Genomic DNA, 57,671 nt, shown 5'->3' on the forward strand with positions numbered 1-57,671 from the left:
TGTGCGCGGCGGTGGCTTGTTGCGGTGGCTCGTTATCATCACTGTTGCTACTGCAGGCAGAGAGTAATAATGCGGCACCGGCCAGCAAAAAGGTGGCTGCTTTCATCAATCGGACTCCGGGAATGGGGATAATAGGCTGGCTCAGCATATGTCAGGCAGCACAAGGGGTCGAGAGGTGAAACAGCTTTTTACAAAATTCTCCACCGTGATTTGCAAGCAGAATTATCTTGTTTAACTGCTATCGCTGAACTGTCACCCTTTTTCGGTTCCTATTATTTCGGAGTAAAGCCATGTTAATGGATATGTTAATTCGCATCGCCCTGGCCGGTATTCTTGGCGGCCTGATTGGTCTGGAGCGTCAGATGCGGGCCAAAGAAGCGGGACTGCGTACCCATATTCTGGTCGGTATCGGCAGTGCGATGTTCATGCTGGTGTCGAAGTATGGTTTCGCCGATATGCTCACCAGCGACCATGTGGCACTGGACCCCAGTCGTATTGCAGCCCAGGTCGTCAGCGGTATGGGCTTCCTGGGCGCAGGCACCATCATGATTCAGAAGCAGGTGGTGAAAGGCCTGACCACGGCAGCGGGATTATGGGTAACGGCAGCGATTGGTCTGGTGATCGGCAGCGGCATGTATGAGATCGGCATTTATGGCACAGTGCTGGCGCTGGTGGTGCTGGAAGTGTTCCGCCGCCTGAGCCATGTTTTAATCGGCAAGCACCATACGTTACTGGTTTTCCTTAAGCCTAAAAGCGTGCCGCTGGTGCTACTGGTTATGCAGCGGGAAGGTATTCGTTATGGCAATGTGACGGTGATTAATCGAGATGAGGAGAGCGGCCTGTGCGAACTCAGCATACAGGTAACGTTGTCCCGCAAGTCAAATGATGCGCACCTCTACGATAAGGTCATTGAGATAAAAGGCGTTCAGTCACTGGAGATGATGTAAACGTTTGCTGAACAACCCCGTCACTACACATGGCGACAAAGACATAAGAACCTTGCAGAAGGCGGTGAGCGGCAGTCACCGCCCTCCTTCTCCTGCCATTTCTGAAAAATCAAAAATGCGCAGAGTCTGACCTTAAAAGTAGTGCCTGCCGGGAAGTAATGGCATAATCCGTTATTGTTAATTTACGTAATCATTTTACCCGGAAACTAATGCCTCAGAACTCTGACCATCCAGAAGACGCCCTTTCCAGTACTTCGCCTAAATATCGGTTCGCAGTCAGCATGCTGATTTTTACGCTGATAGCGGGCGCCGCAGCCATCATGATGCTCCTGGAACATCGGGATTCAGTGAATAATGCGCTGGAGACCGGACAATGTCTGGCAGAAGAAGGGGCTGAGGATTTAATGGAAGTGCTCAGGCATTTTCTGCATCATGCCTACCGCTGGATTTTTAAAGCCTGTGGCTGACGGTAATGCGTTTAGTGCAGCAGAAAATGCAGCAAACCGTGTCGGTTAACCAGCAACAAAACCCCGCAATACATGACGGCAACATAGCAAAGTAAAAAGAGTAGCAGCGTCATAATAAATCTGATTCCGTATTTCTTTATTTTGTCTGTTTTATCCGAATATTTCATAGACGTTAAATGCTGATTCATTTTTTTATTTTATACCCGGTCATTAAACGGCTTCATCGGAATGCTGTATTGCCGAAATGTGCGAAACGAACGGCATCCACGCAGGACGTTGCAATAAAAAAATCAAACGCAAAATACCTTTCCCGCATCCTGACAATTTACTGATCATTGTAACCTGATGGATACATATTCACCTTGAGCAGCAATGGCTTAAGCAACGGCGCGGTGTGTAAGCAAAACAATCTGAATTTAACGTTTCACAGGCTTCAGCGGCAATATAAGGATCAGTCTCTATCTGATTGGTCAAACGTATATTCAACAAAGTATGATTTTCAGATTTTGACATTATAAAAGTCATTCCGGGTCACAAAATAAACCCTGTGAGGTTTCGTATCCGACTTAATTTGATGCGTATCAAATCTGGCAAGTACAGACAACACGCCGTTTAATCAGTATTGATTAATAACTGCGTAAGCTGCTTTTTTTACTCATTAAATCGACCCGATGAAAACGCTATTCATTCTCTCTGTCATTTTTATGATCGCCGGTTGTACAGCAAAAAAAGATCATGTGCGTGCTGATGCTTACCAGGCCTCCCCCCCTTCCTGCTCAACACACAGTGATGAAATTGATTGTCAGTGGAAAAATGTTCCTGCCAGCTGACCTCGCACTATTCTCCCGCGTGGCATCGTCTCATCCAGCAGGCTTTCTTCCTGGGGATGTAAAAGCGCGCTCTCACCAGCATCTTCCTCGCGGCATTCCTTTTCGGCAATATCTGCTTTGAAAGAGAGACGCTGCCGGATGCCTCCGGCAGCGATTTTCCGCTGATTACTTCACTCCAGTGCTGGCATTCGCGACAACAATCCGTACCATACGCTGCATATTCGTGACACCGCAGTGAAGTGTCTGGCTGGACGCGCACAGCAATTTGCCCTTCGGCTACGCTCTCTGGTTTTTGAGATAGGTAAAAATGCAAGATAATCAAACGGTTGACAAGAAAGAACAGTACAACCTCAATAAGCTGCAGAAACGTCTGCGTCGTAACGTCGGCGAAGCCATTGCAGATTTTAATATGATTGAAGAAGGCGACCGCATCATGGTCTGTCTGTCGGGCGGTAAAGACAGCTACACCATGCTGGAAATTTTGCGCAGCCTGCAAAAAAGTGCGCCGGTCAACTTCAGCCTGATTGCCGTTAACCTCGACCAGAAACAGCCTGGCTTCCCGGAGCACATCCTGCCGCAATATCTTGAGGCACAGGGCGTTGAGTACCGGATTATCGAAGAAGACACCTACTCCATCGTCAAAGAGAAAGTGCCGGAAGGTAAAACCACCTGCTCACTCTGCTCGCGCCTGCGCCGTGGCATTCTCTATCGCGTCGCGACTGAACTGGGTTGTACTAAAATCGCGCTCGGCCACCATCGCGATGACATCCTGCAGACGCTGTTCCTGAACATGTTTTACGGCGGAAAACTGAAAGGTATGCCGCCAAAACTGATGAGTGATGATGGCAAGCAGATTGTGATTCGTCCGCTGGCCTACTGCCGCGAGAAAGATATCATTCGTTTCTCAGACGCGCGTCAGTTCCCGATTATCCCGTGCAATCTCTGCGGTTCTCAGCCAAACCTGCAGCGGCAGGTGGTAGCCGATATGCTGCGTGACTGGGATAAGCGCTATCCTGGCCGCATTGAAACTATGTTCAGCGCAATGCAAAACGTCGTGCCGTCGCACCTGGCAGATATCAATCTGTTCGATTTTAAAGGGATTAAGCATGGCGATGCGGTCGTTGATGGCGGCGATCTCGCTTTTGACCGCGAAACCCTGCCGTTGCAGCCTGTGGGCTGGCGAGCTGATGAAGACGATGCACCGGACCTCAGCGCACGTCTGGATGTGCTTCAGATTAAGTAAGTACCTGATAAGTTAAGGGCGTGCTGCTGGCAGCACGCCCTTTTTTTATATGTTGCGGTGCGGCGGTGGATCCATTATCGGCGGATATTCCGGATCGGTCGGCTGATCAGGCTGGGGTTGCGGATGAGGAATCGGTTCAGGAATCGGGACTGGATCCGTAGGGATCGGCTCGCTGTTGTAAATCGCGCTCATGCCGTACTCCTTTTCTTGCGAATGGACTTTAAGTTTAGAAAAGAATTGGCGTTCCAGCCAGGCGGGCAAAAAAAAAGCCGGCACACGGGCCGGCATGTTTTGAATTAATTGTGCTATGCAATAATTCTAAATATGGAAGTAAGACAATATGGAGCGCAACGCCCATCGCTTGACGTTGCATTCACCTGCGGGAAAGAGTTTGCGTCAGCAGCGGCATTAGGTTCTTGATGTCGATCAGCTTTTGCTTTCTTATTATGATTTTTATCCCACCCGGCGGGATTTTCGTCCTCAAATCAGACGCCCCCGCCGATGTGACCTTTCCGCGTTACAGCCAGCGCCGTTTACGCAGATAACCCGCGACGCCCACCGCCAGTGCCACGAGCAGCAGACAGAAGATAGAGAAGCCGTACTCCCATCCACCGCCCGGAATGCCACCCAGATTAACCCCAAACAGACCGGTCAGGAACGTAGCGGGCAGGAAGATCATCGCCATCAGTGACATAGTATAGGTGCGGCGGTTCATCGACTCCGCCATCGCAGAGGCCACCTCGTCAGCCAGAATCGCAGTGCGCGCTACGCCCGCATCCAGATCATCCAGTCCGCGTCCCAGCCGATCGGCGATTTCCTGCATCCGGCGTCGTTCACTGTCATCCATCCAGCCCAGTTTTTCACTGGCCAGCCGGGCATAAACATCGCGCTGCGGTGCCATGTAACGCCGCATCACAATCAGCTGTTTGCGCAGCAGGCCCAGCTCGCCGCGCGCGGGCATCCGCTGGTCAAGCAGCGCATCTTCCAGCTCAATGATTTTGTCATGTAACTCTTCGATAAATTCGCTGGTGTGATCGGTCAGGGCATCACAGACATCGACCAGCCAGCTGCCGCAGTCAATCGGGCCGTTACCGTTTTGCAAATCGGTGAGCACTTCATCGACGGCAGAGACTTTACGCCGCCGGGTCGAGACGATGAGCTTATCGTTGATGAACACGCGCATTACCACCAACTGGTCGCGACGCGCATCGGTGTTGTGGTTAACGCTGCGCAGCACGATCATAAATCCGTCGCCCAGCCGGCTGACGCGGGGACGCATGCTGTCACCCGCTAAGGCGTCACGCACGGCATCGGGAATCTGCGGCGTTGACTGCAGCCATTCTGCGCTTTTGCTGTGGGTATAGTTCAGATGCAGCCAGCAGGGCTGCTCACACTCGATAACTTCATCTTCAGCTATCGGGATCATCCCACCCTTGCCATCCAGCTGGCATGAAATGATGGCATCTGAAACCTGTAATGCTTTTCCTTCAATGACGTCCACAACATTCCCTCACCATTAATATCAATACGATACAGTCTAACGTGACGGCGTTGAGTTGCAATCTCCGGGCTGTGAAGAAAGATGTCAGCAGGTGGCCGGGAAACCGGCCACCACAGGCTTAGTGCTTTTCAATCCACAGTTCACGGCTGTAGGCGACATCTTCAGGGTTGGTGATGGGATAGCCTTTAACCCAGGGTTTAATCAGTCGGCCATTCGTGTACTGATAGATGGGCGCAATCGGGGCCTGTTCAGCGAGGATCTGCTCGGCACGGTTGTAATCGCTGTTACGTGCCTGCTCGCTGGTTTCACGGCTGGCTTTAGCGACAACTGCATCATAATCCGCGTTGTTAAAGCGCGCGATATTGCTGCTGTTGCCCGAGGTCAGCAGATTCAGGAAGGTGGAGGGCTCATTGTAGTCTCCCACCCACGAGGCGCGAATCACATCGAAGTTCCCGCTGTTACGACTGTCGATGTAGGTTTTCCACTCCTGATTCTCCAGTGTGACATCCACACCGAGGTTCTTTTTCCACATAGAGGCCACGGCAATCGCAATCTTCTGATGGCTCTCAGAGGTGTTGTAGAGCAGTTTGAGCTTCAGCGGTTTACCCGGACCGTAACCGGCGGCGGCAAGCAGCGATTTGGCCTGCGCATTCAGGGCGTTCTGATCGTGCTGTTGCATGAACGTGGGCAGTGGCTTAAAGCCTGCTGTCACATCTGGCGTAAAGTGCCACGCCGGTTTCTCACCGGTGCCCAGCACTTTGTCAGCAATGACGTTTCGGTCGATAGACCAGGACAGTGCTTTGCGAACCCGCACATCGGCAGTTGGTCCTTTCTGCGTGTTAAACGCATAGTAATAGGTGCCTAACTGGTCAGGTGTGTAGACCTCTCCCGGCAACGTTTTCTTTAATAGCGCATACATGTTCTTAGGGAAAGATTCGGTGATATCAATGTCGTTGGCACGATAACGTTTAGTCGCGCTCGACTCTTCATTGATTGGCACAAAGGTCACTTTCGTCAGCACCGAATGTGCATCATCCCAGTAATGAGGATTACGGGTCAGGACGATTTTCTCGTTCACTACCCGCTCGCTGAGCTGATAGGCACCGTTACCGACCAGTTTGCCGGGTGCCGTCCAGCTGTCACGTTGCTGGGCAATGACTTTTTGCGGCACCGGAAAGAGCGCCACGTTAGCCACCAGCGCCGGGAACCACGGCACAGGACGATCCAGCGTCACTTTCAGCTGGGTTTTGCTCTGGGCAGTCACTCCCAGTTTATCGGGGGTCATTTCGCCTTTGGTAATCGCTGCCGCATTTTCAATACCGCTTAACCCCGCAAACCCGGCAGAGCCTGAGCTGTTTTTGGGATCGACCAGCCGCTGCCAGCTGTAGACAAAATCCTGCGCCGTGACCGGTTCGCCGTTTGACCAGCGCGCGTTATTGCGCAGGGTGAAGACCCAGGTTTTGTTGTCGCTGCTGCTCCAGCTCTGTGCCACGCCCGGCACGATTTTGCCCTGAGCATCCTGATTTGTCAGACCTTCAAACAGATCGCGAATCACCTGAATTTCAGGCAGCCCTACCGCTTTAAGCGGATCAAGTGAAGCGGGTTCATCTTTAATATGGCGAACGATCTGCTGCTGTTCGGCCAGCTGCGCGCCAGCGGGTAGATTCGCCGCAATGGCGGGTGTGAGGATGCTGCTCAGACTGATTGCTGCCAGCGTGATACGAAAGGTCTTAACCATTATCACTCCTTTACCCCAAAGAAGTGCTGCATCAGTCTGTTGCCGATGTAGCTTGTGCAGGGCACTTTATCGCAAATGGCTGACAGATAAATAGCTATTTTCCGCACACGGCTTTTCCGCTACTTTGAGTAAAACCCTTTGAGGAAATCTGTATGTCGCCACTTCATCCGCGTCCCCTTCGCGGCAAACTTGACGTTTCGTATCAGCAGTATGGCCGCTCCGTGCTCGGCGCGCCGCTGCTGTGGTTTCCAGCGCCACTGGGTGACCCGGACAGCGGTCTGATTCTGGCTGGCACACACGGTGATGAAAATGCGGCCATCGCCACCCTTTCTGCTGCGTTACGGACACTGCCCGATGGCATGCGTCGGCACCACGTGGTGCTGGCAGTCAATCCTGATGGCTGTCAGCTTGGCCTGCGCGCTAACGCAAATGGCGTCGATCTCAACCGCAACTTCCCGGCAGCGAACTGGCAGCCCGGAGAGACCGTTTATCGCTGGAACAGCGCTGCCGATGCGCGGGATGTCACGCTCTCAACCGGCACGCATCCGGGTTCTGAACCGGAAACACTGGCGCTCTGTGCCCTGATACATCAACTTAAGCCAGCCTGGATCGTTTCCTGGCATGAGCCGCTGGGCTGTATTGACGACCCGCATCAGGTGGAGATTGGCGGCTGGCTGGCCAGCCAAACCGGCCTTCCTCGCGTCAGCAGCGTGGGATATGACACGCCTGGCTCATTCGGCAGCTGGTGTTACGATCTCAGTCTGCCCTGCGTGACCGCTGAGATGCCGGTGATTTCCGTGGATGAAGCCACGGAAACCTATCTTGAGATGATGGTTAGTTTGCTGCGCTTGCAGCAATAATCAGCCGACCGCTGCGCACGGTGATCGCCGGTTCTGCATCCACCGCCAGCCAGGTCGGCCCATCAAGATCGGCGAAACGGGTCTGCGGCACCAGCGGCAGCGCAGCACGTATCGCCCGCGAGGTGCAGAGCATGCAGCCCAGCATCACCGCAAAGCCCTGCTGCTGCGCGTCATCGGCAAGCGCCAGCGCCTCTGTCAGACCGCCCGCTTTATCCAGCTTGATGTTGACCATCTCATAACGGCCTCGCAGCGCGGCCAGGCTTTCACGTGTATGACAGCTCTCATCGGCGCAGATTGGCAAGGGATGGATAAAGTTCTCCAGTGCCGCATCTTCACCTGCAGGTAAAGGCTGTTCCAGCATCGCCACATCAATGTCTGCCAGCAGCTGACAGCGTGCCGCCAGGCCTTCAGCGTGCCAGGACTCATTTGCATCCACAATCAGGGTTGCCTCCGGCACGGCGGCGCGGATGGCCATCAGCCGTTCAGTAATGAAATTGTTATCCAGCTTAATTTTCAGCAGTGTTGCACCATGCTGCCACAGTGCGAGTGCACTGCTGGCCATCGCCTCAGGGGTATCAATGCTGACGGTCTGCGCGGTCACGACATCAGCAGGCGCAGTCACACCGCTAAGCGCCCAGAGGCTGCGCTGCTGCTGATGTGCGGCGAGATCCCACAGTGCACTGTCGATGGCGTTGCGCGCCGCCCCGGCAGGCAGCGCCTGTTGTAATGCCTCGCGCGTCATGCCCTCTTGCAGCGCGGGCAGCAACGTGGCGATCTGCGCCAGCACCGATGCTTCGCTTTCACCATAGCGCGCATAGGGCGTCGCTTCACCGACGCCTTTTACGCCATCTTCCTCAATTTCAACCACCACCACTTTGACTTCGGTCCGGGTTCCACGGGCAATGACAAACGGCGTATGCAACGGCCAGGCTTCGGGATAACTTTTTACCGTTCTCATTTACACTCCACAAAGTGTGACGCAGTGGCAGACCGCCACGTTAAATTCCACAATTGAACTCGTAAATCCTTAACATTTATGTCATAAACAACGGCTATCTTTAGCCGTTTTGTGTCAGATCTTTTTTATCATCAAAAGGAATCACTATGTCTCAGACTGTTCATTTTCAGGGTAATGCCGTTCCGGTTGCAGGTCAGTTTCCACAGGCTGGCGATAAAGCTAAGCCTTTCACGCTGGTAGCAAAGAACCTGGTTAACGTTGCGCTCTCTGAGTATGCAGGAAAACGCAAAATTCTGAACATTTTCCCAAGCGTTGATACCGGTGTCTGTGCCTCATCAGTGCGCAAATTCAACCAGGCGGCAAGCGAGCTGAATAACGCCGTGGTGTTATGCATCTCTGCCGATCTGCCTTTTGCCCAGTCGCGTTTCTGTGGCGCGGAAAACCTGAGCAATGTGGTGACGCTGTCGACGCTGCGCGGCTCAGAATTCAAGTATGAGTATGGTGTAGAAATTGCTGATGGTGCGCTGGAAGGCCTGACCGCACGTGCGGTGATCGTTCTGGATGAGAACGATAAAGTGATTTACAGCCAGCTGGTTGATGAAATCACCACTGAGCCTGATTACGACGCTGCCCTGGCCGCGCTGAAGTAATAAAAAAAGCGGATAACTTGGTTATCCGCTTCCTGCTCTCTGCTTACCGATCATTCGCTTTCGGTGCGCTTCTGTCCCAGACCATATTCACGCAGCTTGTTGGCAATCGCGGTATGGGAAACACCCAGACGTTTTGCCAGTTTTCGGGTGCTGGGATAGGAGAGATAAAGCCGCGTCAGTATTGACCGCTCAAAACGGCTGGTAATCTGATCCAGCGTTCCTTCCAGTGCTTCATCGCCCAGCGATACATCCAGTGTCTGTTCAGGCAACACAATATCCTGCGGTCGCAGTTCATATCCTTCCAGCTGGGTTAACGCGCGATACAACGCATTTTTTAACTGGCGCACATTGCCAGGCCAGGCGTAGCGCGTCAGAAATGCAATGAGCTGTGGCGAGAGTCGCGGCCGGGCCATCCCCTGCTCATCCGCAAAGCGGGCCACAAACATCTCGGTCAGTGGCAGGATATCCTGCGGTCGATCGCGCAGCGGGGGCAGTTGCAGCGTCAGCACATTGAGCCGGTAAAAAAGATCTTCGCGAAACTCACCGCGTTGCACCAGTTCAATCAGGTTCTTCTGCGTAGCGCAGATTACGCGCACATTAACATGGACTTCATGCTCTTCACCGACGCGGCGGAAGGTGCCATCATTGAGAAAACGCAGCAGCTTGGTCTGCATTCTCGGCGACATCTCGCCAATCTCATCCAGCAATACCGAGCCACCATTGGCCTGCTCAAAAAAGCCCTTCTTGCCTTCCAGCGCATTCGGATAGGCACCGGCGGCATGACCAAACAGCTCGCTTTCCGCAACGTCGTCGGGTAATGAGGCACAGTTCAGCGCCAGGAAAGGATTTTTCCCACGGGCGCTGCGCAGATGGCAGGCGCGTGCCAGCATATCTTTCCCGGTGCCGGTATCGCCGACAATCAGTAACGGCGCATCCAGCATCGCCAGTTTGCGCGCCTGATCGACCACCTGACGCATCTTCGGCGTGACGGCAATGATATGGTCAAACTCGGATTCGTCGGTGACCACCAGATTCTGTAACTGACGGCCCATGCGAGCGGTTGACTTCAGCATCACCATCGCCCCGACCGGCCTGTCGTTCTGGCCCTCTTCACCCGGCAGATAAATAGGACGCGCTTCCATCAGAAAATCGCGCCCTTCAATGACGACATGCTGCGCCTGCGCCTCAACCCGATCGCTTTCCAGCCAGCGCATGAAGTTAAAGCCATTAATCAGGTTGCCGGCGCTGAAATTGCGCATTTTCTCTTCATCAAGATTAAACAGGTTTTGTGCCGCCGGATTAGCCAGTTCCACCTTGCTTTTCAGATCGATGGAGAAAACCGGATCTGGCATGGCCACCAGTAAGGCACTCAGCGCGCGATGTTCACGCTCCGAAGGCATGTACGTTACCGTGCGCACATCTGTTACGCCCGGTGTACGCCGGATTTCTGCCATCAGATTACTGAAAGCGTCAAATTCCAGTGCCGAAAAATTCAGATAGATGCGGCCCAGCGCCGTAATTTCAATACCGCGTAAATCAATGTTGCGTGCCACCAGCAGATCGAGCAGTTCACGCGTCAGACCGATGCGGTCCTGACAGAACACTTCCAGACGCATTGCGTTCGCCTTAATCAGGTTCAGATAAATGAATATTACGCTAAGTGATGCGCCGGTAGAAAGGGATCTGTCAGGAAAAGTTGACAGGCACAGCGCGTGTGATGGTGTTTTGTTCTGTCGAAGGTAACTCTGGCCGACTGGAAGATATTTGCCGGGATGGCGCATTTTATCAGGGAGAAAAATGGCATGGCCTTTACGCTGCCTGCAAATCCGGTGAATACAGATGAATCCGCCTGTCCGGGTGAGTGTCTGATTATCGATTCACGGCAGGTGCTGCGCCAGCCTCACTGATCATTAAAGGCGGCTATGCCGCCTTTAATGTGTCACGCGAGATTCAGGCTGATTTGTTACCGCCCTTCTGCAGTGCCTCTTTCAGCTGGCCCAGCAGTTCGCGCCGAAAATCGCCAAGCCGTGGCTTATCCTGCTCCAGCCACGGCAGTGGACGACAAAGCTCCATCGCTTTGATGCCCAGCCTTGCAGTCAGCAGGCCTGCACCAATGCCCTGGGCAGCGCGCGTGGAAAGCCGGGCAGCGATATCCTGCGACATCCAGTCCATTCCCACTTCCCGCACCAGTTCGGACGCGCCGGCAAAAGCCATATTGAGCAGCACCAGGCGGAACAGCCGGATACGGCTGAAGTAGCCCAGTTCGATGCCGTATATCGCCGCGATGCGATTGACCAGCCGCAGATTACGCCAGGCGATAAACGCCATATCCACCAGTGCCAGCGGACTGACCGCAATCATCAGTGTTGCTTCCGCAGCATGACGACTGATTTCACGCCGCGCCTGCCTGTCCAGAACGGGCTGCACCAGCTGCGCATACAAGCGCACGATTTCGCTGTCATTGTGGGTTTCGTGCAGCGAGGCATGCCAGCGCTGCAGGGCCGGATGCGCCTGATCCAGTTCAGCCTGCTGGGCCAGCTTTTCGCAGAATGCCCGACCTTTACCGATACCATGACTGTGCAATAGCTCCCGGCCCACATCCCGCTCTTCGGCACGCTGACGCAGCTGGTAGAGCCGACGCCACTCAGTGGTCAGCGCGCCGACACCCGCCAGCACAATAAGTCCGCCTGCTACGCCGCTCCCCAGTGAAAACCAGTCGCGTGCCAGCCAGGCGTCATGCGTCCACTGCACCCCCTGCGCAATCACGCTAACGCCAAACAGCAGTGCGCCTGCGGTCACCATTTTGCGCCACAGACTGCGTTTAGGTTTCAGAGCCGCTTCCACTGCGCGCTCCCCTGCACCTTCTTCTTCTACGGCAACATCTTCATCCTGCACTGCCAGAAACGCAGCCTGCGCGTCCGCTTCAAAGGTCTGCGCCGGACGCAGCGGCGTGGTGGTGCTCTCATCCAGCGGACGAGCAAAATCGATACGCGGCTTCAGCGGATCACTCATCGCAATTTATCTCCCAATAAAAATTCCAGCGCGGCATCCATGCGGATATGCGGCAGTGGACGGTCGACGTCGAGCTGCTGCGGCCGGAACTGTTCAAACTGAAAACCCTGCTGCTGCCAGAAGGCATTGCCAGGCAGGCGCGGCGGGACTTCACCCGGATAGACGGTAAGCGGTTCACCATCATCCAGCCGGTGACCGCGCAGGGCCGGGATCTTCTCGCCACGGTGGTCGACCAGGCCGCTCTGTGTCGCCTGCACTGATGCCAGTCCGATGCAGTCCATGCTAATCCCCTCAAACGCGGCGTTCTGCCAGGCATCCTGCACCAGTTGCTGCAACAGCGAGACCATGTTGCCGTGCTGATCGCTGGTGATGTGATCCGCTTTAGTCGCCGCAAACAGTAATTTGTCGATCACCGGTGAGAAAAGCCGGCGAAACAGGGTGCGCTGGCCGTAATGAAAGCTCTGCATCAGCTGAGTCAGCGCCAGCCGCATATCATTAAACGCCTGAGGACCACTATTCAGGGGCTGGAGGCAGTCAACCAGCACGATCTGGCGGTCAAAACGCAGGAAGTGATTTTTGTAAAAGCCCTTCACCACATGCTGGCAGTAGTAGTTGAAGCGCTGCTGCAGCATGCTGAAGTTACTCCCCTTATCCGCCTGCGCCAGCTTAGTGAGTTGCGACTCATCAGCGGTTGGCCAGGGGAAAAACTGCAGCGCAGGCGCGCCTGCCATATCGCCAGGCAGCACGAACCGGCCAGGCTGAATAAAATGCAGGCCTTCAGATTTACAGCGATGCAGGTAGTCAGTCCAGGCCGCAGCAATCTCTGCCAGCTGGGTTTCATCGGCGGGAGCAAGCGGATCGAGTTTTTCGCAGAGCGTGCGCCAGGGTTTTGCCCACTCCGCACGATCGCCCTGCAGCAGACCGTTCATCTGCCGTGACCAGGCGAGATAATCCTGCGCCAGCATCGGCAGATCCAGTAGCCATTCTCCGGGATAATCGACAATTTCCAGATAGAGTGTTGCCGTCTCTTTCAGATGACGCAGCAGCGAATCATTTGGACGGTAACGCAGCGCCAGACGCATTTCGCTGACGCCACGGGTGGGCGTCGGCCAGGCGGGCGGCGTGCTGTAGAGTTGTGCCAGGCCTTCGTCGTAGGTAAAGCGCGCGGTTCCCATGTCCCGCTGCGGCACCCGTTTGACGCCCAACAGTCGCTCGTCCCGCACAACGGAAAACAGCGGCAAACGTGCGCCGCTGTGAACCGTTAAAAGCTGATTGACCAGTGAGGTAATAAAGGCGGTTTTACCGCTGCGGCTTAATCCGGTGACCGCCAGCCGAAGGTGGCGATCAACGCCACGGTTCATTAATGCCATTAATTCACTTTGCAGTCTTTTCATCGTTCTCCCTGATGAAGCGCGATGCCACCCGATTCATCACGCGTTTCAGCAATGGCTCAAGTGCCACAGCCAGCAGAAGACGTAACGGGCGTCGCGCTACCGATTTCACCGCCCAGCCAGTGACACCGGCGGGACCGTAGGTAACAGCATTGATAATGATAAATTTAGCCGCCGACTTCAATGCAGGTGCCGCGCGGTGGCGAAAAGCAGTGGATCGCGAAAAAGACATCAACACCTCCATTGAGAGAGCGGACGGGCCCGTAACGGCCCGGCAATAATATAATCAAATCTGGCGGAAGCGGCTGCGTACGCTGAAAGTTTCAGACGTCACATAACGCTCCACGTCGCGCACGCTGCGCTCATCGCGCTGCAGCGCACTCTCCAGCTGGTCCAGCAGCTCGCTGGCGCTGAGCTGACGTTCGTCCTCCGTGACATTGGCGGGTTTCACATCCAGCACAAAACCCAGCACGAAATAGGCGACCACCGTAAACATAAACAGACCAAAGAACAGTGATAAGACCACAATGACCCGAAGCAGACGCACCGGAATATCGAGATACTCCGCCAGACCCGCACAGACGCCCATCAACTTTCCTTCGTCAGGCTTGCGCCACAACTTACGGCCTTTCATCATGGCTGCCTCCAGTTAGGGTGTTCGGCATCCAGAATCGCTTCCAGCGCGTCAATGCGTTCACGCATCCGCTGTGCATCCTGCGTAACACGCTGCAGGCGCTGGATTTCGCTTTGCGACAGTTCCGAACCGCCGTTGCGTTTGTTGTTGTAATGCAACCATAACCAGATCGGTGCGACAAACAGCACGAAGATCGTTAAGGGTATGGCAAGAAAAAGTGCGCTCATTGACTCTCCTTAATCACTTATTGCAACGTCGATGATTACTCACTGCGGTTCATTTTGGCTTTCAGCGCATTAAGCTGCTGGCTGATTTCATCATCCGCTTTCAGGTCAGTAAACTGCTGGTCCAGGGTTTTTGGCTTACCGAAACCGTGGCTTTCTGCTTCCGCTTCCATGTGGTCAATGCGTCGTTCAAAAGATTCAAACCGGGCCATCGCCTCGTCGATTTTACCGCTGTCCAGCTGACGACGAACATCGCGTGATGAAGAGGCCGCCTGGTGACGCAGTGTTAACGCCTGCTGGCGGGCACGTGTTTCAGTCAGCTTTTTCTCCAGCTCACTGATTTCGCCTTTCATACGTTCCAGCGTCTCTTCAACCTGGCCCACTTCCTGTTTCAGTGAAGCGATAAGGTCAGTGAGTTTCTGTTTTTCGATCAGTGCTGACCGCGCCAGATCATCTTTATCCTTGCGAAGCGCCAGTTCCGCTTTTTCCTGCCATTCGGCCTGCTGGATCTCTGCCTGCTCAATACGGCGTGACAGCTGTTTCTTTTCAGCCAGCGCCCGCGCAGAGGTGGAACGCACTTCGACTAAGGTGTCTTCCATTTCCTGAATCATCAGACGGACCAGTTTCTGCGGATCTTCAGCACGCTCCAGCAGGGAATTAATGTTGGCATTTACGATGTCAGCGAAACGAGAAAAAATACCCATAATGATGTTCCTCTTTTAATGTTTTAAAACGTGTTGCCCTGCTTAGTTAATACAAGATGCGTGCCAATTTTTATCGCATTGATTTTTAAGGAATTTGATATTTTACAGCCTCGTCCGCATATTTTAAGATAGTCAAAATGATTAAGGGATGGCGAAATTCATCATGACAGGCACTAACGATAATCTTTTAGGTGAGTCGAACAATTTTCTGGAGGTTCTTGAGCAGGTCTCCAGACTGGCTCCGCTGGAAAAGCCGGTTCTGGTGATTGGCGAGCGCGGAACGGGTAAAGAGCTGATCGCCAGCCGTCTGCACTATCTCTCTGACCGCTGGCAGGGACCGTTTATCTCGCTGAACTGCGCCGCGCTGAATGAGAACCTGCTCGATTCTGAACTCTTTGGTCATGAGGCCGGTGCCTTTACCGGTGCGCAGAAGCGCCATCTCGGACGTTTTGAGCGGGCTGATGGTGGCACGCTGTTTCTGGATGAGCTGGCAACCGCGCCGATGCTGGTGCAGGAAAAGCTGCTCAGGGTAATTGAATATGGGCAGCTGGAGCGTGTCGGCGGCAATCACTCCCTGCAGGTGAATGTGCGGCTGGTCTGCGCCACTAACGAGGATCTCCCTGCGCTGGCGGCAGAGGGGAAATTCCGAGCCGACCTGCTGGATCGTCTGGCCTTTGATGTGGTGCAGTTACCGCCCCTGCGCGAACGCCGCAGCGATATTCTGGTGATGGCCGATCATTTTGCCATCCAGATGTGCCGCGAACTCGGCCTGTTACTTTTTCCTGGTTTTACCGCTAAGGCGCAGCAGGCTCTGCTTGATTACCACTGGCCCGGCAACGTCCGTGAGCTTAAGAACGTCGTGGAACGCTCAGTCTATCGCCATAACAGCAGCGAGCAGTTGCTGGATAACGTCATTATCAACCCGTTTGCTTCACGTCCTGAACCGGTTGCGCTCATCCGTGCCAGTCAGAACGCGGAGAGTAACGACCTGCCCGCCCTGCCGCTGGATCTGCGCCAGTGGCAGAATCAACAGGAGCGGAATCTGGTTGAAGCCAGCCTGCAACAGGCACGCTATAACCAGCGTCGCGCCGCCGGGTTGCTAGGTGTTACCTATCATCAGCTGCGCGCGATGATGAAAAAGCACGACATAAAAGCCGAAAACTAAACAGGTCGACGATGACATCTTTGTCTCTTCGTTTTGTTTTCTGGTTAATCGCTGTCAAAACTGTCTGGTAACGTCCTGGCTGCTTTAGCAGGAACAAAAACAGCAATTACGTGTTATGCGGCTTAGTGCCCATTTTGTCAGGTTGCCTGAGGGTCGGAACCAGCAGGACAGCAGCTGTCACCATGACCACGGCCAGTGCTGACATCAGCAAAACATTGTCTGTGCCATATTGTGCCGCCAGCGGCCCCGCAACCAGTTGACCAATAGGAATGGAGATAAAGGAACCCATCGCATCATACGCGTACACGCGAGCCAGTTTATCGGCTGGGATATGAGTCTGTAATGAATGCGCCCAGGTTACGCCAAACAGGCCTAATGAAACGCCAGCGATAAAGAACCCTGCAATCAGCCATGCTGCTGATGCATTCAGGCCTAGCATCATTATCGGGAGTGCACAGAGACCTGCCAGCATAGCGCCAATCAGCAGATCACGACGTGGATGCCATTTCATAGCCAGAAATGATCCAGCAATTAAACCTGCGCTCTGGGCGGCCACAATCATCCCCCACTGCGCCCGCCCGAAAGAGGCGTCAGCAATTATCGGGCCATAGACTTCTACAATGCCATTAAACGCGACGTTGATAATGGCGAACTGAAGGACTATCGACCAAATCCAGCTTCGCCCGGCAAATTCTGCCCAGCCTTCTTTAATATCGCGCAGGATATTGCCTTGCATCGTCCCGCCCTTATTCGGGCTCACACGCATAAGGAAATAAAGCGGCGCGGAGACCGCAAATCCCAGCGCATCTATCGCCAGCCCCCAGCCCGGCCCGACAGCACTGGTCATCACGCCTCCCAGCGACGCTCCCAGTACCGTGCCGCCATAAACACTGAGCTGAATGAAAGCATTGGCCTGACGCAGGTGCTGTGCAGGCACGACCTGCGGAACCAGCGCAGAGGAAGCTGGCAGAGCAATCCCCGATGCCGCGCCATTCAGCGCGCCCAGCAAGGTGAGGCTGATTACTGTGGCTGAACCCTCAAGCACAGTCCACGCAACGAAAGCCTGAGAAACAGCAGCTATCAGCGCCGATACAACTAATACCCGACTACGTGAGTAACGGTCGGCAACCACACCGCCCACCAGCAGAAACAGCACGTTGAACAGGGAGCGGGATGCCACCACGACGCCTAAATCAGAGGCAGATCCATCCATATCCAGAACTGCAAAGGCCAGCGCGATGGGCGCGATTCCATTGCCCAGCACGGTAAACAAACGTCCGAAAAACAGATAACGAAAGGAGGGATAGTGGAAAGCCTGAGCGCTTTTCTGGAATTTAGTCATTGTCCGGCGTTGGTTGGGCAGAGGTTGTGCTTATAGTAACGGCGTTTCTGTAATAGTTAAGTCCGGTTTTAAGCCGGTCTTGCTCAGGTAAATGCCAGGCCATTACAGATATCATTCTGTTTTACTCTTTTTCCATCCCCATGCTTTCATGCAAAACCGCAATCAGTGCACCTGTTCAGTCAGCGGTGATCCTGCTCTTCAGCGCTATGCACCCGACAAAAAAAAGCCCGCCATGAGGCGGGCAACAATACTGGAAGCAATGTGAGCAATGTCGTGCTCTTCTTCGGCAGAGCCACCGTCGAAGTGCATATGAATAATAATCATTCCTATTATCATTTGTAAAGCACCCGTTGAGAATTTTTCTCATTACCACACCTTCTGTGCGCTCTTTTTCCTGATGCAGGATGAAAAACAGCCTGGTAGCCGCTGCAGGTTTTGGGACAATGCCCGCTTTGAGATACACTCTGCCTAATGCCTCAAAATCGTTGAGTTCTATGTCAAAACTACTATGTTCGCTGTTGCTCAGCCTCAGCGTGTTGAGTGCCCCTGCGTGGTCAGCGCCTGCGGGTGATATCCGCCAGACCGGCTTTGTCTATTGCGTCAGCGGCACGCTGAATACCTTTAACCCGCAGATGGCCAGCAGCGGGCTGACTGTCGATACCCTGGCGGCACAACTTTATGACCGCCTGCTGGATGTTGATCCCTACACCTATCGTCTCAAACCCGATCTTGCGTCCAGCTGGGAAGTGCGCGACAACGGCGCAACGTATCGCTTTCATCTGCGGAGCGGCGTGCAGTTTCAGCAGACCAATCAGTTCCACCCTACCCGGCCGCTGAACGCAGACGACGTTGTTTTCAGCTTCGAACGGATGTTTGACCGTAATCACCCCTGGCATAACGTCAACGGCGGTAATTATCCCTATTTTGATAGCCTGCAATTTTCCGACTCAGTGCAGAGCGTGAAGAAAATCGACAGCAGGACGGTTGAGTTCAGACTCAACAGCCCTGATGCGTCGTTCCTGTGGCACATGGCGACCCACTATGCGCCGGTGCTGTCGAAGGAGTATGCCGACCAGCTGACGGCGCAGGGACACCAGGAAGAGATGGACAGGCAACCCGTTGGCACCGGCCCTTATCAGCTCAGCGAATATCGCACCGGCCAGTACATCCGTCTGGCGCGCAATCCTCATTACTGGAAGGGTGTTCCGCGTCTGCAACAGGCGGTAATCGATCTGGGGTCTGGCGGTACCGGGCGGCTCTCCAAACTGTTAACCGGCGAATGCGATGTACTGGCCTATCCAGCGGCCAGCCAGCTCAGCATTCTGCGCGATGATCCGCGCCTGCGGATGACCCTGCGTCCTGGCATGAATATCGCCTATCTGGCTTTTAATACCCGCAAGCCGCCGCTCGACCGTCCTGAAGTGCGTCACGCGCTGGCGCTGGCAATCAACAATGAGCGGCTGATGGAGTCGATTTATTACGGCACCGCCGAAACGGCTGCCTCCATATTACCGCGCGCTTCCTGGGCCTATGACAATGATGCGCGTATTACCAGCTATGATCCGGATAAATCCCGGGCCGCGCTGGCGGCATTGGGCATCAGCGATTTGCATCTGCGACTGGTGGTGCCAGTGGCATCGCAGTCCTGGAATCCCAGCCCGCTTAAAACCGCCGAATTGTTACAGGCAGATCTGGCACAGGTTGGTGTGCGGCTGACGATTGTACCGGTAGAAGGCCGTTTCCAGGAGGCGCAGCTGATGGCGATGAATCATGATCTGACGCTGTCAGGCTGGGCCACTGACAGTAACGATCCTGACAGCTTCTTCCGTCCTCTGCTCAGCTGTGCGGCGATTCGCTCACAGACCAATTACGCGCACTGGTGCTCGCCGGCCTTTGACGAAACACTGCAGAACGCCCTGTTATCACAACAACTTTCGGGCCGCATCGACAGCTATGACAAAGCGCAACAGATTCTGGCACAGGAGTTACCGGTACTGCCGCTGGCATCCTCTTTGCGGCTCCAGGCGTTTCGTCATGATATCAAGGGGCTGGTGCTGAGTCCGTTTGGCAACGCCTCGTTTGCCGGGGTTTATCGTGAAGCTGATGAGGGGAGTAAATGATTATCTATATTTTGCGGCGCCTGCTACTGCTGCTCATTACCCTGTTTCTGCTGTCGCTGGTCAGCTTCAGCCTGAGCTATTTTACCCCTAATGCGCCACTGGAAGGCGCTGCACTCTCGGACGCCTGGTGGTTCTGGTTTAAAGGGATGCTGCAGTTTGATTTCGGCGTCTCCAGCACTAACGGTCAGGAGATTGGTTTACAGCTGCGCGAGGTGTTCCCGGCCACCATGGAGCTCTGTATCCTGGCGTTTCTGTTTGCGCTGCTGGTGGGCATTCCGCTGGGAATCTGTGCCGGTGTGATGCGCAACAAATGGCAGGATAAAACCATCAGTGCGCTGGCGCTGATTGGCTTTTCTGCGCCGATCTTCTGGCTGGCGCTGATTCTGACGCTCTTTTTCTCGCTGACGCTGGGCTGGCTGCCAGTGTCAGGTCGCCACGATCTGCTTTATCCGGTTCAGAACGTCTCTGGTTTTGCGCTGATTGACGCCTGGCTGAGTCGTTCGCCGTGGCGACATGAGATGATTATCAGTGTCCTCTCGCACCTTATTTTGCCGGTGCTGGTGCTGGCGATGGCACCGACAACAGAGGTGATACGTCTGCTGCGCAACAGCACCAGCGACGTGATGGACAAAAATTATGTCAAAGCGGCCGCCACGCGCGGTCTTTCACGCTTTACCGTCATCCGCCGCCACGTGCTGCATAACGCGCTGCCGCCGGTGATACCACGTCTTGGCTTGCAATTTTCCACCATGCTGACGCTGGCGATGATTACGGAGATGGTCTTTAACTGGCCTGGTCTGGGACGCTGGCTGATTAACGCGATTCGCCAGCAGGATTATGCGGCGATCTCAGCCGGTGTCATGGTTATTGGCGGACTGGTGATCCTGGTGAATGTAATTTCTGACGTCATTGGCGCGGCCATGAATCCGCTGAAACATAAGGAATGGTATGCCGTCCGATAATATCTACGCCGAAAAACGCCTGCCCAGCGCATTTCGTCAAAGCTGGCATCATTTCTACGGCAACCCGATTTCAATGGTCGGACTGTATGGCTTTGGCGCACTATTATTGCTCTGCCTGTTTGGCGGTCTGATAGCACCCTACGGTATTGACCAGCAGTTCCTGGGCTATCAGCTGCTGCCGCCCTCCTGGTCACGCTATGGCGATGTCTCGTTCTTTCTCGGGACTGACGATCTGGGTCGCGACGTACTGAGCCGCCTGCTGAGTGGCGCAGGCCCCACAGTGGGTTCTGCGATTCTTGTGACGCTCTCCGCCACCCTCGGGGCGCTGGTGTTGGGCGTGCTGGCGGGCATGACGCACGGTATCCGCTCGGCCGTCATGAACCATGTCCTGGACACCCTGCTCTCGATTCCGTCGCTGTTGCTGGCGATTATCGTGGTGGCGTTTCTCGGGCCACGACTCGAACATGCGCTGCTGGCCGTCTGGCTGGCATTGATGCCACGTCTGGTCCGCGAAATATACAGCGCCGTGCATGATGAGCTGGAAAAGGAGTATGTGGTGGCTGCTCGCCTTGATGGCGCTCGCGGTCGCAACATTCTGCGCTATGCCATATTGCCCAATATTCTGCCGCTGCTGATTACCGAAATAACCCGCGCGCTGTCGATGGCCATTCTGGACATTGCCGCACTTGGCTTTCTCGACCTTGGCGCGCAGTTGCCTTCGCCAGAATGGGGCGCGATGCTCGGCGATTCACTGGAGCTGATCTACGTCGCACCCTGGACCGTTATGCTGCCCGGCGTGGCGCTGATGGTGAGCGTATTAATTGTTAACCTGCTCGGTGACGGCATCCGTCGCGCCGTCGAAGCGGGAGTGGAATAAATGCCGTTACTCGATATCCGTAATCTCACCATTGAATTTATGACCGCTGACGGGCCGGTCAAAGCCGTTGACCGCGTTAATCTGACGCTGGGCGAAGGCGAAGTCCGGGGACTGGTCGGAGAATCCGGCTCCGGCAAGAGTCTGGTCGCCAAAGCTATCTGCGGCGTCACCAACGATAACTGGCGTGTTACCGCTGACCGCATGGTGTTTGATGATGTGGACCTGCTGCGCTTATCGCCGCGCGAGCGTCGTCGCATTATCGGACACAACGTCTCAATGATTTTTCAGGAGCCGCAATCCTGTCTGGATCCCTCAGAGAGCATTGGTCGCCAGCTGATGCAGGTGATCCCGCGCTGGACGTACAAAGGGCCATGGCTGAAACGCTTCTGGTTCTGGCGCAAAACCCGCGCTATCGAACTGCTGCATCGCGTCGGCATTAAAGATCACAAAGATATTATGCGCAGCTTCCCTTATGAGCTGACTGAAGGTGAGTGCCAGAAAGTGATGATCGCCATTGCGCTGGCTAACCAGCCGCGCCTGCTGATTGCGGATGAACCAACAAATGCCATGGAACCGACCACCCAGGCGCAGATTTTCCGCCTGCTGAGCCGTCTCAACCAGAATAACAACACCACTATTCTGCTGATCAGCCATGACCTGCGCACAATGAGTCAGTGGGCAGATCGAATCAACGTGATGTACTGCGGTCAGACGGTGGAAACCGCCCAGAGCGAAGATTTGATGAGTACGCCGCATCACCCTTATACCCAGGCGCTGATTCGGGCCATGCCCGATTTTGGGCGCGCCCTGCCGCACAAAAGTCGTCTTAATACCCTGTCAGGCGCGATTCCGTCGCTGGAGAGTTTACCGATTGGCTGTCGTCTGGGGCCTCGCTGTCCCTATGCCCAGCGTAAATGTATCGAAACGCCACGGCTCACCGGCAGCAAAACCCATCTCTACGCCTGTCATTTCCCGCTGAATATGGAGGGCCAGTAACATGGAGACCCTGCTGGAAGTGCGCAACCTGAGTAAAACCTTTCGCTATCGTACGGGCTTGTTTCGCCGTCAGCACGTTGAAGCAGTGAAATCGGTAAGCTTTACCCTGCGTGAGAAACAGACGCTGGCGATTATCGGCGAAAACGGTTCGGGTAAATCCACCCTGGCGAAGATGCTCAGCGGCATGGTCGCCCCCACTGAAGGTGAGATTCTGATTGACGATCATCCGCTGACCTTCGGCGATTATGGCTATCGCAGTCAGCGCATACGCATGATTTTTCAGGATCCCTCAACCTCACTGAATCCGCGACAGCGCATCAGTCAGATCCTGGAGTTTCCATTGCGGCTCAATACCGAGCTGAATGCGGAGGAGCGCGAGAAACGCATTATTGCTACGCTTCGCCAGGTTGGCTTACTGCGCGATCATGCCGGGTACTATCCTCACATGCTGGCCCCCGGTCAGAAACAGCGTCTGGGCCTGGCGCGTGCGTTGATCCTCCAGCCTAAAGTCATTGTGGCCGACGAAGCGCTGGCCTCGCTGGATATGACTATGCGATCTCAGCTGGTGAATCTGATGCTGGAACTGCAGGAGAAGCACGGGATCGCCTACATTTATGTCACGCAGCATCTGGGCATGATGAAGCACATCAGCGATAAAGTGCTGGTGATGCATCAGGGCGAAGTGGTCGAGCGCGGCGGCACGGCGGACGTGCTGGCCTCCCCGCTGCATGATCTGACACGACGGCTGATCAGCAGCCACTTTGGCGAAGCACTGAGTGCCGAAGCCTGGCGGCGTGAGCGCTGATTTTTGCTGCATATCGCGGAAATTGCGGGGCGATTTACCTGATTTATGAGAGACGTGCTAGAATCCGCACGTCGATTAACGTCGGTCGCTTACTTTTTAATCATGCGGCCGCCAACTACAATGACCATAAGGATTACAGCTATGGGTTTTCTTTCCGGTAAGCGCATTCTGATTACTGGCGTTGCCAGTAAACTTTCCATCGCCTACGGTATTGCACAGGCGATGCACAAACAGGGCGCAGAACTGGCTTTCACCTACCAGAACGACAAGTTAAAAGGTCGTGTGGAAGAGTTTGCCAAAGAGTTGGGTTCAGACATCGTGCTGCCATGTGACGTAGCTGAAGATGAGAGCATCAAATCTCTGTTCACTGAACTGGCAAAAACCTGGCCAAAATTTGACGGTTTCGTTCACTCTATCGGTTTCGCGCCTGGCGACCAGCTGGTAGGCGACTACGTGAACGCCGTGACTCGTGAAGGCTTTAAAATCGCGCATGATATCAGTGCTTACAGCTTCGTCGCGATGGCCAAAGAGTGCCGCGAGATGCTGAATCCACAGTCTGCGCTGCTGACCCTCTCATACCTGGGTGCTGAGCGCGCAATCCCGAACTACAACGTGATGGGTCTGGCGAAAGCGTCGCTGGAAGCTAACGTGCGTTATATGGCGAACGCCATGGGGCCGGAAGGCGTGCGTGTTAACGCCGTTTCTGCGGGTCCAATCCGCACCCTGGCAGCTTCAGGCATCAAAGATTTCCGTAAGATGCTGGCGCATTGCGAAGCGGTCACCCCGATTCGCCGTACTGTCACCATTGAAGATGTCGGCAACTCAGCAGCATTCCTCTGCTCTGATCTGGCTGGCGGCATCACCGGTGAAGTGGTACACGTTGATGGCGGCTTTAGCATCGCTGCAATGAACGAGCTGGAACTGAAATAAGTTCTGCAAGGGCGAGCCTGGCTCGCCCTTCTCTTTATCCCCGCCTCGCTCTTCCTGCCTGATTTCACTCCCGTTATACCGTAACGCTATTAATTATCACCGATCATTCTTTTGCCCCGGCCTGCCCATCAGCGACGATAAGCCTGACCTTCGGTTTATGCACATTTTCAGATTTTGCCGCCTGCATGCCGAACCCGATTTTGCAAAAGGATTGATCATGGAACAACGCCGCTATCCGGGCCATAACCACTGGTTTTATGAAAGCCAGACCAGTCCACGTATTGCTCAGGCCGCACCGCTGGTGCCAGAGGCTGCCCACATTGATGACCGTTTTCTGCTGGGATGCTACGCCGATAACACCGTAGTGCAGTCACTGCTGAGCACGCATCAGCCGGCCCTGCTGGCCGCGCGCGATCTGGCACAACTGCTTTTTCCTGATCGCGTTAACAACTCACTCACCCATACACTAACGCTCTACGATCGCCTCAGCACTGCGCTAACCGTCGCGCAGGTCGCGGGCGTGCAGCGGTTGTGTAATCACTACTCTGCCCGATTAAATCCATTGCCCGGGCCCGACTCCTCACGCGAGAGTAATAATCGCCTGACCCAGATCACACAGTATGCCCGCCAGCTGGCGATGCAGCCTGAGCTCATCAACGCGAGCGCGATCACCGCCCTCGATGCGGTCGGCCTGACTGAACCCGATATTGTCACGCTGAATCAGGTGATCGGGTTTGTCAGTTACCAGGCACGCGTGGTTGCCGGATTGCAGGCGCTGCAGGGTCAGCCGGTACGCTGGCTGCCGGGCAGCTCCCTGCCCCCTGATGCTGATTCCACCGGTTTTGACCAGCCTGCCCGCTGGCAGCCCGTGCTGAAACCGCTGGAGTTGCGCTATGCCAGTGCTGAGCAGCTCGCTGCCGTTACCCGCTGTCAGTCTCTGCCCGGCATGCAGGAGGCGGTATGGCTGCTGGCCCATGATCCCTCGGCGCTCTATGGCTGGGCGCAGCTGTGTCAGCATCTTTCTCAGGAGGATACGCTGGCCGAGGCAACCGCTGCGCGTATTCTGGGCAGTCGCTGGGCGTTCCGGCTGCTGGACGGGAACGACATCCTGATTGAGGGTGTGGAGGAGACGGCGTCAAAAGGTGAAGAACAGCTGATTATTGCGCTGTCGGTCCAGCTGACCCGGTCACCTGAGCGATTCAGCGCCGCCCACCTGCAACCGCTGATGGAGGCAGGCTGGGAGGCTGAAGCGTTGTTCGCGCTAATACAGCGTGTTGCGCTAGGCAACTGGAACAGCCGCCTGTTTTACGCGCTGGGCGAGGCGAAGTAACTGCGTTATACCGGCAGCAGACCACGCGCTTCGTCGAAAAAGTGCTGTGCCAGCGGTGTGGCACGGCCAGGTTCGGCTATCACCAGTGCCGCCTGACGTGCCATCGGCGGCAGCGTAATGGCGCGCTGCTGCAGTCCCTGCAGTGAAGCGGGCAGCAGGTGACCAACCGGTGACACCAGCAACCCCAGCCCGACCTGCGCACACTGCATCAGTTGCATAATAGAGGCACTCTCAACGATCACTCGCGGCACCAGTGCCGCCTCGCGAAACGCCATATCAATGTAGCGGCGGAAATAGCGCGTGGGCTCCGCCAGACAAAGTGGCTGTTGAGCCAGTTCATCCAGCGTCAGCGGGGTTCCCCCCACCAGCTCGGGGAAATGGTCGGGATGGAATACAGCTTCAGCGCCCCGGTCTGCCAGCATCTCGGTCTGAAAATGGAGTTCCCGTAGCGTCGCCATCTCAAAAAAACCGATACCGACATCCACGGTGTGGCTATTGAGCGCTTCCAGCAGCTGATCAGCACTCAGCACCGCAATGCGGTAATCAAGCTGAGGATAACGCGCCTGCACCGCTTTCAGCAGCAACGGCAGCGCCATGCTGCACTGCGGCACCACGCCAACCCGCAGCGTGCCGTTTACCCCATGTTTCAGTGATTCAACTTCCAGCTTCAGCCCCTGATACACCGACACGATTTCCCGCGCCCAGGCCAGCACGCGATCGCCCTCTGGCGTAAATCCGGCAAAGTTATTGCTGCGGTTAATCAGCGGCAGGCCCAGCTCGCGCTCCAGGTTTTTCAGGCGCATTGAGAGGGTTGGCTGTGTAACAAAACTGGCTTCCGCGGCCCGCCCGAAATGGCGTTCACGCTCCAGATTACATAGGTAGATCAGTTGTTTAATGTCGATGTTATTTATCCATCTGCAGGTTAAAGCGTGTTTTCGTCACTGTCTCGCTGTCAGAGTCAACCCGAGTTAAGAGTGAGATGTTACCCTGCTTAACCATGGCGGTTTTAACCGCACGGTTCATTGGCGCAAGGGGAACGATGAATCAGCAACCGATGTGCCCTGAAAAAGCGGCAGAGCGTATGCCCCTCTACATCTTCACGACCGCTGTTTTCGCGGGTTTAGTGAATATGGCATTCAGCGCCAGACAGATTAAGCCGAACCCCACCGGTAGCAAAAAATCGTAGCCTAGCACCCGGTAAAGCCCGATTCCGGCTATTCCTCCTGCGAGGAAAGCCAGCAATGTCAGCGTGTGTAGTCGCAGCCGGTCCAGATAAAGCGGCGCATCTTTCGGCGAGGTTTTACGCCGCAGCACCTCAAACAGCATCGCCATTTCAATGCCGATGTCGGTCGCTGTGCCAGAAATATGGGTTGTACGAACACGTGCATTAGAGATCCGCGTAACAACCGCATTTTGCAACCCCATCAGGAAGCTCAGGCTCATGATTAACACCACGCCAGGTGACAGCGGCGGAAAGTGATTCTCGATCACGCCCAGCGCAATCAGCGCGGTGCCCTCCAGCAGGATGACAAACGCATAGATAGTGCGGATGTTTCTGCGGTGCCCGGCATTAATGACGAGGGTCGAAAACAGGGAACCGACAATAAATAACAGGACGATCGACAGAAAAAACAGGCCGGGCCCCAGATTCGCTTTTGCCAGATGATCGGACAACAGCGAGACATTCCCTGTCATGTTGGCTGAAAAAAAACCGACGATCTCAAAGGCTGCGGTATTCAGCGCGCCTGCAGCAGCGGCAAGCGTGCAGGCGAGTCGGGTATCGGCGCTATTGCTGCGGCCATGGGTGCTGGTTAGCATGACGACCCTGTGTTCAATGGAAAGCCTTATAATCCGCCGAATCTCTGCCCGCGACAAGGCGCTGCGTCAAACTCGCGCCTCTCTGCCATGCTTTGCTTAGCACGCTGCGCTGCATACACTCAGCGCAGAGTGGGCTGATTAATGCGTTGCCAGCCGGAAGGTGGAGACCGACTGCGTCAGGTACTGCACCTGCTCTTCCAGCGAGGCAGAGGCCGCCGCAGACTCCTGCACCAGCGCCGAGTTCTGCTGAGTAACGCTATCCATCTCGGTGACGGCCTGCTCAATCTGACCGATGCCGCGACTCTGTTCATCAGAGGCCGTGGAGATATGCTCCATCAGCAGATTGACGCGGCTGACCGAGGAGATAATCGCGCTCATGGCATCACCGGTCCGGCTGACCTGATCAGAACCGGCATGAATGATCGAAACCGATTCTGCTATCAGCCCTTCAATCTCTTTGGCAGCGGTGGCGCTGCGCTGGGCAAGATTACGCACTTCCCCTGCCACTACCGCAAAGCCACGTCCCTGCTCACCTGCACGGGCGGCTTCAACGGCTGCGTTCAGCGCCAGAATATTGGTCTGGAAAGCGATGCTGTCGATAACGGTCGTGATCTCTTCAATCTTCTTCGAGCTGGCATTAATCAACGCCATTGATGTCACCACTTCCTGCGAGACTTTTTCACCGCTCTCCGCATTCTTCACCGCTTCACTGGTCAGACGGCAGGCTTCAAAGACGTTTTCGGTATTCTGTTTCACCGTGGCGCCCAGTTGCTCCATGCTGGCCGCCGTTTCAGTCAGTGCGGCGGCCTGCTGTTCGGTACGCGAGGCAAGATCGATGTTACCCGCTGCAATCTCCTGCGAGGCGGTGGAAACGGAGCGGGTTGAATCACGCACCTGCAGAATAATGGTGGTCAGCGCACTGCGCATCTGCTCCAGTGAGCCCATCAGCAGCTGAATTTCGCTGCGTGAACCTGACCTGGCCGGTACCGTGGTATCCAGCACACCCGCCGCAATCAGTTTGCAGTGTTCCTGCGCGTCATTAAGCGGTGAAAGTACGTAGCGCTTCATGAAGATGTAAATGGCAATAATAATGGCAAAAAACAGGACGCCAAACAGCCCAAGCAGCGTAATGCCGGCGGTGAAGTGACTCTGGGCATCGCTGTTCAGCTTTTTAGCATACGTTTCATGCTGGGCCAGCACCCGATCCAGAATGATTTCGTACTGGCGATCAAGGCGAACCACGTTAGGGATCTGACTTTTAAAGCGCACCTGATCATGCGCCTCAGCGGCATCAATTAAGGGTTGTAGTCCCTGCTGACGATAGGCCAGATAAGCCTGACTATAGGCGTCAGCTTCGGCTTCTTCGCCTGGCAGACGCGGCGCATTCATGTAGGCCTGAAATGCGGCATCCGCTTTACCGGCTACGGTCCGCACACTGTCCAGCGTGGCGGGATTGTTTGCGTCGCTGCCCTCAATCTCCTTCATATATTCCATCAGACGGACACGCAGCGTTCGGCTGTGGTTGATCGGGTCAATCACTGAGAGCACCACACGGATCTCTTTGTTAACCGCATTCAGGGAGTGATTGCTCTGAATCAGGAGCCAGGTACTGATTGCCACGCTGGTCAGAAACAAGGCCAGCAGGAAGGAAAATATCATCAGGGAAGATTTTTTTAACGACATTGCGGTGTTCCAGTAATGAGGGGATTAATCGCTATATCGGCAGAAAGAGGTGCCCCATTAGGGTAAGGATTTTTTTAGTTACAATAGGCGGGTTGGCAGTGGTCAGTATCTCCACCAGGAATGGTGCAAACCGCCCGCTGCACCGGGCGGTTAACGTGATGCTCACGCCTGAAATGGGCTGGGGTTATGCAACACCCAACGCCATTTTCACCTCATTTGCGATCTTCTCAACCTGCGGGCCATAGATCACCTGAATATCGTGCTCGCTGACACGATTAACACCGTTCGCACCGGTGCTCATCAGCGTCTGATCAACCACCTGATTCATCTCTTTAACCCGAACCCGCAGACGGGTAAAGCAGCAATCGACATCCTCAATGTTGGCCTGCCCACCCAGTCCGCTAATAATCACCTGCGTGCGTTCATCCGCGGTCACCTGTTGCGGTTTTTCATCCTCCGACTCCCGGCCCGGTGTTTCCACATTCATTCGGGTAATCACCAGCCGGAAAGCGTAGTAGTAGATCGGCGCATAGATTACGCCCAGCGCCAGCGTCCACCACCAGTGGGTTTTCGCCCCGCCCAGCATGCCGAACACCACCAGGTCGATGACGCCGCCCTGCACGTTGCCGATCATCAGATGCAGCATCGACATCAGCATAAACGACAGGCCGGTCAGGAAAGCATGCAGCAGGTAGAGCACTGGCGAGACAAAGATAAAGCAGAACTCCAGCGGTTCCGTGATGCCGGTGGTGAATGAGGTCAGTGCGCCCGCCATCACCAGCGCTTTGACCCGCTGTTTATGTTCAGGCCGCGCGGTGTGATAGATCGCCAGTGCCGCCGCGGGCAGGCCAAACATCATGACCGGAATCTTGCCCTGCGCCAGAAACTGCGTGGCGGTGCGCAACGTCTCATCGGGGATCGACCCCGGATGGGTCAGCGAGGCGTTGAAGATGTTCAGCGCGCCGACAACCGTCTGGCCATCGACCACGGCCATGCCGCCAATGGGTGTAAAGCGCACGGTTTCATTGAGAATATGATGCAGGCCGGTGGGGATCAGGATGCGCTCAAAAGCCCCCAACAGAAAAGCACCATACTGGCCGCTTTTACCAATCATCTGTCCAATCCAGGCGATGCCATTGCCAATGGTCGGCCAGATCAGCGCCAGTAACACGCCAATCAGCGGCAGACAGACCACGGTAATGATCGGCACAAAACGCCGTCCGCCAAAAAAGCTGATTGCCGTGGGCAGTTGCTGCGTGTAAAAACGATTGTGCAGCGCCACCGTGATCAGTCCGGCAATGACCCCACCCAGCACGCTCATGTTGTAAGTGAAGACACCCAGCATGTTGATGTACTCCGCCGAGGTCATCATGGCGGTGGTCTGATCCATTCCCGCCTGCTGCAGGGCTGCCGGAGTGGTCGTCGCCGCCGTAATCCCTTTCGCCGCCAGCGTGGCGCTGATGCCGACGTTCATCACGATGTAGCCGATCACTGCGGCAAAGGCGGCCGTGGGTTTTTCTGCTTTAGCCAGGCCGATGGCACTCGCTACCGCAAAGAAGACGGGCAGATTAGCAAAGAGCGCGCCCGCCACTTTGCGAATAAAGCCAATGATTATCTGGGGAATCTGCATCTGCGCAAAGGCATCGCCGGTTACCGCCGGATTCTGCATCGCCGCCGCCAGTCCGAGAAAAATACCGGCGGCCGCGATGACTGAGATGGGCATCATCAATGCTTTGCCAAACGCATGGATCTGGCTGGTCAGCTGTTTCATGGCGTCACGCTCTCTCTGATTGTGAACAGCAAGTATTAGCCTGTTGTCAGCAGAACTCCCGTTATCGGCCGGTTTAAGGCGGGTAAAATCTGAGCACCATCACATTTAAGGCCTGTTCACGATAAACGCCAGCTATCGCACCATTATGTCAATCAATTAGACAAGGTATAACGATAGCTGCAGACTTCCTTTCACCATCAGGCTATAACCTGATAACAAACACCAAACAATAATGCCTACTATAAAAGCCTGCACTCACTATGAAATTTAAACGCCAAATCAAACCCTATCGCGCGGCTGCGGGCGGCTGGGGTTCTCTGGAAGCCACCACGCGTTTCGTGCTTGACAGCAAAGCGGCCCTGAAAAATATGCGCAACCTGATGCGCATGAATAAAGCACGCGGTTTTGACTGTCCGGGCTGCGCCTGGGGTGATGACAACAAAAGTACCTTCAGCTTCTGCGAAAACGGGGCCAAAGCGGTCACCTGGGAAGCGACGCGCCGCATGGTCGACACCGACTTTTTTGCTAAACACAGCGTAACCACGCTCTATACCCAGAGTGATTACTTCCTGGAGTATCAGGGGCGTCTGACTCATCCGCTGCGCTATAACGCGGAAACTGACCACTATGAGCCGATCAGCTGGGAAGATGCGTTTGCGCTGATCGCGCAGCACATCAAGGCGATGGATCATCCGAATCAGATGGAGCTTTACACCTCCGGTCGCGCCAGCAACGAAGCCTCCTGGCTCTATCAGCTGTTTGGTCGCCTGATGGGAACCAATAACTTCCCTGACTGCTCGAATATGTGCCACGAAGCCAGCGGCACCGGTCTGAAGCGCAGTATTGGCGTCGGTAAAGGCACGATTCGTCTGGATGATTTCGATCACGCCGATGCGATTTTCGTCTTCGGTCAGAATCCCGGCACCAACCATCCGCGTATGCTGCACAGCCTGCGTCATGCTGCCGATCATGGTGCGAAGATCGTCACCTTTAATACCCTGCGCGAGCGCGGCCTGGAGCGTTTTGCCGATCCGCAGAAGCCGCTGGAAGTCGTCACTTCAAAAGCGGGTAACATCAGCTCGTCTTATTATCAGCCCAATCTGGGTGGTGATATGGCGGCGGTGCGCGGCATGGTGAAATCCCTGCTGGAGACCCATCGCGCGCGTCTGGCAGCCGGTGAAAGTGGCCTGTTTGACCAGACCTTTATCAATGCTAAAACCAATGGCATTGAGGCCTATCTGGATGCGGTGGATAACACCAGCTGGATGCAGATTGTGGCGCAGTCTGGCCTGACGCAGGCGCAGATCCGTGAAGCGGCGGCGATTTACCAGAGCGCTGACCGGGTGATTTGTACCTGGGCAATGGGCATCACCCAGCACAAACACTCGGTAGACACGGTTCGCGAAATCACCAACCTGCAGTTGCTGTTTGGTCAACTGGGCAAAAAAGGCGCAGGCCTCTGCCCGGTTCGCGGTCACAGCAACGTGCAGGGTAACCGCACCATGGGGATTGATGAGAAACCGGCTAAAGCGTTCCTGGACGCGCTGGGTAATCATTTCAATTTCGAGCCACCACGTGCCGCGGGCCATAACACCGTTGAAGCGCTGAACGCGATGCTGCGTGATGAAGTCAAAGTGCTGATCGCGCTGGGTGGCAACCTGGCTGCGGCTGCGCCGGATTCACCGCGCACCGAAGAAGCGATGTCACGCTGTGGTCTGACTGTGCATATCAGTACCAAACTGAATCGCAGCCATCTGGTGCCGGGTCATGAAGGGCTGATTCTGCCGACGCTGGGCCGCACCGAACGCGATCTGCAGGCGACCGGCAATCAGTTTATTACCGTGGAAGACTCCTTTAGCATGGTGCACGCCTCTGAAGGGATTGGTATTCCGCTGGCGGAAACACAGCGTTCTGAGACCTGGATTGTTGCCGGTATCGCGCAGGCGGTGCTGGGTGATGAGAAAGTGAAATGGCGCGAGCTGGCCGGTGATTACAACCTGATTCGTGAGCATATCGCGGCAACGATTCCGGGCTTTGCCGACTTCAATGCGAAATGTGATATCCCCGGCGGTTTCTACCTGGGTAATGCCGCTGCCGAGTTGCGCTTCAATACGCCGAGCCAGAAAGCAGAGTTCAATGCCGCGGCGCTGCCGACCTCGCTGTTCCCGAATCTGGATCAAGAGGTCCCTTTCACTCTTCAGACGCTGCGTTCACATGACCAGTACAACACAACGATTTACGGCCTTGATGACCGTTACCGTGGCGTGTTTGGTCAGCGCGAAGTGGTGTTCATCAACCCGGATGATATGACAGACCTTGGTTTCACCGAAGGTCAGAATGTCGATATCGAGACACTCTGGAATGATGGCATTACCCGTCGCGTCAGCGGCTTCAAACTGGTTCCCTATAATATTCCGCGCGGTAATCTGGCGGCTTATTACCCGGAAACCAACCCGCTGGTGCCGCTGAACAGCTTTGGTGATGGCAGTGGCACACCGACCTCTAAGTCGGTGCCGGTGAAGCTGGAACTGTCAGCGGCACTGCCTGAACAGCGCATTGCCTGACCTCCCTTTCACTCCTCTCTGAAAAGCCGGTTCGTCCGGCTTTTTGCCTTGCCGCGCGCCGCCGAATCGCGTAAAACTGTCAGCCGCAATCAGGCCACGAAACGTAAAAATTATGTTCCAGGATAACCCGCTGCTCGCGCAGCTGAAACAGAAGCTCCATTCGCAAACGCCTCGAGCTGAAGGCGTCGTTAAAGGCACCGAAAAAGGCTTCGGCTTTCTGGAAGTCGATGCGCAGAAAAGTTACTTCATTCCGCCCCCGCAGATGAAGAAAGTGATGCATGGCGACCGTATTACCGCTGTGATCCATAGCGAGAAAGATCGCGAAAGCGCTGAGCCGGAAACGCTGGTTGAGCCGTTCCTGACCCGCTTTGTTGGTCGGGTGCAGAAGAAAGACGATCGCCTGTCGATTGTGCCGGACCATCCCCTGCTGAAAGATGCGATTCAGTGTCGCCCCGCACGCGATGTCAGCCATGAGTTTGAGAATGGCGACTGGGCAGTAGCAGAAATGCGTCGCCATCCGTTAAAAGGCGATCGCGGCTTCTATGCCGAACTTACCGATTTTATTGTCAAAGCTGATGATCATCTTGCTCCGTGGTGGGTGACGCTGTCGCGTCACAACCTTGAGCGTGAAGCACCTGATGTCAGCTTTGGCGAGATGATGGATGAAAACCTGACGCGTGAAGATCTGACCGCGCTGGATTTCGTCACCATCGACAGCGCCAGCACCCAGGATATGGATGATGCGCTCTATGCAGAAGCACAGGACGACGGCACCCTGCGTCTGACTATCGCTATCGCCGATCCGACCGCCTATGTGGCAGAGGGCAGTCAGCTTGATAAGCTGGCGGCACAGCGTGCGTTTACCAACTACCTGCCGGGCTTTAATATCCCGATGCTGCCGCGCGAACTCTCTGATGATGTCTGCTCGCTGCGTCCGAATGTGCGTCGTCCGGCGCTGGCCTGCCGCGTCACGGTAGCTGCCGATGGCACCCTGGGTGATGACGTCGAGTTCTTTGCTGCCTGGATCGAGTCTAAAGCCAAGCTGGCTTATGACGATGTCTCTGACTGGCTGGAAAACAGCGGCACATGGCAGCCAGAAAGCGAGGCAATTGCTGAACAGATTCGCTTGTTGCACCGCCTTTGCCTGGCGCGCAGCGAGTGGCGTCAGACCCACGCGCTGGTGTTTAAGGACCGTCCGGATTACCGCTTCCTGCTCGGTGATAAAGGCGAAGTGCTGGAAATTGTGGCTGAACCTCGCCGCATCGCTAACCGTATTGTTGAAGAGTCCATGATTCTGGCCAACGTCTGCGCGGCAAAAGTGCTGCGTGATCGTCTGGGCTTTGGTATTTACAACGTGCATGCCGGTTTCGATGCCACCAATGCTGAACAGGCTGCCGCGGTACTGGCCAATCACGGTATTACCGTGGATGCGCAGGCGATCACCACACTGGAAGGTTTCCGTGTGCTGCGTCGTGAGCTGGACGCCCTGCCGACCCAGTTCCTTGATAGCCGTATCCGTCGTTTCCAGACTTTCGCTGAGATCAGCACCGAGCCCGGCCCGCACTTCGGTCTGGGTCTGGAGGCTTACGCCACCTGGACCTCACCGATTCGTAAGTTCGGCGACATGATCAACCATCGTCTGCTTAAAGCAATTATTCGCGGTGAGTCGATCGCACGTCCGGATGATGCGGTGACGGTAACGATGAGTGAACGCCGTCGCCTGAACCGGATGGCGGAACGTGACGTTGGTGACTGGCTCTACGCCCGTTATCTGGCACCCTTTGCGGCTACCGATCGTCGTTTCAGCGCCGAGATTATCGACGTGTCGCGTGGCGGCATGCGTGTTCGCCTGGTCGAGTTTGGTGCGGTTGCCTTTATCCCGGCACCGTTCATTCACGCGGTGCGTGATGAGCTGGTCTTAAGTCAGGAGAATGGCAGCGTACAGATCAAAGGTGACGTGGTTTACCGTGTGACCGACGTGATTGATGTCACCATCGCCGAAGTCCGCATGGAAACTCGCAGCGTCGTGGCCCGGCCCGCCGTCTGAATGTCGCGTATTTAAGCGCTGACACAAGCGGGATAACGCTGGTTATCCCGCCCTTTCCCGCCCCGTTCTGATTGCAAAAAAGTTAAATTTGTACCCCGCTTCACACTTCTCCACTGATTAACTTTCACTTACATTCCATTACATTAAGTTTAACTCGTTGTTTTCGATCGCTTTCCTCTCGGTCCTCACAAGGAGTTAGTCATGAAGAACGTCAAAACCAGTGTGATCTGGTTAGTGGTGGCGTTAATCGGCGCGGGCGCTTTCGCCATGCTGGCCCTCAGCCGCGGCGAACACGTCAATGCAGTCTGGCTGGTGATCGCCGCTGTCGCCTGTTACAGCATCGCTTACCGCTTCTACAGCCTGTTTATCGCCCGCAATATTTTTGAACTGGACGACCGCCGGATGACGCCTGCCGAGCGGCTGAGCGACGGGCTTGATTATGTTCCCACCAATAAATGGGTGCTGTTTGGCCACCATTTCGCGGCCATTGCGGGCGCCGGTCCTCTGGTCGGTCCGATTCTGGCCGCGCAGATGGGGTTTCTGCCGGGCACTATCTGGATTCTGGTCGGGGTGATGCTGGCAGGCGCGGTTCAGGATTTCCTGATCCTGTTTATCTCGACCCGCCGTGATGGCCGTTCGCTGGGTGAAATGGCGCGGCAGGAGCTGGGCGCATTCGCCGGTGTCGTGACGATGCTCGGCGCGCTGGGCGTGATGATCATCATCCTGTCGGCGCTGGCGCTGGTCGTCGTGAAGGCACTGGCGAACAGCCCGTGGGGGTTGTTCACTATCGCGGCCACCATTCCGATTGCGCTGTTTATGGGCGTCTACATGCGCTTTATCCGCCCCGGTAAAATCGCCGAAGTGTCATTGATTGGCTTTGTGCTGATGATGGCGGCGATTATTTATGGCGGCGACGTGGCACAACATCCGTACTGGGGCCCCTTCTTTACCCTGAAAGGCACCTCGCTGACCTGGGTTCTCGTCATCTATGGCTTTATTGCTTCTGTGCTGCCGGTCTGGCTACTGCTGGCACCGCGCGACTACCTCTCCACTTTTCTTAAAATTGGCGTGATTGTCGGCCTGGCGGTGGGCATTGTCTTTGCCATGCCAGAGATGAAAATGCCAGCAGTGACCAAATTTATCGACGGTACCGGTCCGGTATTCTCCGGCGCGATGTTCCCGTTCCTGTTCATTACCATTGCCTGCGGAGCAATCTCAGGCTTCCATGCGCTGGTCTCCAGCGGCACTACACCAAAACTGGTGGAGAGGGAGAGTCATATCCGCTTTATTGGCTATGGCGCGATGCTGATGGAGTCTTTTGTGGCGATCATGGCGCTGATTTGTGCCTCGGTGCTGGATCCCGGCGTCTATTTTGCCATGAACTCCCCTGCCGCGCTGATTGGTACCACCGTTGAGAGCGCCTCTCAGGTCATTAATGGCTGGGGCTTTGTGGTCACGCCAGAAATGCTGAGTGGCATCGCCCGCGATGTCGGTGAAGGTTCCATTCTCTCTCGCGCAGGCGGCGCACCTACCTTCGCAGTGGGAATGGCCCATATTATTACCGAGATCTTCAACAGTCGGGCGATGATGGCATTCTGGTATCACTTCGCCATTCTGTTTGAAGCGCTATTTATCCTGACCGCGGTCGATGCCGGTACCCGCGCCTGCCGCTTTATGGTGCAGGATCTGGTGGGAACAGTGGTGCCTTCTATGGCGAACAACCGTTCCTGGCTGGGTAATATGGCGGGCACGACAGTCGCCGTTGCAGGCTGGGGTTTCTTTGTTTATCAGGGCGTGGTCGACCCGCTGGGCGGCATTAATACCCTGTGGCCACTTTTTGGTATCGGCAATCAGATGCTGGCCTCGATGGCGCTGATTCTCGGTACTGTGGTGCTCTTCAAAATGAAAAAACAGCGTTACGCCTGGGTGACGATTCTGCCGACCGTCTGGTTGTTTATCACCTCAATGACCGCGGGCTGGCAGAAAATCTTCCATGAGAAACCTTCTATCGGTTTCCTGGCGCAGGCGAATAAATTTCGCAAAGGGCTGGATGAAGGCGTGATCATCGCGCCAGCAAAAAGCGTGGCGGATATGCAGACCATCGTGTTCAGCAATCAGATTAACGCCGCGCTTTGTGCTTTCTTTATGCTGGTGGCGGTCACCATGCTGATCTCGGCATTCTTTGTCATTCGTCGTGCACTGAACAGCTCGGTGCCGACCACCCGCGAGACGCCGGTAGCAATGCGCAACAAGGAGGTGCGCCATGTCTGATGCTATTCATCAGGTCCACCGTCCACACTGTGACTGGCAGATTCTGCACTGTAATGTGATTGCTGCTTCTCCGCCGCAGAGGTTTAGCTGGCGGGGATTCTGGCGCGGCCTGCAACAATGTTTTCGCTTAATGGTCGGGGTGCAGGATTATCAAAAATATCTGCAGCATATGCGACGGCATCATCCCGGGCAGGCGCCGATGAGTGAGCGCGATTTTCACCGTTATTGCCTGGATGCGCGCTTCCCCAGCCAGGCCGGTAAACTGGGCAAATGTCCCTGCTGAACGCACTGAACAGCCCCGCACCGTCGGGGCTTTTTTGTGCCATTCTTATCTGGATGGGAAAATATATTTGGTTTGCACCTTGTGCTTGCCTCAGATGATGAATACTGTTGCTAAAATAATGAGATAACGCCTGCAGAGCACTTCCCGGAGGAAGTTTCCATGACCGATGAACAAGGGCAAACGTTGTTGTACACCCTTTTTGGTACAACCAGCCCTCATTGGCGTCTGACCGCGGACAGCGATGCATTGCATTTTGCCGAAGATGAGTCGTCACAAACTAATATCGCCCTGCCGCTGACACCCGGCCAGGCTGCAATGATCCGCGCAATGCCCGTCATTACTTCAAGTATCAATCTGACCATGTCCCTGCAAGGCATTGATGTGCCAATGCATTTTGTCGGACGTAAAGTGAACCAGGCCTCCTGGGCCGGAACCGCTTCTGCCTGGGGAGATACGTCTGCGGTCGCCCGTGACCTGACCCTGGGCCTTTCATTCGCCGAACAGGTGGTTTCTGAAGCTAATTCAGTGATTGTTATCCTCGATCAGCGGGGCAATATTCAGCGTTTTAACCGCCTGAGTGAAGAATATACCGGTCTGAATGAACATGAAGTTATAGGCCGAAATGTCTTTCAGTTGTTTATGACCCGGCAGGAAGCCTCACAGTCGCGGCGCAACATTGCAGGCTTCTTCCGTGACGGTAACTCGTACGAGGTGGAGCGCTGGGTTAAAACCAAAAAGGGCCAGCGACTGTTTCTGTTTCGTAATAAGTTTGTTCACAGCGGCAGCGGCAAAAATGAAATTTTCCTCATCTGTTCTGGTACAGACATTACCGAGGAGCGACGTGCCCAGGAACGCCTCCGGGTGCTGGCAAACACCGATACGGTCACCGGTTTACCTAATCGCAACGCCATTCATCAGCAGATTAGCCTGGCGCTGGAGCGCGCCGGGCATGATGAGACCGGTGTCGTCTATCTCGATCTCGATAATTTCAAAAAAGTGAACGACGCCTACGGTCATATGTTCGGCGATCAATTACTGCAGGCGGTCTCTCTCGCGATTCTTAGCTGTCTGGGTAAGGACCAGACGCTTGGCCGTCTGGGTGGCGATGAGTTTGTGGTGCTGGCTGAACACACCAGCCAGGCTGCGCTGGAGGCGATGTCCTCCCGCATTCTTGAGCGCCTGCGACAGCCTTTCCGTATCGGACTGATTGAAGTTTACAGTGGCTGTTCCATCGGTATCGCTTTCGCACCGCTGCATGGCGAAGATAGAGAGAGCCTGATTCGTAACGCGGACACCGCGATGTATCACGCTAAAGAGAATGGTCGCGGCAAGTTCTGTGTCTTTGCCGCCGAGATGAACCAGCGGGTCTTTGAGTATCTGTGGCTGGACACCAACCTGCGCAAGGCGCTTGAACTCGATCATCTGCTGGTACATTACCAGCCTAAGATTGATAGCGATGGACAGGTTCGCAGCGCCGAGGCATTAGTACGCTGGAACTCACCAGAGCGTGGTATGGTTTCGCCCGCAGATTTTATTCCCTATGCCGAAGAGTCAGGGCTGATTGTGCCGCTGGGACGCTGGGTAATGCTCAACGTGCTTCAGCAGATTATCGTCTGGCGTCAGCAGGGTATTTTCCTGCGCGTCGCTGTCAATGTGTCTGCCCGTCAGCTGCTCGACCAAAGTATCTACACCGATCTGAAACAGGCACTGCATGAGGCGAATATCACTGATTGTCCGATTGATATTGAGCTCACAGAAAGTTGTCTGATTGAGAATGAAACTGAAGCGCTGAAGCTGATGAAACAGTTTCAGGAGCTGGGCGCACAGGTTCATCTGGATGATTTTGGCACCGGTTACTCTTCGCTTTCTCAGCTCGCACGTGTGCCGATCAATGCGATTAAGCTCGATCAAAGCTTTATCCGCGACATCAATAAACAGCCGGTATCACAATCGCTGGTGCGTGCAATCGTCGCCGTCGCTAAGGCGCTTGATTTGCAGGTGATTGCAGAAGGTATTGAGACGCCGGATGAAGAGAAGTTCGTGCTTAAAAGTGGTGTTGATGGGCGTCAGGGTTACTATTACGCAAAACCAATGCCCGCGGAACAATTTGGGCATTGGCTGGCTAAGCATCCTGCCCGCGTTTAATGCTGGTCCGGATTAACCCGCTTTACGCAGTGATGCGCTGTGGCGGTTTTGTAACTGTACCAGGCGTTCCATGTAAGCAATATCTTTAGGTTCGATAGTAAACGCGTAATCGACCCAATCTTCTGTGATATCCATGAGCTCAGCGCGTGACAATTGCAGCACGCGCTGGCGCGCTTTCAGCATCGCCCGCACGCCATTGAGTTTAGGCCGTAACGTGTCGATAAAGGTGCGAGTGGCACGATAGCTGTCGCCTGGCTGGAAGACCTTATCGACCAGTCCACGCGTCTCATACCACTCAGCGCTGTGAGACTCCCCTTCACAAATCAGCTCTTCGGCCAGTTTCATGCCGGAACGACGTGCCACCAGTGAGTAGCCGCCCATACCAGGGAACAGGTTAAAAGCAATTTCCGGGAAGCCCATCCGTGCATTGTTTTGCGCCAGAATGAAGTGATGCGCCAGCGCCGCTTCGAATCCGCCGCCTAACGCACTGCCCTCGATCATCGCCAGCGTCACCGCGCCTGTATCAAAACCGCGTGCTGCAGAATGGATGCAGTCCACGCAGGCACGCGCATAAGCCCGGAGCGCCTCGCGGCGGTTGTTGCGAATGCACTCAACAAAGAAGCGCAGATCGCCACCGGCGTTGAACATTTGCGGTACCAGTGACCCGGTGACCCAGAAATCGATTGGCAGGCCGGAACGCTGAGCGGCGTAGCTCAGGTTCATGATCTCCTCAATCAGTTCATGGTTGAAACTCGGACGGGGCTGTGCACGCAACATCATCCACATGGTACGACGCCCTTCTTCGTAATAGGCGACTAACTGCGTGGTATTGCCGACTTCGGTAAATAATCTGCACGTTGCTTGGTTAATAACTGTCATTGTCTCATCCTCTGTTTATATTTTGATGCGTTAAATACGCCACATCAGCGTAATGCAGAGTGAGGCCAGACCAAATGAGAGATTGATTTACAACACAAAATCCAGAGTGATCCCCGACTGGCGCGCCGGGGATTGATTAGGCAGGTTACTTAATAGCGGCACGCTGCCCGACGGCAACATGGAGACGCTTAAGGCGTTTTGAATAGATAGCGGTGATAATGGGCACCAGCACTGAGGTCACAATGACAGATGTGGCAACCAGCGCCGTTGCGGCAGGCGCAACCGGTTTAAACTGCGGCAACATCTCGGCAATCAGTACGGGTGTCGCCACTGCGGCGCCTGCCGTACTGGATGCGGCTATACCGGCCGTGCCATCCCCGCCGCCAATCAGCCGGTCGGCCAGAATAAGCGGGATACCTGTAATGATGATCACGGCGATGCCCAGCATGATGCCCAGCAGTCCGGTTTCCGCAATCACACCCAGGTTAATGGTGTTACCCAGCGCAAAAGCGAAAAAAGGAATCAGCGTATGTACCGCTTTTCCGAAGAAGTCACGCAATTCCGGATCAAGATTCCCTAATGCAAATCCGACCACAAACGGCAGGACAGCGCCCACAAACACGTGTGGCTCGAATGAGGCGATACCCGCAGTACCCAGAATAACCATGGTCATTAATGGCCCGGACTCCAGTGACATCAGCACAAACGCGCCAGCCTCCTCTTTGGAACCGTATTGCTGCATGATCGAGGCATACAAGCCGCCATTCGTCATGTCCATTGCAGCTACCAGCGCCAGCGTGGATAAGCCCGCGAACATCCCCACTTCTACCCCATTCTCCGGCATCACGCGTGAGGCGATAGCCGCCACAACCCAGGCAACGGCAATTTTCGTTAACACCAGCGTGCCTGATTTACGCAGTACCGTGCCGGTAGCGCTGAGCTTTATCGATGCTCCCATACAGAAGAACCAGACGGCCAGAATCGGCACCGTCCCCGTCATCAGACCGTTGGTGAAAGAGCCGAAGTATTTCCCGGCGCCGGGAGAGAATGTATGGCAGAGTGCGCCGATAAACAGCGGAATAAGCATCATGCCGCCCGGAATTTTGTCTATTGCCCGTTTGATGTGCATACAGGTTTCACCTTTGCTTTGCCAGTGTTGGAGCAGGAAGTGCCCGAAGGCGATGAAAGCAAAGTAGTGATTTGAGGTTATTAAAACAGTGATAGCCTCGATATAAATGAAACACTGTTTTATTTTTTCAGGATTGATGTTTTGATAACTATGACGGGGATCGCCATACCAGCGGCAATGGCGACAAAAAAAGGGACGCCATCGCGTCCCGTTCGTTATTTTTGCCCGTACCAGGCATTCTCACCGTGCTTTCGCAGGTAGTGTAAATCGAGCAGCGTCTGATTAATGGGCGGCAGGTTAGCGGTAAGCTGCTGGCTAAAGAGCCCCATATAGGCCACCTCCTCCAGGACAACCGCGCTGTGTACAGCGGCATGGGCGTCTTTACCCCAGGCAAACGGGCCGTGGGAGTTGACCAGTACCCCCGGGATCGCCGAAGGCGATAATCCGCGCTGCGCGAACGTCTCAATAATCACTTCGCCCGTGTTCCACTCGTACTCGTGCTGAATCTCTTCGTTACGCATCGCGCGGGTGCAGGGGATCTCGCCATAGAAATCGTCGGCGTGCGTCGTTCCCCAGGCCGGAATGGGTCGTCCTGCCTGCGCCCAGATGGTCGCATGACGCGAATGCGTATGGACAATGCCACCGACTTCCGGCCAGGCGAGATAGAGCGCACGATGCGTCGCCGTGTCCGATGAAGGGCGTTTATCCCCTTCTACTACATTGCCACTCACCAGATCGACCACAACCATGTCGTCGCGCTTCATCACTTCATAGCGCACGCCGGAAGGTTTAATCACCAGCAAACCCTGCTCGCGATCAATCGCGCTGACATTCCCCCAGGTAAAGGTCACCAGGTTGTATTTGGGTAAATCCAGATTCGCTTCCAGAACCTGTTGTTTAAGGTGTTCCAGCATCTCTTTTCTCCTGCTGACAATCGTCCCTGAATTTTGCGGAGTCGGACGCGAAAGGGTTATGGAGCAAATGGCTATAAACGCAGAAGGAATGGCTGTGAATGAAAAAATGTGCCGTGATTTCAGAATTTTCCATCTTCGGAATTATTGCAGAACGCTTAGAATCCTCTCAGACAATGCGTGGACCTGTTGGCCTGGCGCATTGTGACTCACCCGCTACAAACGGTTTGTCCATGGTGATCACATTTCTATGCCGTCAGGGATGAGGCAATAATGCGGCACAAGCGGGCTGAGGAAATATCGGAGCTATACTAAGAGTGTTGCCTCTGTGAGCACATCAAAGGAGAAGTGTATGACTACAACAATGAAACGAATCACTGCCGTTGTACTGGCTACCACGTTAGCTGTTGCCCTGAGCGGCTGTTCTAACTGGTCTAAGCGTGACCGCAACACCGCCATTGGCGCGGGCGCGGGTGCGATTGGGGGTTCAGTATTGACCAATGGTAGCGCGCTCGGCACAGTCGGTGGCGCCGCAGTTGGTGGTATTATCGGTCATCAGGTCCACTAAGGACCTTATTAAAAGAATAAACGGCTACGCTAAGCATCTACATGACCATCGGGCTACTTCGGTAGCCCGATTTTTTTAATTCAGCCGCCCGCCAGTTTGACTTTCATCCCTTTAGCTTCCAGCAGGCTTTTCAGTAAATCGCGTTTGTCACCCTGAATCTCGATAACACCCTCTTTTACCGATCCACCACAGCCACACTTCTTTTTCAGTTCAGCGGCCAGCAGCGTCAGTGCTGCATCATCCAGATCAATGCCGGTGATCAGACAGACGCCTTTGCCTTTGCGTCCGCTGGTCTGGCGCTGGATGCGTACAATGCCATCCCCTTTTGGCCGCTCTGCTTTAGTCTCAGGCTGGGTAATGCGCCCGCTGTCGGTGGAGTAAACCAGTCGATTATCCTCTGCCATTATGGTGTCTCCAGACTGTGCAGGATCGCCTGCAGGGTGGCGGCGGGATCGGCGGATTGGGTGATCGGACGCCCTATCACCATGTAGTCTACGCCCGCCTGCTTCGCCTGCTGGGGTGTCATGATGCGACGCTGATCGCCTGCATCGCTGCCTGCCGGGCGAATTCCCGGCGTGATCAGCGCAAAATCCTGACCCAGAACCTGTTTGAAGCGAACCGCTTCATGTGCAGAACAGACCACGCCATCCAGCCCGCATGATTGCGTCAGCTTCGCCAGTCGTTCTGCCTGTTCGGCAGGCGAAAGTGTAATGCCCAGCTCTTTGAGATCGTCTGCATCCATACTGGTCAGTACGGTCACCGCAATTAGCAGAGGCGCATCTTTGCCAAAAGGAAGCAGCGCCTCGCGCGCTGCGTTCATCATCCGCGCGCCACCGCTGGCATGGACGTTGACCATCCAGACGCCGAGATCGGCAGCAGCAGCCACGGCATGGGCAGTGGTGTTAGGAATATCGTGGAATTTCAGATCGAGAAAGAGCTCAAAACCGCGCTGCTGCAGGGTTTTAACCAGCGAGGGTCCGAACAGCGTAAACATCTCTTTGCCCACTTTCAGTCGGCAACTGCGGGGATCAATCTGGTCTACGAAACGCAGCGCGCTGTCGAGGTCATGGTAATCCAGCGCGACCAGAATCGGCGAAGCGGTCACATTGTGGGGTGAAGGCATGGCATTTCCTCTGCAACAGGCGCCCGCAGGCGCATTAGACAAACGGCAAGCATTCTACCTGCGGTATCTGACCATCACAATCGCCTTTGCCCCTCTGCCCGGCGTTTTATGCACGATGGCGGAGGTCAGGGAGGTGATAATTCAATAGTATGTTGTAACTATAATAAGGTGTGTGCTGTGCGCGGCGGCCAGTTTTACTGGCCGTCGAGCCCACGAATAGGTTTAACGGAAGACCAGGTACGGCAGGATGGGCAGTGCCAGTAAAGTGCATGCGCGGTGAAACCACACTTCTGGCAGCGATAGCGCGGCTTGGTGCGAATCTGTTCGCCCACCATGTCACGCAGCACCATCAGGCTTTCTTTGGCACGGCCATCTTCCGCATCATGCAGGTTCAAATCCATCAGGCGATGGAACACACGCATCGTTGGATGGCGTTGCAGCTGTCGACTGATGTAGTTTTGCGCCGCTATAGCACCCTGCTGCTGCTCCAGGATATCCGAGAGATAGAGTTCCGCTGCGGCTCCCGTATTCTCTTCCACACAACGCTGCAGGAAATCAGCCCAGGCTTCGGGCTGATTAAGCCGCTGGAAACAGGTCTCCAGCATCCCCAGCGTTTCACTGACCAGCTCTTTATCCTGATCCAGCACCCGCTGCAGATGGCCCACCGCTTTGGTGAAATCCTCTTTCTCCATGAAAATACGGCCCATCATGATAGAGATGCGCGCGCTGTTGCGATCGGCCGCCTCCCCTTTCTTCAGCAGGCTCATTGCGCGATCCAGGTCGTCGCTGCTCATGGCCTGTAACGCCAGTTCACAGTAGAAGTGGGCAATTTCGCCCTTCTGCTTATCTTTACCGAGCTTAACCAGACGTTCTGCCACCTCAATCGCCTGCTGCCAGTCGCTGGTTGCCTGATGGATCAGCAGCAGCTGCTGCAGCGCGCCCACCCGGAAGTCCGTTTCATCGGTGAGCTGCTTAAACATATCTTCAGCGCGGTCATAAAAGCCCGCCGCCATATAATCACGCCCCAGTTGCTGAACGGCGAGCAGACGCTGCTCGTAGCTCAGGGAAGCACTTTCCATGAGAGCCTGATGAATACGGATAGCGCGATCAACTTCGCCACGCGATCGGAAGAGATTACCCAGCGTCAGGTGTGCTTCTACCGTGCCGCTGTCCTCTTTGAGCATATCAAGGAACAGATCGACCGCTTTGTCCTGCTGATTTGAGAGCAGGAAGTTTACGCCAGCGACATATTCACGCGACAGTCGGTTGGCTTCCTGTTGCTTGTCCTGATGTGCACTGCGGCGGCCCATATACCAGCCATACGCAGCCGCCACCGGCAGTAACAGAAACAGCAATTCATGCATCGGGGATTATTCCCGGCCAGCCGGCGAAGCTGGCGTGGTCGCCAGAGCAGTACTCTGCTCGATTTGCGTCTGCATACGCTTGATTTTCCGGTTGGCATTTGCCAGTGCGACGCGGGTCCGTAACCAGAACAGCCCACAGATAATCCAGCCAAGCACGAAACCTGCGCCAAACAGCGATGCCAGTAAGGTCGAGATGCTGAACTCACCCTGCGCCAGCAGATAGTTAAAAGTAATGACCTGATCGTTATGCGCACCCAAAGTGACGGAAATAATAAAAATGACCAGTACCACTAAAAAAATCAGCAAATATTTCACAGTGCATCCTGTTGTGAGGTTGTCGGGTAGAATTATGCCAAAACTCCAGCAAAAATGCTGCTCCCAGCAGCATCGGCCAGGTCACTTTTGCGCAGGCCTGACTAATAATATGGGGTCTTAAGGGTGAATTACAATCAGGGCTCCCGCTGCGCCACCTCTTTTTGCTCTTCCGGCGGCAGCGTCAGTGGTCCACAGAATCGCTGTGCCAGCCAGGTAGCGACGGTGACCAGTATCCAGGAAAGTACCGTTGCCATTGCCAGATCGCGCGGCCAGTGCATGCCCAGCAACAGACGGCTCGCCATCACGCCCGTGGCCCACAGGAAGATCACCACCACGGTTTTATAGTGACGACGCGGCCAGAGCAGGCCCAATGCCAGTAGCGCCCAGCTGGCGGCAAACATGGTGTGACCAGAGGGAAAAGCGAAACCGGTTTCAAACGCCCAGTGACGTTTCAGCCAGCCCGGGATCTGCGTCTCATCGGCTATCAGCGAGGTCACCATCTCCCCACGCTGTTTACGTTTAAGTTCGTAAAAGGTCTTTTCGTCCAGACCATGATGCTGTTCCAGCCAGATCACATAGGGACGCGGCTCCTGTATCTGCTCTTTAATAAAGGATTTGGTGTATTGCCCGGCCAGAATCGTCGCGTTCATGATCAGCAGAAGCAGAATGGCGGGCTTCAGGCGAAAGCGCAGGCACCAGAGCATCCATGCACTCAGCAGCACGCTGGTGACAATGCCCCACGGATTGGTAACGGTTTCGGTCATCCAGAACAGACCTTTCAGCACCGCATTGCTTTCACCTGCCTGCCAGCGCCAGCCAGTAAGCCAGACGGCAACGGGCATGATCAGCAGCAGCAGCATTCCGAAGGTGGTTCGACGCGAAATCTTAAACATCCTCTTCCCTTATCCCGGTGTTAAAAGACAACAATTGCATAACTTTAGCTTAAAAAAGAATAACATAACCGTTGCCGATTGGATAATTGTGCTTTATCACTGCAATTGGTATCAGAGATTACCAGCCCGCTTGCGGGTTGTGGCACAATATTGCACGTTTGTCGGGCCACACTGGCCTGTGCACTATCATGATGATAGTGCATCCTCTGAAGGTTCTGGAGAGTCACATGCAGCTTAAACGGGTGGCAGAAGCCAAACTGCCCACGCCATGGGGAGATTTCCTGATGGTTGGTTTTGAAGAACTGGCAACCGGACATGACCACGTTGCACTGGTCTTTGGCGATATTAATGATAACGAGCCGGTACTGGCGCGCGTTCACTCCGAATGCCTGACCGGCGATGCGCTCTTCAGCCTGCGTTGCGACTGCGGCTTTCAGCTTGAAGCCGCCCTTAATGCCATCGCAGAAGAAGGTCGCGGTGTGCTGCTGTATCACCGCCAGGAAGGCCGTAATATCGGTCTGCTGAATAAGATCCGCGCCTATGCGTTGCAGGACAAAGGCTATGACACCGTGGAAGCAAACCATCAGCTAGGCTTTGCCGCTGATGAACGCGACTTCACCCTGTGCGCCGATATGTTCAAACTGCTGGGCGTAAATGAAGTGCGCCTGCTGACCAATAACCCGCGTAAAGTTGAGATCCTCAGCGAAGCCGGGATCAACATCGTTGAGCGTGTGCCGCTGGTCGTGGGACGTAACCCGAAGAATGCGCACTATCTGGATACCAAAGCGGCGAAGATGGGGCATCTGCTGCCGAAATCCTGAATGAAAAAGCCGGGTCGCCCCGGCTTTTTTTGTCAGTCCAGCATATTGCGGATAACGTAGTGCAGGATGCCGTCGTTACGGTAATAGGTCAGCTCATTACCGGTATCAATGCGACAGCGGGTGTCCAGCGCCTCTTTACTGCCGTCAGCACGGGTCAACGTCACTTTCACGCTGCAGCCTGGCGTCAGTGCCTGAAGATTCTCCACGTCAATACGCTCTTCACCGGTCAGGCCCAGGGTTTTGCGGGTCACGCCCTGCGGGAATTCCAGCGGCAGAATGCCCATGCCGATCAGGTTTGAGCGGTGAATACGCTCAAAAGATTCAGCAATGACAACTCTCACACCCTGCAAACGTGGGCCTTTCGCCGCCCAGTCGCGGCTTGAACCGGAGCCATACTCAAGACCGGCAATCACGGCCAGCGGTATACCTTCCGCCTGATATTTCATCGCCGCGTCATAGATAGCCAGCTGCTCGCCACTCGGATAATGACGGGTATAACCGCCCTCCACGCCTGGCACCATCTCATTGCGGATTCGGATGTTGGCGAACGTGCCGCGCATCATCACTTCATGGTTACCGCGACGGGAACCGTAGGAGTTAAAGTCGGTTCGCTCAACGCCGTGTGACAGCAGATAACGTCCAGCGGGACTTTCAGCTTTGATGCTGCCCGCCGGTGAGATATGGTCCGTGGTGACGGAATCGCCCAGCATAGCAAGGACCCGCGCACCGCGAATATCCTGCACCGGCTTAGGCTCTTTCTCCATATCATCAAAGAACGGCGACAGACGAATATAGGTCGAGCCTTCATCCCAGTCATACGTCGCCGCTTCACTGACCTTGATCTCCTGCCACTCGGGCGTGCCGTCGAAGACTTCAGCGTACTCTTTATGGAACATGTCGCTGGTAACCTGCTGCACGGCTGTGGCGATCTCTTTCGGCGTTGGCCAGATATCTTTCAGATAGACCGGCTGGCCCTGACGATCGTGGCCCAGTGGCTCAGTCTGCAGGTTGATTTTCATATTACCCGCCAGCGCATAGGCTACCACCAGCGGTGGCGACGCGAGCCAGTTGGTTTTAATCAGCGGATGAATACGACCTTCAAAATTGCGGTTGCCGGACAGCACTGCACCGACAGTCAGATCGCCCGCTTTAATGGCAGACTCAATCTCATCTTTTAGCGGACCAGAGTTACCGATACAGGTGGTGCAGCCATAACCGACCAGATTAAAGCCCAGCTCATCAAGATAAGGGGTGAGTTGCGCGACGGCGAGATAGTCTGAAACCACTTTAGAACCGGGTGCCAGTGAAGCTTTAACCCACGGCTGACGTTTCAGGCCACGCTCGACCGCTTTCTTCGCCAGTAAGCCAGCCGCCATCAGCACGCTGGGATTAGAGGTGTTAGTACAGGAGGTAATCGCACTGATTACAACGGCACCGTCGGTCAGTGTATGCGTCAGGCCGGTGTCACTGTCGGTGTATTCGACATTTTTATGCGGTTTCTGCGCCTGATTTACTTCCAGCTCGTTGCTGGCGTCAAACGCGGCAGGCACATCACCCAGCGAAACCCGATCCTGCGGACGTTTTGGTCCGGCAAGGCTCGATTCCACTTCGTTCATGTCCAGTGACAGGGTGCTGGTAAAGCGCGGCTCATCGCCGGCGTTACGCCACAGGCCCTGCGCTTTGGCATAAGCTTCCACCAGGGCGACCTGGTCGGCATCGCGGCCGGTCAGCGTCATGTAACTGAGCGTGACATCATCGACCGGGAAGAAACCGCAGGTCGCGCCATATTCCGGGGCCATGTTGGCAATAGTGGCGCGATCAGCCAGCGGCAGATCGGCCAGACCATCACCGTAAAACTCGACAAATTTGCCCACGACGCCATGCTTACGAAGCATCTGGGTAACGGTAAGCACCAGGTCAGTCGCGGTGATGCCTGGCTTGAGTTTGCCGGTGAGTTTGAAACCCACTACATCCGGAATCAGCATGGAGACGGGCTGGCCAAGCATGGCAGCTTCTGCCTCGATTCCCCCTACTCCCCATCCCAGCACGCCCAGCGCGTTGATCATGGTGGTGTGGGAGTCAGTGCCGACCAGTGTATCGGGCCAGGCATACTCTTCGCCGTTGAGCGTTTCATGCCAGATCGCCTTACCCAGATACTCCAGGTTCACCTGATGGCAGATACCGGTGCCCGGCGGTACAACCCGGAACTTATCAAAAGCTTTCTGTCCCCAGCGCAGGAAGACATAACGCTCATGGTTGCGCTCCATCTCCAGCCGGACGTTCTCCTCGAAAGCGTCATCATCGCCAAAGTGATCAACGGTAACTGAGTGGTCAATGACCAGATCCACTGGCGATAACGGATTCACTTTCGCCACATCGCCACCCAGGCGATTTACCGCTTCGCGCATCGCCGCCAGGTCAACTACGGCAGGTACGCCGGTAAAGTCCTGCATTAATACACGGGCGGGACGATAGGCGATTTCACGATCGGCGTGGGCATCTTTTTGCCAGTCAACCAGCGCCTGAATATCTTCTGCCGTAACAGAATCACCATCCTGCCAGCGCAGTAAATTTTCCAGCAGGACCTTCAGAGATTTGGGCAGACTGTCTATATTGCCGAGATGTTGAGCAGCGCGGGGAAGACTGAAGATGTGATATTTTTTGGTGTCGACCTGCAGTATTTCCTGACTCTGCTCGCGTAGGGTAGACGACATAGCTCCTCCTTTTTCATTCATGGTCTTAAACCTTAGAGAGACAAAGGTTTATGTTAAAGATAGACCAAAATTCGTTAACGATTTGATTACAACACAAATTGCCACAATCGCTCACAAACGAAAATGCCCCGTGAGATCACGAGGCATCATAAAAAAGGTGATTTAATTCAAATTACAGCGTTATCCACACCGCCGCAGACCAGAACGCAAAGGAGAAGGCATACGCGCTGAGCCAGGACATTTTAATCATATTCATTTGGTTCACTCCTTCGCCGGAATCTGGCGTAAAAGTTTTTGCGGTCACCTCATCAAGGCGACACCCTTTGGTCGTACGCAATGTGGTAAAGGGCAATTAACAAGCCCGCCGGAAACTCCGGTAATAAAAACTGCGACTAATAAATGGTCTGAAAAGGTTATTTACTCTTAGGGTCCAGGAATGACTCAATAAAAAGTCTCTGGTTATCACTCAAATCCCACGATTCGGGGATAGACACTTTCTCGTCCTTTGCAAGTGGTTCTTTTCCTTTGCAGGCAACCGGCTTGTGCTGACGTGAAGTCAGGGAACGTTTATGGCTGAGTGTGTTTGCCCACATGGCTTTAGCCCCAGATACGCCAAATCATTAACGCTACTACCACCCAGAACAGCGCAGAGGCAGCGAATACGGTTAACCAGGCATTGCGACGGGTGTTGCCGGTACGCTCAACCTTGGTGCTTTTTGCCGGGAAACCCGGTTGTACAGTCAGTCGTGTATTCATAGTTTTTGATAATCACTCTCAACAAAATGATTGATAACATCGATTAAGATTTAGGAGGAATCCTAAACGCGTTAAGGCCAAAAATCCAGTTATTTTTATTGAGTAAAACGATTAACGGTATTAATCAATAGGAGCCAGTAACGTAAGAAACCATTAACTTCGGAACAAATATTTAATTAAACAGAGAGCTAATAAATTTGAGTTAATTTAAAAACAGGTCCATTTAAAACTAAAGAGATCGCTAAAGACCCTTATGTTTACTGGCTTCCTGCATTAACTCTTAACTGGAGTATGGGAATAATCCTGGCAAGTCGCAAAGTGACATAGTTAAAAATGTGTGGTAATTCGCATTTAAGAAAGCCCAATGGGAAAACATGTGATCAATGTTTCATTTACAAAAAAATCATAAAAATTTTGATTCTCATTTGGCGCTAAAGCCTGGAAACAAAAAAGGCTGCACCTGGCAGCCTTAAGTTTAAGTGAAGCGCGTAAACTCTATTTAAACGGCAGTTTGATATCTTTAAACATCGCCTCAATATCCTCGTTTGAGCGTAAGGCTACCGCTGTGTCCACCACGTCGCGCGTCAAATGTGGCGCAAAACGTTGTATAAAATCATACATATAACTACGCAGGAAGGTACTTCGGCGGAAGCCAATTTTTGTGGTGCTGTTGGTAAAGATGTCAGCGGCTTCAATACGAATAAGGTCAGGATCGGCCACCGGGTCCACCGCCATGCTGGCAATAACCCCTACGCCCAGGCCCAGGCGAACATAAGTTTTGATGACGTCTGCGTCAGTGGCGGTGAAAACAATGCGTGGCGTTAATCCTGCGCGATTAAAGGCCGTATCCAGTTCAGAACGCCCGGTAAAGCCGAAGGTGTAAGTGACCAGAGGATACTCAGCCAGCTCCTCAATGGTCACCTGGCCTTTTCCCGCCAGCGGATGGTCAGCGGTGACGACAATCGCCCGGTTCCAGTGGTAGCAAGGCAGCATGATTAAATCGTCATAGAGATGCAGTGCCTCGGTGGCAATCGCAAAATCCGCATTGCCCTTGGAGACCGCTTCGGCAATCTGAGTCGGGGAACCCTGATGCATGTGGAGTGAGACACGCGGATAACGCTCAATAAAGCCTTTGATCACGCCAGGCAGCGCATAGCGAGCCTGAGTGTGCGTGGTCGCCACATAGAGCGAGCCTTTATCCGGCCAGGTATGCTCACCCGCCACCGATTTGATCGCATCCACTTTTGAGAGCACTTCACGCGCTATACGAATGATCTCTTCACCTGCCGGCGTGACCTGAGTGAGATGTTTCCCGCTGCGGGCAAAGATTTGCACGCCCAGCTCATCTTCCAGCATGCGAACCTGTTTGCTGATGCCAGGCTGAGAGGTGTAGAGGCCTTCCGCTGTCGAAGAGACATTGAGATTATGGTTTACCACTTCGACGATATAGCGCAACTGCTGTAATTTCATATCTGTTCCATCCGGTAAGTTACAGAGTCGCATCCCCGGTTGACGTATAGTCGCTAGGGTAGAAAATGCTATGCATCAGGAAAGGTCGGAAATGCTATAACAACTATATCAGTTTACGTTAAAGAGTAGAACGGATTGATATAAGGCTCAGAAAAAGGCCAGCGAGCGCTGGCCTGATTGGATTACTTCTTCGCGACCTGCCATTTACCGTCTATATAGAAGGCGGACCAGCCTGTTGCTTTGCCCTCTTTTTCAGAGGAAACATACTGCTGTTTGGTTTTACGGCTAAAGCGCACCATCGCTTTGTTACCTTCCGGATCGGCTGCTGGCGCGTCGGCCAGATATTTCAGCTTTTCAGGCAGACGATCTTTAAAGCGCTGAAGCTCTTCCACCAGCGGCGCACGCGTTTCGCGTGATTTCGGGAAGGTGTTGGCTGCAAGGAAAACGCCCGCTGCGCCGTCTCGCAACACGAAGTAAGCATCGGACTTCTCACACGCCAGCTCTGGCAGTGGAACCGGATCTTCTTTCGGTGGAGCAACCTCACCACTACGCAAAATCTTACGGGTGTTTTTGCACTCTTCATTGGTACACGCCATGTACTTCCCAAAGCGTCCCATCTTCAGGTGCATCTCAGAACCACACTTCTCACACTCCACTATCGGGCCGTCATAGCCTTTGATGCGGAACTCACCCTTCTCGATTTCGTAACCATCACACTCCGGGTTATTACCACAGACATGCAGTTTACGTTCGTTATCGATCAGATAGCTGTCCATGGCTGTGCCACACTTCTGGCAGCGGCGACGGGCACGCAGTGCGTTGGTTTCAGCATCATCCCCTTCCAGAATATTGAGAACTTCATTTTCCGGAATCAGGTTGATGGTCTGTTTGCAGCGTTCTTTAGGCGGCAGCGCGTAGCCAGAACAGCCCAGGAAGACGCCGGTACTGGCGGTGCGAATTCCCATCTGACGGCTACAGGTCGGACACTCGATTGAGGTCAGCACCATCTGGTTTGGCTGCATGCCACCCTCTTCAGGATCTTTCTCAGCCAGTTCAAGCTGCTGAGTAAAGTCGCTGAAGAAGTGGTCGAGCACCGCTTTCCATTGCGCCTCGTTATTGGCAACCTGGTCAAGGTTGCTCTCCATGCGGGCGGTGAAATCGTAATTCATCAGTTCGCGGAAGTTCTCTTCCAGACGATCGGTAACGATTTCACCCATTTTTTCCGCATAGAAACGGCGATTTTCCACCCTCACATAGCCACGATCCTGAATGGTCGAGGTAATGGCTGCGTAGGTTGATGGACGGCCAATTCCGCGTTTCTCAAGCTCGCGCACCAGGGATGCTTCGCTGAAGCGCGCCGGTGGCTTGGTGAAGTGTTGACCCGGCTGCAGTGCTTTAAGGTCCAGAACATCCCCCACACTGACCGCAGGCAACGTACGATCTTCATCATTCTTGCGCAGCGCTGGCATCACTTTGGTCCAGCCGTCGAAACGCAGAATACGCCCTTTTGCTTTGAGTCTGAACTCACCCGCGGCGGCGGTGATGGTGCTGGAATCATATTTTGCCGGTGTCATCTGACAGGCAACAAACTGACGCCAGATAAGCTGATAGAGTTTCTGTGCATCCGCTTCCATATCTTTCAGCTGTTCCGCCACCACGTCCACATCAGAAGGACGAATCGCTTCATGCGCTTCCTGGGAGTTTTCTTTGCTGGCGTAAGTCACAGGATTGTCAGGCAGATATTTTTTACCGAAATTGCTTTCGATATAACCCCGTGCCATGGCGACCGCATCCTGACTCAGGTTGGTTGAATCGGTACGCATGTAAGTAATGTGACCCGCTTCGTACAGGCGCTGGGCCATCATCATGGTTTTCTTAACACCAAAGCCAAGACGGGTACTGGCAGCCTGCTGCAGCGTTGAGGTGATATAGGGCGCGCCCGGCTTACTGCTGGTCGGCTTATCTTCACGATCGACGATCTCATAACGCGCTTTTTCGAGCAGCGCGACGGCGGCGTAGGTTTCATCGCGATTGACCGGACGGAAGGCTTTATCGCCTTTGTGCGTCACATCCATCGACAGCTCATCACCTTTCGGCGTGCTTAGCGCGGCATTAACTTCCCAGTACTCTTCAGGCACAAAGGCTTTAATTTCTCGCTCACGCTCCACGACCAGACGCACGGCAACGGATTGAACACGTCCGGCAGAAAGACCACGGGCGATCTTTTTCCACAGCAGTGGTGAGACCATATAACCCACCACGCGGTCCATGAAACGACGCGCCTGTTGAGCATTAACCCTGTCAATATTCAGTTCGCCCGGCTTTTCAAACGCCTGACGAATCGCATTCTTCGTAATTTCGTTAAATACCACGCGGCTAAAGCGTGAGTCATCACCCCCGATCACTTCCCGCAGGTGCCAGGCAATAGCTTCCCCTTCGCGGTCAAGGTCGGTTGCGAGATAGATGTGGTCAGCATTGGCGGCTAATGCCTTCAGTTCCGCAACCACTTTCTCTTTGCCGGGCAGAATCTGATAATCCGCTTCCCAGCCGTGATAGGGGTCAACACCCATGCGGCTGACGAGTGCGGCTTTCTCATCTTTTTTTACTTTTTTGACTTTCTTGTCAGTCGCAGCGTCTTTGGCTTTCTTTTCAGTCGAGGCGTCAGCACTCTTCTTTGCGGTTGAACCACTGGTCGGCAGATCCCGGATATGACCGACGCTGGATTTAACCACGTAGTCATTGCCCAGATATTTATTGATTGTTTTAGCCTTTGCCGGGGACTCAACAATAACGAGTGCTTTACCCATATTTACCTTTACCTAATGAAAACATCCTGCTTAACGGGAGAGGATTGGATGCCCAAAAACCCATCGGGTTCAATATTGCTGCGCCTGTTTAACATTTCAAGGCGGAGGGGTCAATCTCAGAACAGATGATGCGGTGTAATGCAACTGCATGATAAGGCATACTTTTTCCATCTGAACTCTTCACACATCCCGGTGCAAAATCCCTGAAATCGGAATCGCCCACACTCTACCTGATAAAATCTGTTACGCAACCTAATTAGCACTCAGCCTGAACTTACGCCAGATTTCATCGTTCAGACCGATTTGTCATACCGTCTGGCACGCCAGTAATATAGAAAGGATTTGGGTGCTGTCAAAAAGGAACGAATAAATGGAGAGAACGACACAGGCTATTTCCCGCCAGGCGTTGCTGGAAAAGGCCAATACGCTGATCAAAGAGCATGACGATTATTTAGCAGGCATGCAGGCGGACGAGGTGACTCAGCAGGCCGATGTACTGGTCTTTCGCGGACCGTTTTTTCTTGACGCGGACGGACTGCCGACCGCGAAAACCACCGCCGTGTTTAACGTCTTTAAACACCTTGCAGTGGTGCTGTCGCCGCGCTATCACCTGGAATAAAACACCCGCACCTGAAATAAAAAACCCGGCACAGGCCGGGTTTCGCATCAGAGCAATGGCTTTTCACCACGCTGCCAGAGTTTCAGCAACAGCCGCTCGGCCACCGAACCGGCACTCTGGGTAAAGCGGTCCATCATTTTACGGCGACGGGCATAATGCACGCCAAGAACGTTGAACTGATCCATCTGACGAATGATCAAATCATCGCTGGTGCCAATTTCGTCAATCAGCCCCAGATTCAGCGCCTGACGGCCATACCAGTGTTCACCGGTTGCAACCTTATTGATATCGAGTGACGGGCGCATCTGGTGAACGAACTGTTTAAATAACAGGTGTGTTTCGTCAAGATCTTCCTGGAACTTCTCACGCCCTTCTTCGGTGTTTTCACCGAAGAGCGTCAGCGTACGCTTATATTGTCCGGCGGTATGCAGCTCAACATCGATATCGTTACGTTTCAGCAGGCGGTTGAAGTTAGGAATTTGCGCAACCACACCAATTGAGCCAATGATTGAGAACGGTGCTGCCACGATGCGGTCAGCTACGCAGGCCATCATGTATCCGCCGGAGGCCGCCACTTTATCCACGGCTGCCGTAATACACAGTCCCTGATCGCGCAGACGCTGCAGCTGCGAGGCCGCCAGGCCATAGCCATGTACCACGCCGCCCGGACTTTCAAGACGCAACAGCACTTCATCGCCGGGCTGTTTTACGGCCAGTACTGCTGATATCTCTTCACGCAGTGAGGTCACCTCACCGGCATCCATGCTGCCTTTAAAATCGAGCACATAAAGGGTGGGTTTGACGCTGTCAGTCTGCCCCTGCTTCGCCGCCTGTTTTTCCGCTTTCGCTTTCAGCTTTTCGCTTTTTTTATGGTTTTTCAGCCAGACTTTTTGCGCCTGGGGTTTCATTTTTGCCAGCTGCAAATCCTCTTTCATCTGCTGATAGTCATCACCCAGATGCGTCAGGCGAAGCTGACCATTTTGTGCCCGCTTGCGCAGCGCAGCATTCATAATAATCATGACGATCGCGGCGAC

The 57,671-nt window shown here is 54.5% G+C and carries 51 protein-coding genes (2 of these 51 only partly in view); 21 read left to right on the forward strand and 30 right to left on the reverse strand.

The features are described from left to right. Positions 1–106: the 5' end (the start) of a DUF333 domain-containing protein gene (locus tag Q7C21_RS08155; protein WP_003853763.1), read on the reverse strand. 170 nt of this gene lie to the left of the window's left edge; 106 of the gene's 276 nt are visible here — the first part of the coding sequence; its start codon is at positions 104–106; the stop codon falls past the left edge of the window. Positions 107–290: 184 nt separating this feature from the next. Here Q7C21_RS08155 and Q7C21_RS08160 point away from each other — a divergent pair, with 184 nt between their 5' ends. The 3 genes from Q7C21_RS08160 to ttcA all read left to right on the forward strand — a co-directional run bounded on the left by Q7C21_RS08160 (position 291) and on the right by ttcA (position 3,487). Continuing rightward, positions 291–947 carry an MgtC/SapB family protein gene (locus Q7C21_RS08160; RefSeq protein ID WP_003853765.1) on the forward strand — a complete coding sequence of 219 codons (657 nt, stop codon included), beginning with the start codon at positions 291–293 and terminating at the stop codon, positions 945–947. 209 nt (positions 948–1,156) lie between these two features. Beyond that, positions 1,157–1,414, forward strand: coding sequence for a hypothetical protein (locus tag Q7C21_RS08165; RefSeq protein WP_008925248.1), 258 nt, complete (start codon positions 1,157–1,159; stop codon positions 1,412–1,414). 1,137 nt (positions 1,415–2,551) lie between these two features. Continuing rightward, a complete protein-coding gene (gene ttcA, locus Q7C21_RS08170) occupies positions 2,552–3,487 on the forward strand; it encodes a tRNA 2-thiocytidine(32) synthetase TtcA (protein ID WP_003853774.1) in 936 nt (311 codons plus the stop codon). A 45-nt stretch (positions 3,488–3,532) separates the two neighbouring features. Here ttcA and Q7C21_RS08175 read toward each other — a convergent pair whose 3' ends face one another. From Q7C21_RS08175 to Q7C21_RS08185, 3 genes are all read right to left on the reverse strand, one after another. Continuing rightward, complete coding sequence (locus Q7C21_RS08175) at positions 3,533–3,679, reverse strand: hypothetical protein (protein WP_003853775.1); 147 nt, start codon at positions 3,677–3,679, stop codon at positions 3,533–3,535. A gap of 325 nt (positions 3,680–4,004) precedes the next feature. Further along, the gene (gene zntB, locus Q7C21_RS08180) at positions 4,005–4,988 is read right to left on the reverse strand and encodes a zinc transporter ZntB (RefSeq protein ID WP_003853777.1); all 984 of its coding nucleotides are present in this window, start codon (positions 4,986–4,988) and stop codon (positions 4,005–4,007) included. A 118-nt stretch (positions 4,989–5,106) separates the two neighbouring features. Then, positions 5,107–6,726: an ABC transporter substrate-binding protein gene (locus Q7C21_RS08185; RefSeq protein WP_008925251.1), complete on the reverse strand. Its 1,620-nt coding sequence runs from the start codon at positions 6,724–6,726 to the stop codon at positions 5,107–5,109. A 152-nt stretch (positions 6,727–6,878) separates the two neighbouring features. Here Q7C21_RS08185 and mpaA point away from each other — a divergent pair, with 152 nt between their 5' ends. After that, the gene (gene mpaA / locus Q7C21_RS08190; RefSeq protein WP_008925252.1) at positions 6,879–7,586 is read left to right on the forward strand and encodes a murein tripeptide amidase MpaA; all 708 of its coding nucleotides are present in this window, start codon (positions 6,879–6,881) and stop codon (positions 7,584–7,586) included. On the opposite strand, the gene ycjG is transcribed toward mpaA, so the two are convergent. Next, positions 7,561–8,544, reverse strand: coding sequence for an L-Ala-D/L-Glu epimerase (gene ycjG / locus Q7C21_RS08195; protein ID WP_008925253.1), 984 nt, complete (start codon positions 8,542–8,544; stop codon positions 7,561–7,563). The genes mpaA and ycjG overlap by 26 nt on opposite strands. A 146-nt stretch (positions 8,545–8,690) precedes the next feature. Here ycjG and tpx point away from each other — a divergent pair, with 146 nt between their 5' ends. Further along, positions 8,691–9,194 carry a thiol peroxidase gene (gene tpx, locus Q7C21_RS08200; RefSeq protein WP_003853783.1) on the forward strand — a complete coding sequence of 168 codons (504 nt, stop codon included), beginning with the start codon at positions 8,691–8,693 and terminating at the stop codon, positions 9,192–9,194. A gap of 50 nt (positions 9,195–9,244) precedes the next feature. Here the strand turns inward: tpx and tyrR are convergent, their stop codons facing one another. The 7 genes from tyrR to pspA form a co-directional block, all read right to left on the reverse strand. Next, on the reverse strand, positions 9,245–10,810 hold the full coding sequence (tyrR, locus tag Q7C21_RS08205; RefSeq protein ID WP_003853785.1) for a transcriptional regulator TyrR: 1,566 nt from the start codon (positions 10,808–10,810) through the stop codon (positions 9,245–9,247). A gap of 334 nt (positions 10,811–11,144) precedes the next feature. Further along, a complete protein-coding gene (locus tag Q7C21_RS08210; RefSeq protein ID WP_003853794.1) occupies positions 11,145–12,206 on the reverse strand; it encodes a YcjF family protein in 1,062 nt (353 codons plus the stop codon). Then, on the reverse strand, positions 12,203–13,600 hold the full coding sequence (locus Q7C21_RS08215) for a YcjX family protein (RefSeq protein WP_039660168.1): 1,398 nt from the start codon (positions 13,598–13,600) through the stop codon (positions 12,203–12,205). The genes Q7C21_RS08210 and Q7C21_RS08215 overlap by 4 nt, the downstream gene beginning before the upstream one ends. Next, a complete protein-coding gene (gene pspD, locus Q7C21_RS08220; protein ID WP_039660166.1) occupies positions 13,581–13,829 on the reverse strand; it encodes a phage shock protein PspD in 249 nt (82 codons plus the stop codon). Before pspD ends, Q7C21_RS08215 begins: the two co-directional genes overlap by 20 nt. Positions 13,830–13,883: 54 nt before the next feature. Beyond that, positions 13,884–14,234, reverse strand: a complete 351-nt coding sequence (gene pspC / locus Q7C21_RS08225) for an envelope stress response membrane protein PspC (protein ID WP_039660164.1) — start codon at positions 14,232–14,234, stop codon at positions 13,884–13,886. Beyond that, on the reverse strand, positions 14,231–14,458 hold the full coding sequence (pspB, locus tag Q7C21_RS08230) for an envelope stress response membrane protein PspB (protein WP_003853799.1): 228 nt from the start codon (positions 14,456–14,458) through the stop codon (positions 14,231–14,233). Before pspB ends, pspC begins: the two co-directional genes overlap by 4 nt. A gap of 35 nt (positions 14,459–14,493) precedes the next feature. Beyond that, a complete protein-coding gene (gene pspA, locus Q7C21_RS08235) occupies positions 14,494–15,159 on the reverse strand; it encodes a phage shock protein PspA (RefSeq protein WP_008925259.1) in 666 nt (221 codons plus the stop codon). 163 nt (positions 15,160–15,322) lie between these two features. On the opposite strand from pspA, the gene pspF reads away from it, so the two are divergent. Further along, complete coding sequence (pspF, locus tag Q7C21_RS08240) at positions 15,323–16,324, forward strand: phage shock protein operon transcriptional activator (RefSeq protein WP_375150618.1); 1,002 nt, start codon at positions 15,323–15,325, stop codon at positions 16,322–16,324. Between the two features lie 106 nt (positions 16,325–16,430). On the opposite strand, the gene Q7C21_RS08245 is transcribed toward pspF, so the two are convergent. Next, on the reverse strand, positions 16,431–17,666 hold the full coding sequence (locus Q7C21_RS08245; protein ID WP_039660161.1) for an MFS transporter: 1,236 nt from the start codon (positions 17,664–17,666) through the stop codon (positions 16,431–16,433). A gap of 494 nt (positions 17,667–18,160) precedes the next feature. On the opposite strand from Q7C21_RS08245, the gene sapA reads away from it, so the two are divergent. The 7 genes from sapA to Q7C21_RS08280 all read left to right on the forward strand — a co-directional run bounded on the left by sapA (position 18,161) and on the right by Q7C21_RS08280 (position 25,686). Beyond that, positions 18,161–19,786 (forward strand): ABC transporter substrate-binding protein SapA, encoded by a 1,626-nt coding sequence (sapA, locus tag Q7C21_RS08250; protein WP_140033370.1) that lies wholly within the window; start codon positions 18,161–18,163, stop codon positions 19,784–19,786. After that, positions 19,783–20,748, forward strand: coding sequence for a putrescine export ABC transporter permease SapB (gene sapB, locus Q7C21_RS08255; protein WP_003853807.1), 966 nt, complete (start codon positions 19,783–19,785; stop codon positions 20,746–20,748). Before sapA ends, sapB begins: the two co-directional genes overlap by 4 nt. Continuing rightward, positions 20,735–21,625: a putrescine export ABC transporter permease SapC gene (gene sapC / locus Q7C21_RS08260; protein ID WP_039660156.1), complete on the forward strand. Its 891-nt coding sequence runs from the start codon at positions 20,735–20,737 to the stop codon at positions 21,623–21,625. Before sapB ends, sapC begins: the two co-directional genes overlap by 14 nt. Further along, a complete protein-coding gene (gene sapD / locus Q7C21_RS08265; protein WP_003853811.1) occupies positions 21,626–22,621 on the forward strand; it encodes a putrescine export ABC transporter ATP-binding protein SapD in 996 nt (331 codons plus the stop codon). A 1-nt stretch (position 22,622) separates the two neighbouring features. After that, on the forward strand, positions 22,623–23,426 hold the full coding sequence (sapF, locus tag Q7C21_RS08270) for a putrescine export ABC transporter ATP-binding protein SapF (RefSeq protein ID WP_003853814.1): 804 nt from the start codon (positions 22,623–22,625) through the stop codon (positions 23,424–23,426). Positions 23,427–23,567: 141 nt separating this feature from the next. Beyond that, a complete protein-coding gene (gene fabI, locus Q7C21_RS08275) occupies positions 23,568–24,356 on the forward strand; it encodes an enoyl-ACP reductase FabI (RefSeq protein ID WP_003853816.1) in 789 nt (262 codons plus the stop codon). Between the two features lie 217 nt (positions 24,357–24,573). Continuing rightward, positions 24,574–25,686 (forward strand): oxidoreductase, encoded by a 1,113-nt coding sequence (locus Q7C21_RS08280; protein WP_039660152.1) that lies wholly within the window; start codon positions 24,574–24,576, stop codon positions 25,684–25,686. Between the two features lie 5 nt (positions 25,687–25,691). On the opposite strand, the gene Q7C21_RS08285 is transcribed toward Q7C21_RS08280, so the two are convergent. From Q7C21_RS08285 to Q7C21_RS08300, 4 genes are all read right to left on the reverse strand, one after another. Beyond that, positions 25,692–26,588, reverse strand: coding sequence for a LysR family transcriptional regulator (locus Q7C21_RS08285; protein WP_033743061.1), 897 nt, complete (start codon positions 26,586–26,588; stop codon positions 25,692–25,694). A 187-nt stretch (positions 26,589–26,775) separates the two neighbouring features. Beyond that, positions 26,776–27,504 carry a YoaK family protein gene (locus tag Q7C21_RS08290; protein ID WP_039660150.1) on the reverse strand — a complete coding sequence of 243 codons (729 nt, stop codon included), beginning with the start codon at positions 27,502–27,504 and terminating at the stop codon, positions 26,776–26,778. A gap of 138 nt (positions 27,505–27,642) precedes the next feature. After that, positions 27,643–29,187, reverse strand: a complete 1,545-nt coding sequence (locus Q7C21_RS08295) for a methyl-accepting chemotaxis protein (RefSeq protein ID WP_003853826.1) — start codon at positions 29,185–29,187, stop codon at positions 27,643–27,645. 184 nt (positions 29,188–29,371) lie between these two features. Then, positions 29,372–30,958, reverse strand: a complete 1,587-nt coding sequence (locus Q7C21_RS08300) for a PTS transporter subunit EIIC (protein ID WP_140033364.1) — start codon at positions 30,956–30,958, stop codon at positions 29,372–29,374. A 260-nt stretch (positions 30,959–31,218) separates the two neighbouring features. Here Q7C21_RS08300 and Q7C21_RS08305 point away from each other — a divergent pair, with 260 nt between their 5' ends. The 5 genes from Q7C21_RS08305 (at position 31,219) to pdeR (ending at position 40,268) form a co-directional block, all read left to right on the forward strand. Beyond that, entirely contained in the window at positions 31,219–33,522 is a 2,304-nt protein-coding gene (locus Q7C21_RS08305; protein ID WP_039660145.1) for an FdhF/YdeP family oxidoreductase, read from the forward strand. A gap of 112 nt (positions 33,523–33,634) precedes the next feature. Beyond that, positions 33,635–35,569, forward strand: a complete 1,935-nt coding sequence (locus Q7C21_RS08310; RefSeq protein WP_375150605.1) for an exoribonuclease II — start codon at positions 33,635–33,637, stop codon at positions 35,567–35,569. A 201-nt stretch (positions 35,570–35,770) separates the two neighbouring features. Beyond that, positions 35,771–37,840: a carbon starvation CstA family protein gene (locus Q7C21_RS08315; RefSeq protein ID WP_008925270.1), complete on the forward strand. Its 2,070-nt coding sequence runs from the start codon at positions 35,771–35,773 to the stop codon at positions 37,838–37,840. Beyond that, the gene (locus tag Q7C21_RS08320; RefSeq protein WP_375150606.1) at positions 37,833–38,123 is read left to right on the forward strand and encodes a YbdD/YjiX family protein; all 291 of its coding nucleotides are present in this window, start codon (positions 37,833–37,835) and stop codon (positions 38,121–38,123) included. Before Q7C21_RS08315 ends, Q7C21_RS08320 begins: the two co-directional genes overlap by 8 nt. Before the next feature lie 159 nt (positions 38,124–38,282). Further along, positions 38,283–40,268 carry a cyclic di-GMP phosphodiesterase gene (pdeR, locus tag Q7C21_RS08325; RefSeq protein ID WP_105099139.1) on the forward strand — a complete coding sequence of 662 codons (1,986 nt, stop codon included), beginning with the start codon at positions 38,283–38,285 and terminating at the stop codon, positions 40,266–40,268. A gap of 12 nt (positions 40,269–40,280) precedes the next feature. On the opposite strand, the gene Q7C21_RS08330 is transcribed toward pdeR, so the two are convergent. From Q7C21_RS08330 to araD, 3 genes are all read right to left on the reverse strand, one after another. Further along, entirely contained in the window at positions 40,281–41,147 is an 867-nt protein-coding gene (locus Q7C21_RS08330) for a crotonase/enoyl-CoA hydratase family protein (protein WP_003853843.1), read from the reverse strand. 145 nt (positions 41,148–41,292) lie between these two features. After that, positions 41,293–42,276: a 2-keto-3-deoxygluconate transporter gene (kdgT, locus tag Q7C21_RS08335; RefSeq protein WP_008925272.1), complete on the reverse strand. Its 984-nt coding sequence runs from the start codon at positions 42,274–42,276 to the stop codon at positions 41,293–41,295. A 215-nt stretch (positions 42,277–42,491) separates the two neighbouring features. Further along, complete coding sequence (araD, locus tag Q7C21_RS08340) at positions 42,492–43,190, reverse strand: L-ribulose-5-phosphate 4-epimerase (protein ID WP_008925273.1); 699 nt, start codon at positions 43,188–43,190, stop codon at positions 42,492–42,494. 349 nt (positions 43,191–43,539) lie between these two features. Between araD and osmB the strand changes: the two genes are divergently transcribed. Further along, the gene (gene osmB / locus Q7C21_RS08345; RefSeq protein ID WP_003853848.1) at positions 43,540–43,755 is read left to right on the forward strand and encodes an osmotically-inducible lipoprotein OsmB; all 216 of its coding nucleotides are present in this window, start codon (positions 43,540–43,542) and stop codon (positions 43,753–43,755) included. Positions 43,756–43,835: 80 nt separating this feature from the next. Here the strand turns inward: osmB and yciH are convergent, their stop codons facing one another. The 5 genes from yciH to pgpB all read right to left on the reverse strand — a co-directional run bounded on the left by yciH (position 43,836) and on the right by pgpB (position 47,450). Next, entirely contained in the window at positions 43,836–44,159 is a 324-nt protein-coding gene (yciH, locus tag Q7C21_RS08350; protein WP_008925275.1) for a stress response translation initiation inhibitor YciH, read from the reverse strand. After that, positions 44,159–44,878 (reverse strand): orotidine-5'-phosphate decarboxylase, encoded by a 720-nt coding sequence (gene pyrF / locus Q7C21_RS08355; protein WP_192377621.1) that lies wholly within the window; start codon positions 44,876–44,878, stop codon positions 44,159–44,161. The genes yciH and pyrF overlap by 1 nt, the downstream gene beginning before the upstream one ends. A gap of 194 nt (positions 44,879–45,072) precedes the next feature. After that, a complete protein-coding gene (gene lapB / locus Q7C21_RS08360) occupies positions 45,073–46,242 on the reverse strand; it encodes a lipopolysaccharide assembly protein LapB (RefSeq protein WP_375150607.1) in 1,170 nt (389 codons plus the stop codon). 6 nt (positions 46,243–46,248) lie between these two features. Next, on the reverse strand, positions 46,249–46,557 hold the full coding sequence (locus Q7C21_RS08365) for a LapA family protein (protein WP_003853856.1): 309 nt from the start codon (positions 46,555–46,557) through the stop codon (positions 46,249–46,251). Between the two features lie 134 nt (positions 46,558–46,691). Continuing rightward, positions 46,692–47,450, reverse strand: coding sequence for a phosphatidylglycerophosphatase B (pgpB, locus tag Q7C21_RS08370; RefSeq protein ID WP_078804456.1), 759 nt, complete (start codon positions 47,448–47,450; stop codon positions 46,692–46,694). 227 nt (positions 47,451–47,677) lie between these two features. On the opposite strand from pgpB, the gene ribA reads away from it, so the two are divergent. Beyond that, the gene (ribA, locus tag Q7C21_RS08375; RefSeq protein ID WP_003853859.1) at positions 47,678–48,271 is read left to right on the forward strand and encodes a GTP cyclohydrolase II; all 594 of its coding nucleotides are present in this window, start codon (positions 47,678–47,680) and stop codon (positions 48,269–48,271) included. 32 nt (positions 48,272–48,303) lie between these two features. Here the strand turns inward: ribA and acnA are convergent, their stop codons facing one another. From acnA to topA, 4 genes are all read right to left on the reverse strand, one after another. After that, positions 48,304–50,985: an aconitate hydratase AcnA gene (acnA, locus tag Q7C21_RS08380; RefSeq protein WP_003853860.1), complete on the reverse strand. Its 2,682-nt coding sequence runs from the start codon at positions 50,983–50,985 to the stop codon at positions 48,304–48,306. 597 nt (positions 50,986–51,582) lie between these two features. After that, positions 51,583–51,741: a YmiA family putative membrane protein gene (locus Q7C21_RS08385; RefSeq protein ID WP_003853864.1), complete on the reverse strand. Its 159-nt coding sequence runs from the start codon at positions 51,739–51,741 to the stop codon at positions 51,583–51,585. Between the two features lie 495 nt (positions 51,742–52,236). Further along, on the reverse strand, positions 52,237–53,211 hold the full coding sequence (cysB, locus tag Q7C21_RS08390; RefSeq protein ID WP_003853865.1) for an HTH-type transcriptional regulator CysB: 975 nt from the start codon (positions 53,209–53,211) through the stop codon (positions 52,237–52,239). 182 nt (positions 53,212–53,393) lie between these two features. Continuing rightward, complete coding sequence (topA, locus tag Q7C21_RS08395; RefSeq protein ID WP_003853868.1) at positions 53,394–56,018, reverse strand: type I DNA topoisomerase; 2,625 nt, start codon at positions 56,016–56,018, stop codon at positions 53,394–53,396. Positions 56,019–56,388: 370 nt separating this feature from the next. On the opposite strand from topA, the gene Q7C21_RS08400 reads away from it, so the two are divergent. Beyond that, positions 56,389–56,637, forward strand: coding sequence for a YciN family protein (locus Q7C21_RS08400; RefSeq protein WP_003853871.1), 249 nt, complete (start codon positions 56,389–56,391; stop codon positions 56,635–56,637). A gap of 47 nt (positions 56,638–56,684) precedes the next feature. On the opposite strand, the gene sohB is transcribed toward Q7C21_RS08400, so the two are convergent. Next, positions 56,685–57,671: the 3' portion of a protease SohB gene (gene sohB / locus Q7C21_RS08405; protein WP_375150608.1), read on the reverse strand. The gene runs 60 nt beyond the window's last position; the window shows 987 of its 1,047 coding nt (coding positions 61–1,047); the start codon falls outside the window, past its right edge; it ends in the stop codon at positions 56,685–56,687.

The organism is Pantoea sp. ANP04 (assembly GCF_041982285.1).
Taxonomy (GTDB): Bacteria; Pseudomonadota; Gammaproteobacteria; order Enterobacterales; family Enterobacteriaceae; genus Pantoea; species Pantoea eucalypti.

What these genes read in the sequence shown, in the direction of transcription:
- tpx (WP_003853783.1), top strand. Translation starts at nt 8,691, where the DNA reads ATGTCTCAGACTGTTCATTTTCAGGGTAATGCCGTTCCGGTTGCAGGT.
- Q7C21_RS08210 (WP_003853794.1), bottom strand. Translation starts at nt 12,206, where the DNA reads ATGAGTGATCCGCTGAAGCCGCGTATCGATTTTGCTCGTCCGCTGGAT.
- acnA (WP_003853860.1), bottom strand. Translation starts at nt 50,985, where the DNA reads ATGTCGTCTACCCTACGCGAGCAGAGTCAGGAAATACTGCAGGTCGAC.
- ycjG (WP_008925253.1), bottom strand. Translation starts at nt 8,544, where the DNA reads ATGAGAACGGTAAAAAGTTATCCCGAAGCCTGGCCGTTGCATACGCCG.
- Q7C21_RS08320 (WP_375150606.1), top strand. Translation starts at nt 37,833, where the DNA reads ATGTCTGATGCTATTCATCAGGTCCACCGTCCACACTGTGACTGGCAG.
- pspF (WP_375150618.1), top strand. Translation starts at nt 15,323, where the DNA reads ATGACAGGCACTAACGATAATCTTTTAGGTGAGTCGAACAATTTTCTG.
- sapB (WP_003853807.1), top strand. Translation starts at nt 19,783, where the DNA reads ATGATTATCTATATTTTGCGGCGCCTGCTACTGCTGCTCATTACCCTG.
- Q7C21_RS08175 (WP_003853775.1), bottom strand. Translation starts at nt 3,679, where the DNA reads ATGAGCGCGATTTACAACAGCGAGCCGATCCCTACGGATCCAGTCCCG.
- Q7C21_RS08185 (WP_008925251.1), bottom strand. Translation starts at nt 6,726, where the DNA reads ATGGTTAAGACCTTTCGTATCACGCTGGCAGCAATCAGTCTGAGCAGC.
- pspD (WP_039660166.1), bottom strand. Translation starts at nt 13,829, where the DNA reads ATGTCTTTTTCGCGATCCACTGCTTTTCGCCACCGCGCGGCACCTGCA.
- osmB (WP_003853848.1), top strand. Translation starts at nt 43,540, where the DNA reads ATGACTACAACAATGAAACGAATCACTGCCGTTGTACTGGCTACCACG.
- fabI (WP_003853816.1), top strand. Translation starts at nt 23,568, where the DNA reads ATGGGTTTTCTTTCCGGTAAGCGCATTCTGATTACTGGCGTTGCCAGT.
- sapA (WP_140033370.1), top strand. Translation starts at nt 18,161, where the DNA reads ATGTCAAAACTACTATGTTCGCTGTTGCTCAGCCTCAGCGTGTTGAGT.
- Q7C21_RS08330 (WP_003853843.1), bottom strand. Translation starts at nt 41,147, where the DNA reads ATGACAGTTATTAACCAAGCAACGTGCAGATTATTTACCGAAGTCGGC.
- pyrF (WP_192377621.1), bottom strand. Translation starts at nt 44,878, where the DNA reads ATGCCTTCACCCCACAATGTGACCGCTTCGCCGATTCTGGTCGCGCTG.
- ttcA (WP_003853774.1), top strand. Translation starts at nt 2,552, where the DNA reads ATGCAAGATAATCAAACGGTTGACAAGAAAGAACAGTACAACCTCAAT.
- Q7C21_RS08305 (WP_039660145.1), top strand. Translation starts at nt 31,219, where the DNA reads ATGAAATTTAAACGCCAAATCAAACCCTATCGCGCGGCTGCGGGCGGC.
- lapB (WP_375150607.1), bottom strand. Translation starts at nt 46,242, where the DNA reads ATGCATGAATTGCTGTTTCTGTTACTGCCGGTGGCGGCTGCGTATGGC.
- sapD (WP_003853811.1), top strand. Translation starts at nt 21,626, where the DNA reads ATGCCGTTACTCGATATCCGTAATCTCACCATTGAATTTATGACCGCT.
- Q7C21_RS08280 (WP_039660152.1), top strand. Translation starts at nt 24,574, where the DNA reads ATGGAACAACGCCGCTATCCGGGCCATAACCACTGGTTTTATGAAAGC.
- Q7C21_RS08245 (WP_039660161.1), bottom strand. Translation starts at nt 17,666, where the DNA reads ATGACTAAATTCCAGAAAAGCGCTCAGGCTTTCCACTATCCCTCCTTT.
- Q7C21_RS08300 (WP_140033364.1), bottom strand. Translation starts at nt 30,958, where the DNA reads ATGAAACAGCTGACCAGCCAGATCCATGCGTTTGGCAAAGCATTGATG.
- topA (WP_003853868.1), bottom strand. Translation starts at nt 56,018, where the DNA reads ATGGGTAAAGCACTCGTTATTGTTGAGTCCCCGGCAAAGGCTAAAACA.
- pspA (WP_008925259.1), bottom strand. Translation starts at nt 15,159, where the DNA reads ATGGGTATTTTTTCTCGTTTCGCTGACATCGTAAATGCCAACATTAAT.
- Q7C21_RS08385 (WP_003853864.1), bottom strand. Translation starts at nt 51,741, where the DNA reads ATGAATACACGACTGACTGTACAACCGGGTTTCCCGGCAAAAAGCACC.
- kdgT (WP_008925272.1), bottom strand. Translation starts at nt 42,276, where the DNA reads ATGCACATCAAACGGGCAATAGACAAAATTCCGGGCGGCATGATGCTT.
- Q7C21_RS08310 (WP_375150605.1), top strand. Translation starts at nt 33,635, where the DNA reads ATGTTCCAGGATAACCCGCTGCTCGCGCAGCTGAAACAGAAGCTCCAT.
- sapC (WP_039660156.1), top strand. Translation starts at nt 20,735, where the DNA reads ATGCCGTCCGATAATATCTACGCCGAAAAACGCCTGCCCAGCGCATTT.
- mpaA (WP_008925252.1), top strand. Translation starts at nt 6,879, where the DNA reads ATGTCGCCACTTCATCCGCGTCCCCTTCGCGGCAAACTTGACGTTTCG.
- yciH (WP_008925275.1), bottom strand. Translation starts at nt 44,159, where the DNA reads ATGGCAGAGGATAATCGACTGGTTTACTCCACCGACAGCGGGCGCATT.
- Q7C21_RS08160 (WP_003853765.1), top strand. Translation starts at nt 291, where the DNA reads ATGTTAATGGATATGTTAATTCGCATCGCCCTGGCCGGTATTCTTGGC.
- Q7C21_RS08295 (WP_003853826.1), bottom strand. Translation starts at nt 29,187, where the DNA reads ATGTCGTTAAAAAAATCTTCCCTGATGATATTTTCCTTCCTGCTGGCC.
- pdeR (WP_105099139.1), top strand. Translation starts at nt 38,283, where the DNA reads ATGACCGATGAACAAGGGCAAACGTTGTTGTACACCCTTTTTGGTACA.
- pspC (WP_039660164.1), bottom strand. Translation starts at nt 14,234, where the DNA reads ATGATGAAAGGCCGTAAGTTGTGGCGCAAGCCTGACGAAGGAAAGTTG.
- Q7C21_RS08400 (WP_003853871.1), top strand. Translation starts at nt 56,389, where the DNA reads ATGGAGAGAACGACACAGGCTATTTCCCGCCAGGCGTTGCTGGAAAAG.
- araD (WP_008925273.1), bottom strand. Translation starts at nt 43,190, where the DNA reads ATGCTGGAACACCTTAAACAACAGGTTCTGGAAGCGAATCTGGATTTA.
- cysB (WP_003853865.1), bottom strand. Translation starts at nt 53,211, where the DNA reads ATGAAATTACAGCAGTTGCGCTATATCGTCGAAGTGGTAAACCATAAT.
- ribA (WP_003853859.1), top strand. Translation starts at nt 47,678, where the DNA reads ATGCAGCTTAAACGGGTGGCAGAAGCCAAACTGCCCACGCCATGGGGA.
- pgpB (WP_078804456.1), bottom strand. Translation starts at nt 47,450, where the DNA reads ATGTTTAAGATTTCGCGTCGAACCACCTTCGGAATGCTGCTGCTGCTG.
- Q7C21_RS08165 (WP_008925248.1), top strand. Translation starts at nt 1,157, where the DNA reads ATGCCTCAGAACTCTGACCATCCAGAAGACGCCCTTTCCAGTACTTCG.
- Q7C21_RS08290 (WP_039660150.1), bottom strand. Translation starts at nt 27,504, where the DNA reads ATGCTAACCAGCACCCATGGCCGCAGCAATAGCGCCGATACCCGACTC.
- Q7C21_RS08315 (WP_008925270.1), top strand. Translation starts at nt 35,771, where the DNA reads ATGAAGAACGTCAAAACCAGTGTGATCTGGTTAGTGGTGGCGTTAATC.
- pspB (WP_003853799.1), bottom strand. Translation starts at nt 14,458, where the DNA reads ATGAGCGCACTTTTTCTTGCCATACCCTTAACGATCTTCGTGCTGTTT.
- sapF (WP_003853814.1), top strand. Translation starts at nt 22,623, where the DNA reads ATGGAGACCCTGCTGGAAGTGCGCAACCTGAGTAAAACCTTTCGCTAT.
- Q7C21_RS08215 (WP_039660168.1), bottom strand. Translation starts at nt 13,600, where the DNA reads ATGAAAAGACTGCAAAGTGAATTAATGGCATTAATGAACCGTGGCGTT.
- tyrR (WP_003853785.1), bottom strand. Translation starts at nt 10,810, where the DNA reads ATGCGTCTGGAAGTGTTCTGTCAGGACCGCATCGGTCTGACGCGTGAA.